This is a genomic window from Brevefilum fermentans (genome assembly GCF_900184705.1).
Lineage (GTDB): Bacteria > Chloroflexota > Anaerolineae > Anaerolineales > Anaerolineaceae > Brevifilum > Brevifilum fermentans.
Map to the genome: position 1 here is coordinate 461,371 of NZ_LT859958.1, position 57,671 is coordinate 519,041.

Below are 57,671 nucleotides of genomic sequence, written 5' to 3' on the forward strand. Positions count from 1 at the left end.
AGAATCGGAAGGAAGACCATCACCGCCATAGCCAGGAAAAAGCTGACGCTGCTGGTCAGGTGGTTGAGTTGACCGCTGGCGGAAAAGAAGTTCATGCCGAAAAAACCGGTCAGAAATGACAGCGGCATAAACAGGGTGGTGATGATGGTCAGCGTTTTCATGATGTTGCTGAGCTGGTTATTGACCACGGATAAATAGGTATCCAGCGCGCCGCTGACCATGTCGCGCAGGCTTTCGATGATCTCGTGCACTCGCACAAGATGGTCATAAAGGTCTCTGAAATACATGCGTTCCTTCTGGCTGACGATTTCAAAATCGCCGCGTGAGAGCTTATTCAGCACCTCTCGCTGCGGTGATACAATCCGCCGCAGGTTGAGCAAAGAACGCTTGATGGAGAAGATATCCTCCAGCATTTTTTTATCCGGTTTAATAATCACCGTGTCTTCAATCTCATCGACTTGCGCATCCAAGTAGTCGATCATTTGCATGTATTCATCCACCAGCGCATCGATGAGCTGGTAAAGGATGAATTTGCTGCCGCGTTGCAGCTGGGCTTCGTTGTGCAGGAGGTTGTTCCACACCAGATCGATTGCCGCTACCGGCTCCTGGTGGCAGGTGACGATGTAATTCGCGCCGACAAACACGTCCAGTTCGATTGATTTATCAATATCATCCAGCGGGCGGTCGGGGCGGATTGCGACCAGGGTGGTATACAGGTACGAGCCCCAGTCGTCGATTTTGGGCACGTGGATTTCTACCAGAGCATCATCGACGGACAGGGGGTGAAAGTCGAAGACCTGCGTCAAGACCTGGCGACTTTCGTCGGGGGCAGCGCCGTCCAGGTCAACCCAGAGAAGGGTTTCCTGGTCCTTGAGCGCAGCGCGCACGTCATCCAGGTCTGCCGATTCAACCATTGTCTTGCCGTCTTTTTCTATCAGGATGCGCATCGTTTTTCCTTTTTGCTAAAAAACAGGGTCGTTATGGTTTAATTTTATCATTTTTATGTGATGCGTTCATCGCCAGGGATGATTAGGGATGCTAAAAGTGCGGGATTTACACTGATTTTGAGAATAAAGGAGGATTTTTTCAACGCGACTTTTTCTTTGCAATGAACTGGACCCCATCGATCGCTTTAAAGTGTTCATCCTGGGTCCATAAAATCGCATTGTGAGCGCGGGCAGTGGCAAGGATGATGCTGTCTGCCATGGCGAGTTTCAATTCCCGTGAGATTAAGGCTGCCTCGATTGCGATGGTGCGATTCACCTCCGCCTCTCGCCCATAGGACATCAACCCTACCGAGAGCAAAGCGGCATCTTCATCCCGTTCAGCCAGCAATCTTTTAAAAACTTCGTAAATGCAAATCGTTGGAACCAATAAGTTCTCTACATCTTGAATGGGTTCGGCGAAAAAATCGGCATTAGCGCCTGCAGTGAAATATTCAATCCAACCTGAGGAATCGACGAGATTCATTAGCGTTCCTCATCGATTTCTTCACGAAAATCCTCGGTGTTGATGCCCTTGAAAATTCCGCGTGCATCTTGAATTGGCGGGACAATGACCAAACGAATGGTGTTTTTGTAGGGGATGAACATCACCTTTTGCCCGGGCTGTAAGTTGAATTGTTCGCGCATCTGGCGCGGGATCATGATCTGATATTTGCTGGAAATAGTGGTTAAAGCATTCATTTTTACAAACCCTTATCGATCGATATATGTAAAGATATTATACCTTCCTTTTCAAATAAGTTAAAAAGGAAACTTTTGTTTCAGATTTTCAAACACCATTGCAATGTGTTCATCGGCAAGGAAAACTGAATACTGCGAAGAATAAGGTGTTTAAGCGGCTTTCAAGGGTGATGACAGGGCGAAAAGTTCTCAACGGGATGGTTTGCCACGGTTAACGTTGGGTCAGCTCGTCGGCAATCAGCTCGGCTTGTTTTAAGACGGTATCGGTGGCAAGTTTTTCCATATCCGGTGGATACCCGTATTGACGCAGGGTGCGTTTAACGATCACCCGTAATTTTGCCCTGACGCTTTCTTTGATGGTCCAATCGATTGAAGCATTCGCTCGTACCCGTTCAGTTAATACCACCGCCAGTTCCCTCAATTTATCTACCTGCATCAATTCTCTGGCGCTTTTGTTATTGGCAACGGCGGTGTAAAAGGCGTATTCAAAATCTGAGAGCCCCATTTCCTGGGGTTCCTTGTCCATGCTTTTTATTTGCTTGCTCAGGGCAATTAATTCATCGATCACTTCAGCGGCGGTAATAATTTTGTTGTGGTAACGCTTGATTGAGCTTTCCAATAATTCCATCAATTTTTTGCTTTGAACCAGGTTTTTCTTTGCACGTGCTTTAATTTCATCATTCAATAATTTCTTTAGCGTTTCCAGGGCGAGGTTCTTATGTTCCATGCCCTGAATTTCCAGCAGAAATTCCTCAGAAAGGATGGAAATATCGGGCTTTTTAATCCCCGCGGCATCAAACACATCAATGACCTGCTCAGAAACAAGGGCTTGATCGATCACCTGGCGAATGGCGGTTTCGATCTCTTCATCGGTTTTGCCGGCGCCGGTAAGGTTAAACTTGACCAACCGGGCTTTAACCGCCTGGAAAAATGCCACCACATCTTTGACTGCCATCGCTTCTGCTTGCGGGACAGCCAGCGCAAAGGCTTTTGACAGGGCGGTCACCTCGTCGAGAAAGCGTTTCTTTCCGTTTTCGATGCCCAGGATGAAGTTTTCTGCTGCCAGGATGATCGACAGTTTTTTAGAGGTATCCGCTGTGAAATACTCCTGGTAATGGAACCCGTTCAAGATCTGCATTACCACTTCGAGCTTTTCCTGCATCAGCAAGAGGGCCTGTTCCTGCAGCAAAAGCGGATCGCCCTTGCCGCCGCCATCGGAATAAAAGGCAAGCGCCTGTTTTAAATCGGCGGCAATGCCTAAATAATCCACAATTAATCCGCCGGGCTTATCCTTATACACCCGGTTGACCCGGGCAATCGCTTGCATCAGCGTGTGACCCTTCATGGGCTTATCCAGGTACATGGTATGCAGTGAAGGCACGTCGAAGCCGGTCAGCCACATGTCGCACACGATGACCAGTTTAAGTTCATCATCCGCCGCCCGCATGCGTTCAGCCAGGACGCGACGCTGGCTTTTGTTGGTGTGATGCCGCGCCATCTGCGGCCCATCGGAGGATGCGGCTGTCATAACCACTTTCATGGTGCCCTTGTTAATCTCGGGATGGTGCCAGTCGGGCCGGATGCGCTCTATGGCGGCATACAGATCCGCCGCAATTCGGCGCGACATGGTCACCACCATGGCTTTGCCCTCAAAGGCTTCCTGTCGTTGTTCAAAATGGGTGACGATGTCTTCAGCCACCTTTTTGATACGGTTTTTGCTGCCCACCAGCGCTTCGAGCTGCGTCCATTTGACCTTGGCTTGCTGGGTCTCAGAAAGATCTTCCCGCTCTAATTCTTCATCCAGGTCTTTAATTAACCGTTTGCCTTCCTCGCTCAACCCAATTTTTGTCAGCCGGCTTTCGTAATAGATTTTTACCGTGGCGCCATCTTCAACGGCTTTGGCAATATCGTAAATATCGATATAGTTGCCAAACACGGCCGGGGTGTTTCTGTCGGTGCGCTCGATGGGCGTGCCGGTAAAGCCAATAAAGGTGGCATTGGGCAGGGCATCGCGGATGTATTTGGCGAATCCGTACACGGTGCGCTTGCCAATCAGATTGCCCTGTGCATCAAGATCGTCAATGGTTTTGGCATGAAAGCCATACTGCGTGCGGTGCGCTTCATCGGCGATCACGATAATGTTCTTGCGGTCGGAGAGTTCTTCGTAATCATTGCCATTATCCGGGTAGAACTTTTGAATGGTGGTGAAGACCACCCCGCCCGAAGCAACCCTGAGCAATGTTTTCAGGTGTGCCCGATCCCTTGCCTGGACCGGATCCTGCCGCAGCAACTGGGTCGAGGCGGCAAAGGTATCAAAGAGCTGGTCGTCCAGGTCGTTGCGGTCGGTGATCACCAGCACGGTGGGGTTGTCGAGGGCTAACACAATTTTGCCGGTAAAAAACACCATGGAAAGCGACTTGCCGCTGCCCTGGGTATGCCACATGACCCCGCCCTTTTGATCGCCCTCGGGCTGATCATCCACCGTGGGCAGGCCGTATTTCGCCGGCGATTCCCTCACCAGCCCGGATTTCGAGCGGTGGCCTGACGCCCGGATGACGGATTCAACCGCCTTATTGACGGCATAATACTGGTGATAGCCGGCGATCTTTTTCACCGTTTCAACCGTGGTGATATTCGTTGCCAGGTCAACCCGGCTGGTTTTTTCAAAGACGGTGAAATGCCGCACCAGGTCCAGCAGGGTGTGCTTGTTCAGCAGCCCCCGGATCAGAATTTCTAACTGGCTCACCAGGGGTGAGGCTTCATCGATGCCGTCGGCGGTTTTCCATGCCATAAAGCGCCCGAACTCCGCCGAAAGGGAACCCATTTTCGACTCCAGCCCGTCGGAGATGACGATGAGCGCGTTATAGTGAAACAACGATGGGATGGCTGCCTTATAGGTTTGAATCTGCTGGAAAGCCGATTTGACGGTGGCGCCTTCCAGCGCCGGGTTTTTCAGCTCGATCACCACCAGGGGCAGCCCGTTGACAAACAGGACGATATCAGGGCGTTTGTTGACGCCGTTTTCCACGACCGTGAACTGGTTAACGGCGCAAAACTCGTTGTTTTCGGGGCGGGCAAAATCAACCAGCCGGGCATAATCGCCGCGCGGGTAGCCGGCCTGCTGGTAGGTGATGTTGACCCCTTCGGTGAGCAGGCGGTGAAAGGTCTCGTTGTTGGTGATCAGCGCCGGTGCGTGCAGCCGTTGAACCTGCCGCAGCGCCTCGGCGCGCGCCTCAGGGGGAATGTGCGGGTTGAGCCGGTCAACTGCCGCTTTGACCTGATCTAAAAGCAGCACGTCCTCATAGCTGGTGCGCAGCGGGGTTTTGCCATCGGGGGCAACCTCAGGCCCGGAAAGGTAAGTATAACCCAGCTCGCCCAGGCGCTGGATGGCGAGGTCTTCAATGGCAGATTCGGAGATTTTGCTCATAATCGCACCCGCACTTCTCCACTCATTAATTTTGGCAAAAGTGTATCTCTCAGTTCTTTAAGAGTTTCAATTTGTGTTTGGTTATGTTTAATCTTTGCAAAGAAGCAGCCAACTGATTCTTGAAAATCTAACATGACTTTATTGGGTGGAACTAATATATTCATATCCCTAATAATTTTTGAATTTATCGATGTTACAATCGAAGACGTACTGCCTAATAATTCATATCGAAAATCCTTAAGAAAAAAATATAAGTATTCTTTGCAAATCGGTGTGTTTTCTTCAAATGTGAAATGGGCAATTGCTTCATTGGATACCATTTCTTCCGTTGTTATGCCAACTCTTCCAACAGTCATTTTAAAGCTTAAAATCACCGTATTCTTGGGAATAATTGGGATATTAAAATTTAAAATAGCTTCCCTTTTAAGATATTCATTTGTGTTAAAGATGAAAACCCCCGAATCTCCCATGTCTTTAATTGAAATCCATTTCACATCGTTTCGGTCAGTAGAAAACCAATGTTTTTCTTTTCGAGGCGGTGTTCTACCAATTGATACTTTTACAATATCGCCAAGTGCTACCTCCTTCCAATCATCCTCGGCTTCTTCGATGAACCACTGACGGAAGAGGGTTTGTGCCAGGGCTTCCAGGGTCTCGTTCTGGCGGTGCAGCAGGTCAATTTTGTCATCGAGGGCGGAGAGAATCCCGGCGATGGCGCGCTGTTCGATATTAGAGCTTGGAAGCCTAATTAATATTGAAAGGAGATTTTTTTTATTCAGCTTAGGCTGAACAGCACCGGTAATATATGGGTTTATATCTACATTGCAAAGCAAATAATAAAGTAGTCTAGTTTGCCATTTCGATGCACATTGCAACACATGGGCATGATTACTTACCCAAAACTTCCCATCAACCAACTGGAGCATTGGTGCTATGCCATTTGAAGTAACAGTGCCATCTTCTGCAACAAGTAAATGAAATCCTTCAAATTTGTAATCATTAATTTCATCAATTGCATTTGCAGCACCATAATAAGGATATAGAGGACCTTCTTTCATTTGTGATCTCTGCATTTTCGATAATGGCTCTCTTAAGTTGTTTTTCAGTACACAAAAGCCAGAATCCACTAAATGTCCTAAAGTTACCGTCTCCGATTCAGTCATCCGATATTATCCTTGACAAATTTTCTACAATCAGCGCGTTCAATCGGCTTTCCTCTTCAAGCTGCGCTTCCCACTCGGCTTTGAGAGCGGTAAATCGTTCTTCAAAATCAAAATCATCCTCTTCCTCGGGCAGCCCCACATAGCGCCCGGGGGTGAGCACATAGCCTTTTTCCTGTACCTCTGCCAGGGTTGCTGATTTGCAAAAGCCGGGCACGTCTGCATAGGCGCCGTCCATATTGCGCCAGTTGTGGTAGGTGCTGGCGATCTTTTGAATGTCATCTTCTGAAAAGCTGCGCGTGCGCCGGTTGAGCATATAGCCCAGCTCGCGGGCATCGATGAACAGGATTTCATCCCGCCGGTTGCGATACCGGCCGTTGGCTTTGTCGCGGCTTAAAAACCACAGCGAGGCCGGGATCTGGGTGTTCAGGAACAGCTTTGCCGGCAGGTTGACGATGCAATCTACCAGGCGGGCTTCAATCAGCGCCCGGCGGATCTCGCCCTCGCCCGAGGTTTGCGAGGTGAGCGCGCCCTTTGCCAGCACAAAGCCAGCCTGCCCGCGCGGGCTGAGGTGGTACACAAAGTGCTGAATCCAGGCAAAGTTGGCGTTGCCCTCGGGCGGTGTGCCGTATTGCCAGCGGCCGTCTTTTCGCAGCAGGTCACCACTCCAGTCGCTGTCGTTGAAGGGCGGGTTTGCCATCACATAATCGGCTTTCAGGTCTTTGTGGGCGTCATTGAGGAACGAGCCCTCGTTATTCCACAAAATCTGCGAAGAATCAATGCCGCGGATGGCGAGGTTCATTTTCGCCAGGCGCCAGGTGGTCAGGTTGCTCTCCTGTCCGTAGATTGAAATCTGGTTCAGTCTGCCCTGGTGGCTAAGGACGAAGGCTTCCGATTGCACAAACATCCCGCCTGACCCGCAGCACGGGTCAAAAACACGGCCTTCAAAGGGTTCCAGCATCTCCACCAGCAGCCGCACCACGGGTCGGGGGGTGTAGAACTGCCCGCCCTTTTTCCCCTCCTGCAGGGCAAATTCGCCCAGGAAGTATTCAAACACATGCCCCAGCAGGTCTGCGCTGCGCTGCTGGGCTTCACCCAGGGCGATATTGCTCATCAGGTCAATCAGGCTGCCCAGGTTGGTGGGGTCCAGGTTGCCCTGGGCGTACACCTTGGGCAAAACGCCTTTCAGCGAGGAGTTCTCTGCTTCGATGGCGTCCATGGCATCGTCGATATCTTTTCCAATTTCGGACTGCCTGGCGCGGGCTTGCAAATAGGACCAGCGGGCGGTGGGGGGCACAAAGAACACGTTTTCCGCGCGGTATTCGTCCCGGTCTTCGGGGTCGGCGCCTTCGTATTCGCCGCTGCCGGTTTTCAACCGGGCGTATAAAGACTCGAAAGCCTCTGAAATGTAGCGCAAGAAAATCAAGCCCAAAACCACATGTTTGTATTCAGCCGCGTCGATGTTTTTCCGCAGTTTATCGGCAGCCTTCCAGAGTTGTTTTTCGATCGGCTCGACAGCGTTGTTGGTGTGATTTGTCATAAAATAATCCCTCTAAAACCTTTTATGAGTAATACAAAAAAATCTCTGTAAAGAGATTATAACGGATAAAGCCCACAAATATAAATTAATTACAAAATCATATTGAAATCAGCATGGGCCCGGTAGGATTCGAACCTACGACCAAGCGGTTATGAGCCGCCTGCTCTGCCGCTGAGCTACGGGCCCGGCGTGAGTGAACATTATACCATATTGGCGATGGATTAATCGCTATTTTTGCATCTTCGCCCAGGTATCCACCAGCGAGATGGTGCGGTTGAAGACCGGCGCGTCGGCGCGTGTATCCACCGAGTCCAGGCAGAAGTAACCCTGGCGCATGAACTGGTAGGACTCACCCACCACCGCAGATGCCAGCCCGGGCTCCAGTTTGGCGTCCCTGACCACCTGCAGCGAATCCGGGTTGATATTGTCCTTAAAATCGCCGCCATCGGGCACGTCATAGGGGTTGGGCAGGGTAAACAGCACGTCATACAGGCGCAGTTCGGCGTCAAGCGCGTGCCGGGCGGAGACCCAGTGCAGCGTGCCGCGCACCTTGCGTCCATCGGGCGACATGCCGCCGCGCGATTCGGGGTCGTAGGTGCAGTGCAATTCGATAACCTCACCGTTCTTATCCTTAACCACGCCGGTGCAGGTGATGTAGTAAGCGTTCATCAGGCGCACTTCGCGTCCCGGCGCCAGGCGATAGAACTTGCCGGGCGGGTCTTCCATGAAATCCGAGCGCTCGATATACAGCTCCCTGCTGAAAGGAACCGCCCGTGAGGGGCTGTTTTCCGGGTCGGCAGGGAAGTAGGGGATCTCAAAATGCTCTTCCTGATCTTCAGGGTAGTTCTCGATGATCACCTTCAGCGGTTCCACCACCGCCATCACCCGTGGCGAGCGGGCGTTCAGGTCATCACGCAGGACGTGCTCCAGCAGTTCCATGTCAATGACACTGTGAGCCTTGGCGACGCCGACGGTCTCCGCAAAGGTGCGGATCGCCTCAGGGGTGTAGCCGCGCCGCCGCATGCCGGAAAGCGTGGGCATGCGCGGGTCATCCCAGCCGCTGACGTAGCCTTCCCGCACCAGTTGCAGCAGCCTGCGCTTGCTCATCACGGTGTAGGTCAGGTTCAGGCGGGCAAACTCAATTTGCTGGCTGTGAAAGATGCCCAGCTCGTCCAGGCACCAGTCATACAGCGGGCGGTGATCTTCAAATTCCAGCGTGCAGATCGAATGGGTGATGCCCTCAATCGAATCCGAGAGGGCGTGGGCGTAATCGTACATCGGGTAGATACACCACTCGTCGCCGGTGCGGTGATGGTGGGCGTGCAGGATGCGGTACAGCACGGGGTCGCGCAGGTTCAGGTTGGGCGAGCGCATGTCGATTTTAGCGCGCAGGGTGCGCGAGCCGTCGGGGAATTCGCCGGCTTTCATGCGCTGGAACAGGTCCAGGTTTTCTTCGATCGAACGCTCGCGGTAGGGGCTGTTCCTGCCGGGTTCGGTGAGGGTGCCGCGGTATTCGCGCAATTCCTCGGCGGTCAGGTCGCACACGTAAGCGCTGCCCTGGCGGATAAGCTGCAGGGCGTATTCATACAGCTGTCCAAAGTAATCTGAGGCAAAGTACAGGCGGTCATCCCAGTCGAAGCCCAGCCAGCGGATATCAGCCTGGATCGATTCCACATATTCCACTTCTTCGGTAATCGGGTTGGTATCGTCAAAGCGCAGGTTGGTCAGACCGCCATAATCCTGGGCGATGCCAAAATTAAGGCAAATCGATTTGGCGTGCCCGATGTGCAGGTAGCCGTTGGGCTCCGGCGGGAAGCGGGTGTGGACGCGGTCAAAGCGGCCGTTTTCCAGGTGTTCGTCGATAATGTCGGTGATAAAGTTTGAACGTTTGGGCGTGTGCTCTGCAGTCATGTTGAACTCCGTGGGATGATTTCTATGATCAACGATCATTTGGTGGCACAGCATGCCGTGCCACCAAACCAAATATTATTAATGGAAGATATTAAGCGGTCGATTTGACAGCCCGCGCCAGTTGTGAGCCAATTTCCCGTGCCCGAACCAGGTCTTCCTGTGTGGGTCCGCCCAGGAAATCCATGCTGTTGAGGACCTGCCAACCCAGTTTTTCAGCGATGCGGGCAAAATCAGCCTGTGCGCCGCCGCTCCAGGCTTTGCTGCCCAGGTAGGCTGGCGTTTTGTTCGCTATGTGCTTGCGATCAGCCATCATCAGCACGTCCATGGCGGTTGGGAACAGCTTGCCCTCGTAGGTTGGGGCAGCCACCAGCACGCCGCGTTGAGTCCACAGGTCGGGGAGGATATAGCTGACGTGGGTTTTGCGCACATCGTGCACGCTGACCGGCACGCCCTGCGCGGCGATCCCCTGGAGGGCAGCGTTGAGGGCGTGTTCGGTGTTGCGGTACATGGTGCCGAACAATATCGTGATACCCACCTCAGCCGGATTAAGATGGTATTCCGACCAGGTGCGGTACAGATCGATGATGCGCGCGGGATCAGCCCGCCAGATCAGCCCGTGGGAGGGGGCAATCATGCGGATTGGCATGTCGACGAATTTTTTCAACGCGCTCAGCACCGATTTGCTGAAGGCAGCCACAATATTGGAAAAATACCGCAGCGCCTCGGTTTCAAAGAAAGCCAGGTCGGCGTAATCATCGTCAAACACGCCCCCGTCCAGCGCGCCATATCCGCCAAAACCATCGCAGGAAAACAGGATGCCTTCTTCCACCAGGTAGGTCATCATGGTTTCCGGCCAGTGCACTAAGGGCGTATAGACAAAGCGCAGGGTGTACTTTCCGAGGGAAAGTTCCTGGTTATTGGAGAGCCGGGTGGTATTTTCTTCCAGCCCATAGAAATCTTTCAGCATGTCAATCGCCTTCGGCATCCCCAAAATTTGTGCGTTTGGGGCAAACTCCAGCATCCGCTTTAATGCGCCGCTGTGATCGGGCTCCATATGGTTGATGACCACATAGTCAACCGAAGCCAGGTCAACGACGGCAGACAGTTGACTCAGGTAATCATCGCTGAGCATTTCTTTAGAAAGGTCGATCAGGGCGGTCTTTTCGTCTTTGACCAGGTAGGCGTTGTAGGAAACTCCAACCTGGCTGATTGGCCATAACCCCTCAAATAAATCGGTGACGCGATCATTCACACCAACCCAGTAGATGCCCGGGCGTATTTCAATGGGTTTCATCGCCGCTCTTTTCAGCCAAGCAGGGCGCGCACAGCAGGGAGCTGGCCTGCGCTGCCCAGGTATGCGTTCTTTTCGGCGATGTATTTCGCATATTCTTCTATGAAGATTTTGCCAGGGTTGCGCAGGTCAAACACTTCGGGGTGATCGCGGAAGACTTCGCGGTGTACGCGCGTCCACACCAGGCGACCGTCGGTGTCGATATTGATCTTGGTCACGCCCAGTTTTGCGGCTTGTTTGAACTGGCTGGCATCGACGCCTTTTGCGCCTTCCAGCTTGCCGCCAGCCGCGTTGATACGGGCGACCTCATCCTGGGGCACAGAACTGGTTCCGTGCAAGACCAGCGGAAAGCCGGGCAGCTCTTTCTGGATATCCGCCAGCACGTCAAAATGCAGCGATTGCGTACCGGAGAACTTGAACGCGCCGTGGCTGGTGCCAATCGCCACAGCCAGGGAATCACAGCCGGTGCGTTCCACGAACTCGCGAGCCTGTTTGGGATCGGTGAGTTTGGCATCTGCCTCTGCCACCTGGACATGCTCTTCCACGCCGCCTAACTGACCCAGTTCAGCTTCAACCACGATGCCCCGGGCATGGGCAGCGTCGACCACGCGCCGGGTGATGGCGATATTGGTCTCAAAATCCTCGTGGCTGGCATCGATCATCACCGAGCTGTAAAAGCCTGACTCGATGCAGTCCATGGCTGTCTCTTCATCGCCATGGTCAAGATGCACAGCAAAGATGGCTTCCGGGAAGACCTCGTCTGCGCTGCGGATCAAACCTTCCAGAAATACTTTGTCGGAGTACGCACGAGCACCCTTGCTGATCTGGATGATAAAGGGCGCCTGCGAGCGCAGGTTGCCGCGGAACAAGCCTATGGTTTGCTCCAGGTTGTTGATATTATAGGCGCCAATGGCATACTTGCCATAAGCAGCTTCAAATAGTTTCTTGGTTGTAACGATCATGTTTTCTCCTTAATCTATGATGTGGTAGCTGCAGACTAAAAATGAACCGCAGACCCGATTGGACAATCACTAAAATTAGATTATACCCAGAAAAACCCATCCCTGCATTTTTGTCGCCTGATCTGCTGAAAAAAATAAGAGGGCCTTAAAAAACCCAATTTGCTACCAATGCGTTACCCAAAATGATAGCAAATTGATTAATGAAAGAAGTTGGAAACGGCTTTAAAAAATTACCGTCACAGGCAAAACCCCCTGCAGCAGCCTTTCAGACGCCAAAGCCTCTTTCATCAAAGGTAAAACCCATCAGCGAACTTCGACCAACGGCGATGACCCTATTTGGCTCCCTCGTCAAACGCGCTTGCATCGCCATACGGTATGCCTGCAGCCAATAAGGCGGCGTAGAGCCGGTCAAGTTGGTCCAGGTCCTGGTCAGGCTCGGGCATAACCGCCAGGATATCATCATAGGTCAGGTATCCCTGTTGCCTGGCGATGTGGAACAAGCGTGCCAGGGGTGAGGCTAATTCGTGGGGTGCAGATGGTTGTTCACTCATATTTCTGATCGGTAAGAGCTAAACTTGATGGAAGCATTATACTTCCTCTTCAAGCAAATGTATGTCGCCAATTTTTTTATGTGGAACAGCAAGGGTCAACTGATTTAAACAACAGGCTACATAAAGCCAGGGATCAGGTTAAGCATTGTAAAAAACTTATAACCTGATCCCTTTAATTTTTCCCTGAAGGTTTTAATCACGGGGATAGTTTTTCGGTGCGGGGGCTTTGATCACCAGCAATTCCAGCAAATCTTCGTGGGTATTCCTGACGTTCATTTTTGTTTGGTAGGGGATTTTTAACAGCGTGCCTGCCGGGTAAAAGTGATCGTCCTGGTCGTTTAAACCGATGGTGAGGGTGCCCTGCAAAACTGTCATATACACATTGGAGTTTGAGTAATGCGGCGGTAGGCCTTCGTCTTTGTTGAACAGCATGTGGATATAATCCACGTTGTCATCCTGGACCACCTTCTCCACGGTTCGTTCTGGTCCCCGCGCTAGAGTAAAAATTTCTTCAATCATTTGAAAAATTAACTTTCCTAAATTTTCCATTCGCAGAGTGCGCAGATTCTCTGCCCGGTATGCACCCTGCGAATGGCTTAAAAATTGATGATTAATTCCCGGCCATCATCGCCGCTACGTCTTCTTCAACAGTGCCGATCGTCATCAGGTTGAAGTTCTTCACCAGCACATCGATCACGTTTGGCGACAGGAACGCAGGCAGTGTGGGACCCAGGCGGATCTTGCGGATGCCCAGGTAGAGCAGCGCCAGCAGCACGATGACCGCTTTCTGCTCATACCAGGCAATGTCGTACGAGATTGGCAGGTCGTTGACATCGTCAACTTCGAAGGCTTCAGCCAGCGCCTGCGCCGTGCGGATCAACGAATAGGAGTCGTTGCACTGCCCGGCATCCAAGATGCGCGGGATGCCGTTGATCTCGCCCAGGTCGAGCTTATTGTAGCGATACTTGGCACACCCGGCGGTCAGGATCACGGTGTTATCTGGCAAGGTTTCAGCAACATCGGTGTAATATTGCCGGGTTTTATGTCGTCCGTCACAGCCCCCCATGACTACAAAACGCTGAATGTCGCCGGCTTTAACCGCGTCGACGATCGCGCCGGCATGAGCCAGGACGGTGTTGCGGGCATAGCCGGTGGTGATGGTGATATCTTCCAGCGGTTGCGGATCCGCACAGGTTTTCGCCAGCTCGATCAGCGCTGAGAAATCTTTTTGTTCGCCAGCCTTGCGGTCCGGGATATGGGTGGCGCCGGGATATCCAGCCTGGCCGGTGGTAAAGAGTCGACCGAGATAGCTGTCTTTGGCTGTGACAATGCAGTTGGTGGTCATCAGGATCGGGCCGTTAAAGGTGTCGAATTCTTCGCGTTGATGAAACCATGAACTGCCATAATTGCCAGCAAAGTGGGGGTACTTCTTAAACGCCGGGTAAGCCTGGGCGGGCAGCATCTCGCCATGGGTGTAGACATTCACACCGCTGCCTTCGGTCTGCTGGAGTAATTCGTCCAGGTCACGCAAATCATGGCCGCTGACCAGGATGCCCGGTCCTGGACGCACACCCAAATAGACCTGTGTGGGTTCGGGGTGACCATAGGTGTTGGTGTTGGCTTGATCCAGCAAGGCCATGGCGCGCAGACCCATTTCCCCGGTTTTGAGAACCAGGTCGGTCAGTTCCTCGACGGTCAGCTTGTCGTTGGTGGTGGCTTCCAGCATCTCTTGAATGAAGTGCAGCAGGTCTGAATCGGTTTCATCAAGCACGTAGGCGTGGTCAATATAGGCTGACATGCCTTTTAACCCGTAGGTGATCAGTTCGCGCAGCGAGCGGATGTCTTCATTCAAAGTCTCATCTGCCATCACGCCAACCTGGGTGGCTTTTTCCAGTAAAACTTCGATCTCGTAGGACTCCGGCTGCCAGCCAGCCCAATCGGGACCGTTGCCCGTGCAGGGATTGCCGTGCAGTTCCTCACAACGCGCCTGAGCTTCTGCACGCAGTGCCTCACGACGCTGAATGGCTTCACGGATGTAGTCAACAAACCGGTCGGGGTCGAAATTGGCATTGGTGATGGTGGCAAACAGAGCCTGGGCAACGAAGAGATTGGTGTCTTCGTGGATTACGCCCATGCCCCGGGCGCGGGTGCCCCAAAAGGCGATGCCTTTAAGCAAATAGATCAATAGATCCTGCAGGTTGGCTACATCGGCGGGCTTTCCGCACACGCCCCGCGAAGTACAGCCTGTATTGCGCATCGTTTCCTGGCACTGGAAACAGAACATTGCATCTTTCATAGTTGGTCGTCTCCTTGTATCAAATGTGTTTACGGCTTAATTCTAACATGGAGGACACAATTGAAAATATGACTTAAATCACATTAGGTGGATGGTGAATGGTGAATGGTGAATAGGAATTTGGAATTCAGGAATCAGGTAATTAGGAATCAGGTAGCAGGGATTAGGAAATAGGGGTCTTTGGTGCGGTTAGACCCCCGGGATTTGAATGCCATGCAGGTGAAGGTTTAATGTAAACCCCGGGGATATTGGTTGTGGTGAGACCCTCGGGATTTGAAAGCCAGGTAGGTAAAGAATAAACAAAAACCCCGGGGGTCTAGTTTGTGGTCAGACCCCTGGGGTTTGAATGCCAGGTAGGTGACGATTCAACATAAAACCCCGGGGGTCTTTGGTTGCGGTGAGATCCCCGTGGTTTGAATGCCAGGCAGGTGAAGATGCAACGCATACCTCCGGAGGTCTTGTTTGTGGTTAGACCCCCAGGGTTTGAATGCCAGGTAGGTGAAGATTCAACGTAAACCCCGGGGGTCTTTAGTTCAGTTAGACCCCCGGGGTTTGAATGCCAGATAGGCGAAGATCCAACGCAAACCCTTGGGGTCTTTGGTTGCGGTGAGACCCCCGGGGGATTAGATAACCAGCCGTTAAAAAACAGGCTTGCAAATTTCCATTGCAAGCCAGATCCTTCAGCGGGGAGGGGGGGATTCGAACCCCCGGTTGAGCTACAAACCCAACAACCACTTAGCAGGCGGCCCCAATCAACCACTCTGGCACCTCCCCAAGCTTCAATTGTTTATTTTACCCTCAAACTTCCAGGCGGAGGGAGAGGGATTCGAACCCACGGTGGGCGTAAACCCACACCTGTTTTCAAGACAGGCGCCTTAAACCACTCGGCCATCCCTCCAGGTTACAAATTCTAACACTAATAGCCGATTTCTACCAGCCGAAACTTAATCATACCTTTCACGACTGAAGATGCAATCACTTACCGGACTGTGTTGCAGTTAAAATCTCATCGGCTCTCACAACATTCTCACAAGCTGCATCAACAGAAACGTATTCAAAGGCAGGCGCAGGTTACTCGCTTTGTAGAGTATGAGTCGGCCAGGGCGTCAGGGTCGGACCTTGCTCTCGCACTGGCGAAGGGCTGGCTTCAATCACAGCCGGTGCCGTTTCAGCAGCAGGAGGCGTCCCTGGCTCCTGGGTGAAAAGTACACGGGTTACAACCGACGTTGGCGACGCCTGCAAATCAAAACGCGCGGTTTGCCAGCGCAGACCAAAATAAACCGCCAGGGCCAGCAAACTTATCAGAACCAGCCCGACCACACAGCCTCGCAGGATTAGACCCTTGCGAGCGCGATTCACCGGTTGATCCCGCTCTCCAGGAACCCTGAGCAGGACAACAGTCGTGTTATCATGCCCGCCGCGCGCATTTGCCAGGTCAATCAGCGCAGCAGGTGTGCGTTCCAACGGAGTCGACTTGACCAGGCGCTGAATCTCATGATCAGAGACGAGATCCGTCAGACCGTCACTGCATAACAGCAGAGTATCTCCCGCTTCGAGCGGCAAGCCCTGGTTCTCGATCGCCTGCGCGTCGCTTTCACCGTCAAAAAACCACAAGCGGAAATCAGGCTGCGGGTCCCTGGCGGAGCCCAAATAACGGCGGATGACATGCGCGTTTGGGTGCTCCTCGCCGTGTGCATCGCTGATGATCCCAGCATCATAGGCTTCTTGCAACCAGGTGTGATCCGTCGTAAGCTGCAAGATGTGCTCCCCGCGCAGCAGGTAAATTCGTGAATCGCCCAGGTTCGAGGTATATAGTCTGTCGGCGATCACCCAGGCACAGACACAGGTCGTGCCCATGCCCCTATGCCCCTGCACTGAAAGAGAAGCCTCAAAGATGGCATGATTGGCGCGTTGGATGGCATTTTCCAGGGTTTCTAGCGGCTGAAGCCCATCACTGGCTGTGATGACCTCGGTAACGGTTGTCACACCCAGTTGTGCGGCGATCTCACCGGCGCGATGTCCACCGATCCCATCGCACAGAACGGCTAACAATGCCGGGACCTTTCCCCCGGCGCCGGTCATAAATGCTGATACGCCGTAACGGTCTTCATTATTTTTGCCAACCAGGCCAGGGTGACTGGCAGCAGCAATATCCAGGTGGGCTTGATTAAGATTGGTCATCATTCCAGTTTGTATTTTTCAATCGTGGCACCGGGTGGTGATTCCATATCCATGATTGTAAACCGAAATCCCGCCGAGCCAATGTGAATCAGGTCGCCAGGATGCAATTCGACCGGCTGATTGCCAATCGGGTTGTAGTTTATCCAGGTTCCGCACCTGGATCCGCAATCCATCAGCCAGAAGGTGCCCTGTTCAACCTGCAAGCGTGCGTGCAATCCATCAATAGTATCCCCGCTAAGGAGCAGGCTGGCGCGCTCCGGGTCGCTGCCGATGACCGTGCGCGCCTGCATAATCTGAATGGCAGCCTGTTTCCAGCCTGAAATTCCGCTCTCCAGGGGCAGCAAGGTGGCGAAGGGACCGCCCTGATCTCCTGTCTCAGGTGATTTCTCAGCAGTAGATATCGACCTGGATGAAAACAGCTTATTAAATAAGCGCTGCACAAACGCCGAGCGGAAAAAATTGAGCACTCCCCAAACAACTAAAATCAAGGCTGCCCCAGCCAATACCACCCAAACAAGGATCAGACCAATGCGTTGAACCGGCTGCGGGGGTTCAGTTTCGGGCAAGCTCAGCTCAACCCGGATCGGGGTCAGGATTGTCTCACCAGAAAGTCCAAGGGTATCTTCCACCCCCACCTGGATGACGTATTCGCCAGTTTTCTCCACAGCGGATAGATCCCAGGTCAGAAGCTCAAACGGCGCTTCAGTGCGCTCATCCACCATCTGCCCATCCACGAACAAACGGCTGAAACTCAAATCACGCGGATAACCATCAGGGAACTCCAGCATGAATTCAATCGCCACACTCCTGGGAAGGAGAGATTCAAGATTCTCATCCCAATTTTGGGGTGCCGAGCGGGTGATCGTCGCCGGCGGGCTGATTAAAATCGGCTTGGGCGCGTGGACATTGAGATAAAATTCGCTGCTCTCGCCGTGTAGAGCGCCGTCCGCGGTTTCAACACGGATGGCATAAGTGCCCTCCTGGCGAATGCCGGACACAAAGGACAGGTCATAATAAACGCCAATATCCTCAAAATAACGTTCCGGGTCGGGAGGGGCGCCGACGCCGGTGAAATGAAAAAACTCACCGCCGGTGGCGTTTGCCAGGTTAATCAACGCCCTGCCCTGGTCATTGTTGAGAAAGAATTCTTCGCCCAGCATCCACACATACACCTGGATTTCAGCCGTGCGGGCTGTTTCAGCCAGGGTCAATAAGGGAGTGATTTCCTCGGGTGTCGGCGGGGGCGTGATATACAGCAGGGCTTTATCCACCCCAAAGGGCACAACCCGTTCTTCAGACAGCCGCAATGCCAATTCAAGGCTGACCAGGTCGGGCGTCATACTACGGAAATTGGGTTGATAATTCTGCAGCGTTTCTACCCATGCCTGGCGGTCATGGCTGTTGCTAATCAGCGGACCTTCCTGCACCACCAGTGAAAGGGTGTCTTCTGAGCTTAAGCGACGCCCCAGGGCCCAGTCAGAAAACGCCAACTGAATGCGGTGATAGGGTGATTCGCCGTTGACATCACGTACATCCAGGCGCCGATCGCCGTTGATCGCCAGGGTGAAGTGCACACCGCCGCGTCGCTTTTCCAAGCTGATGACTTCAACACGCCTTCCATCTTCCAGTACGGTCAGGGCTTCCCTTTGCAACGGCGTCACCGCCGCTCGGGGGAAGAATTTGGGTTTAATTTGTGTAGAAAGAAGGGGAAAGTCGGAGGTATCTGGCGGAAGGACGATCAATGTATCCCCTACCTGTGCTTGCACACGCATCGGTAAAGAAAAACCAACCCGGAACATCAGGTTGGTTACTAAGAATAAAATACAGATTAGAAAGGGTGATCTGTCAGTGAAACGTGAGTTTTTCCGATCAGGGCGTCCTTTAGGGTCACTTCCAACCTGAAAAGGCTGATGTGTTGAGAATGGTGCAAGATCCTGAAACATTTTCGTCTTCATCACTAAATGAAATGGAAGCGGTCGCGCCTGAGTTTAAACTGAAGTTTGCCCATCCAATGGTTGCATGACCGTCAGGTCCTCCGGAAAATTCACCGGTTGAAACTCGCTCTCCCAAATTATCGACACTGCAATCATCCCATAGAAAATTCACATATGACCAGGTATAACTTGCCCCTGAATATTCAGCCCCGCCCAAAGCCCCAACGTTCCAAAATTCAAGGGAGAATGGAATCGTAAATGAGCATACGCGAGTTGATCCATCGTCATAGACATTTGTAAATGTGATTACATAATCACCGGTGCAGGTGACCTTCTGGGGTTCAACACCATGGATCAAATTTTCATCTTCGATCAATCCCATATCGATGAGCGCCTGGTGATAGGCTTTTTCAGCCTGTTCGGGGCTTATTTCCCTGTTAATATACCATGTCCGCGCCAATTGTGCGATTTGTTGACCATAAATCTGGGTGCCCGGTCGATCAATGTCCTCATCAAAGGAGTGGAAGATAATCTCTGTTCTGCCCGTATCCCGCATAATTTTCTCAGTCATCAGAAACAAACGATTCATCAGCGTTTCAAGGTCCTCTTGCCCGGCATACATCGGATTCACGCTATCCCGAATCAGGAGCTGTTGATTTGCAAACAACTCGATCAGCTTTTCCTGTTTATCCTTAATTTCATCAATCTTTTCCTGGTTCGAAAGGCGTTCATCAAATTGTGCTTTTAATGCTTCCATACCATTACGTGCAATCGCATTTCTTTCGTCTTCGCTCAATTGGTCAGGGTCGATCCCACGACGGTTACAGTAGGAGGACACATAATCCGATTGCACTTTCGCAAAAACACCGCGCATTTGCGGAGACAATTGGTCCCAATCCTGTGCATCTACTGAATAGCCAAACCATTCACCTTCTGCACCATTCTTATAGACCTGGAAGGCTTTTTCAAGCTCAGGATTGAACCAGACGTTAGTGATGACTTCATTGGACAATTCAACAACCCGGTTTGCAAATTTTTTTAAATCGGAGATCAGTATTGCATTGTTGGTCAGGTCATTTGCAAAGCTTTTTACTTGGTCGCTGGTGATTTCTTTTAGCAGGTTATCGTCCGATGCGACATATTTTCCAAGAACTTTCAAAGTTTCTTCCAGTGTGGATTGCGTTAATTCTTCAGAATCATGATCATATATGGCAACAGCGATACTGCCAAAGGGCATTTGTTCCACAACGCCCTTTGTGATGATCTCCAGCACCCGGTTATCTTTTATTCCCGCACCTTGCTCCAGGATTGTTTTTACCATTGCTTCCACCTCTTCCTGTGATTTTCCCAGTGTAGTCTCTTTCACAAAGGTTTCGGTGGCTTTTTGCTCCAGGTATTTTTCTATCCGCTTGGCTTCTTCTGCTGAAAATGGGGCATGCTGGCTGAAATGGAAGGTGGTGAAGGTCAAGACACCCTGATCCAGGTCGACCGAATCCGGTTTAAAAAAGTACCAGCCATGCTGTTCATTGTAATAGCCAACAAAAACTTCGCCGGGTTCCTTGATCCCGGCAGCATCAAATTTCATCCTCACCTGCATGGGTTGGTCAGAACGGGTTTGCGCGCTTTCAAGCTCCACATTCAGGGTTGCTCCAAGCCCTACCCAGCCTTCTTCCGGTAAAGCCGGTAGCGTGTCCGAATAGCTTATAGACGCTGAAGCATCTGTCATAAAGGCGCCTGCTGGAATTTGAACCCGGGCAGGCTCACCTTCCAGCCCACCCAGAGTCGTGTCCTGTTCAACAGCAATTGGAATGGGGGCCTTCGAGGGGACATCCGGGGTCGTTCCTTGTGAATCACCATCGATTAATTTTTTAACGCGCTTATAGGGAGCCTGCAGGAAAGCGTGAGGATAGACGCGACAAGGAAACACAATAAAAGGTTTTGCCGATTTCTTTTCATTTTTCACTCTCTTTGGGTGTGTGTTATTGTTTCTATTTCGATTATAAAGACTCCTTATCTAAATGTCAAATTAATTCTTGATAAAGCTGACATCAGTTCCTTTTGTTCAATAATGCTATGATATGGAAAAAACCAACATGCAATACAAGGTTGGTTTCTAAGGATAAAACACGCATTAGAGAAAGCAATCTGCCAGAGAAATCCTTGCTTCTCTGGCAGGAGAGCCTTTTAAGATTTTTGGTAACGATAACTATTCGGGTTTTGTGTTCGGCAAGGAATGCCTGGCGCTAATCCTCAACCGGTGTTTCATTTAGCAATGTTGGCTTGAGGTCCTCATTCACAGGCAAGCGGCGATATGCCAGCGTCCAGGCGGACAGAAGATAAGCGCGTAATACACCACCCAGGAAAATTAAAATCGGCAAAATGCCCAGCGCTAACAAGACGCTGAGGACCAATCCCGTGATCAGAGTTCCTGAACCGGCGGAGGCAACAATTGCCAGGTTGATCGCAAAAGGCAATGGAACAATCAGAAGTGGCAGGGTGATCAACACCCCGACAATCGCACCGCCAATACCGAGAATCAGGAAGATGATCAGCACACGCAGAAGGTTGCCGGTGATCATCCGCCATGCTCGGGTAATAGCCGGGAAGATTCCTGAGCCCTCTTCAACAATGGCAATGATGGTCAAGAACAGCATTGTTTGAATAAACCAGCCAACCGGGATTAGCAAAAATAAACCCACACAGCAGGTGCAAAACATCAATATCAGGATGGGAGCCATCAGGAAGAGTGTGACGATCAAAGAGGCGAGTGTATAGCCTAATTTCAACAAAACCACTTTCCAGTAGTGCGGTTTTAATGCTGAAAAAATCTTGCGCAATGAAAGCGGCGGTGCGTCCTCGTCAGCCTGATCCGCCATGCTGGCGCCGGCAATCACGCCGGTTTCACCAAGGGTGCCCAACAGGAAAAGGACCACCGACAGAATCAACACCACCACAAACAACCCGATGGCAAGTAATATCCACACCCAAACATCAATGCCAGCGATAAATTGGGCGAAATCGGTTAATGCTTTTTGGGTTGAAGAACACAGAAAATTTAGCGAGTCGGGTTTGATGGTGGTGTTGGTTCCACTACTGCCTGCGCTGCTCCATCCTCCGCTGCTGCCGCCCACGCCAGACGCACTGCAACCCGCCAGAATGCCAAACAACCATAAGATCTTATTTTTCCAGATGATTTTCCAGGCTTTTGAGAGTATTTCTCCATAATTCATGATTGCGCTCCTTGTTTGATGAGGATCGGTCGTAAAAGCAATGTATCCTCACCCCTGATTATAAATGAAAAATGGGAATAATCGGCTGAATATCAATTCAACAACAAATTCTACTCAGAAGTCCGCGCGGCGAATCGGGTTGTTCTAATTAATCAAGACGATGATTTTTACCATTCGAGCTGGCAATGTTATTGTTTTATATCTTTTTATTTTTAAGTTTTAAGATCAGATGACGAAAACCGGTGATAAAAAACGTTATCAATCCGCCAAATATAAAAAGGAAGCCCATCGGCAGCAAGAAAAAATTCTCATGCAGGATTCCGGCTTCATCAATATATTCTACCGAAGCGCCCTTTATCAGGATCAGGATAAAGCCAAACAATAGCAACGCTGCCCCAACGGCGATGCTGATCAAATTCAACCTGGCGCGCCGTGTCTCACTTCCATCTCTGATGAGTTTTTCTTTGATATTGCTCATATTTTCACCTCCAAGAATAAGTTGATCAAGTGAGAGATGAAAAACGTTAGAAATGGTGATCAACATTTCAATATCTGGAAGATTGCGATTGCCCTCCCAGTTAGAAACAGCCTGCCGGGTCACATTGAGCTTGCTGGCCATTTGTTCCTGGGTTAAATTGTTTTCAAGCCGAATAGACATGATTTGCTCTCCAAAATCCATTGTGTTCATCTCCTTTGACCAGCTTTATCTTACATAGGAAAGTGATTAATACAAGAAAGCATCGCTTGCGCAATCGATTTTAATGACAGCGCTTGTTTCTCATTAATTCCAAGTCATTTTACCTGACGAATTAAAGTAAGAAATTAATTATTTGAATCAATCCTCAGAAAAAAGTCTGTGAACGATAGCTTTTTCTTTAAATCCTCCAATTTATGAGAGGTGAAGCCGATTATTCAGTAATGCAAACCCTTAACGTTACGGAAAGAGGTAGCAGCTAATATCCGGGCAATATTCAATGTGCCAGATAAAATGACTGCAGAGCAGTATCTCAAGGTGATCATTGAAAAGTATGCTCGTTCTGCAACACGACTGTCTGCCTGGATGGAGGAAAACCTGGCTGAAGGTTTTACCGTCTTTGATTTTCCACTTGAACATCGAAGATCGATCAGAATCACGAACAACCTGGAAAGGATAAATAGAGAAAATCATAGAAGAACCAGAGTCGTAGGTGTATTTCCAAACGAAGCTTCTTGTTTGAGACTAATCTCAGCTCGATTGATGGAGATTAGCGAGGATTGGCAAATCGGCAAACGTTATTGCGCTGCCAGGTCATTCGATTATTAAAGTGCAATGGATATTTCTGGCTCGAATTTACAGAAAAAAGGTTGCATAATCGAGCTTTCTCGTCCTTGCAACAATAAAGCAAAAATTGTTGCAAAATATTATTAATATCCTAATCAATTTTTGTGTAGCTTATGATTTGAATGGACAGACAGGGTATAAGATATCGCCTGTTGCCGATCAGCTGTTCTATGTTCAAATCGTTGGAAAAATTATTGTCCTTTATGAAGTAGAAGATCTTCTTCCTTAAGATTGGCAGCATGCTCACGTGTTTATTATAAATACCGAACGGTATTTCTAGCTCGAATTTATAGTAAGGAAGTTGAAAAATCTAATTATATTCTAATTAATTCCTTCAATCCAAATACAATCCATATAATGTCTGTGAAGAATCAAATTATGATTAAGTGCTTTCTAAATAAAAGTATTAAATTCCTAAATATGCTTTTCGTATGCTTTCATTTATTAACAAATCTTTCGACAAGCCGGTCATTACAATTTTACCATGCTCGATTACGTAAGCACGATCAGAAATTTCTAAACCGATTTGCACATCCTGTTCAACCAAAACTATTGATATACCACGTCTTCGTAGCACAGCAACAATTTCTATTAATTCATCAACTATTTTAGGGGCCAAACCTAAAGAAAGCTCATCTATAAGCAAAATTTTCGGGGATGACATTATTCCTCTACCAATTGCGCACATTTGTTGTTCGCCGCCACTTAATTTTCCTGCCAATTGATTACGTCTTTCTTTTAATCGTGGAAATATTTCAAAAACATATTCTAAATCTTTTTTTATATCTTCTTTATTTTTTCGCAAATAAGCACCCATCAATAAATTATCCATAACAGTCATGCCTGGAAACAATCGACGACCCTCAGGAACATGTGCTATACCCAACCCGACGATTTTATCGGCAGGAGCATAAATTATTGACTTACCATCGAGAACAATATCGCCACTCCGATTTAATATTAATCCAGATATTGTTTTCAATAAAGTAGACTTTCCAGCCCCATTTGCCCCCACTAATGAAAGAATTTCGTTTTGAAAAAGATCTAGTGATATTTCAAACAAGGCTTGAGCAGAACCATAATAAGAGTTCAAATTACGCACACTGAGAATGTTCATAATTATTACTGCTCCTTATTGTTCTTTGCAAATCGAGAGCCAAGGTATGCAGAAATAACTTTAGGATCATGAGATACGTCTTCTGGAGCACCGCATGCAATCATACGACCATAATCCATAACGATTATCCGTTTAGATATCCCCATAATTACTTTCATAATGTGTTCGATCATAATTATTGTGACGCCTTCATTACAAATTTTTTTCACTAGATCCATCATACCAATTACTTCCTGATGATTTAATCCTGCCATCACTTCATCAAGAAGAAGAAGCTGTGGATTCATAGCTAACGCTCGACCGATTTCAAGCCTTTTTTGTCCAGAAAGGGTCAAGTCTTTGGCAAGCTGATTATTACTTTTTGTTAATCCAACAATCTGAAGTATATTTTCCGTATGCTCGTATGCCTTCCTTGCCTGTCGAGTCGACATGCATGAAAATATATCATTTCCAATACTTTTTATTGATTTCCCAAACAAAGCAGCTGTCATGATATTATCTTCAACGGTTAAATTTCGTAAAGGTTTGACAATTTGAAAAGTTCGAGCAATTCCTTTTCTTGCTCTTTGAAATGTGGGGTGATTATTTATTTTTTTTCCTTGATAAATTATTTCACCAGAGGTTATAGGAATAGTACCACTAATTAGGTTAATTAATGTTGTTTTTCCGGATCCATTAGGCCCAATTATCCCCAACAATTCACCTTTCTTTACAGAGAAACTTACATCGTTAACAGCAGTAAGTCCACCAAAATTCTTGGTTAAATTAATTACTTGTAATACCATGATATTTATCCATCGTTAAATTCGATATTTTTTTAAATTCTCTTGAATAGTCTTGCCAAAATTTTTAAATGACAATTTTTCTTTTCGATGTAAAAAAAGATCCATTACTCCCTGAGGAAGAAAAATTACAGTTAAGATTAATACCATGCCAAGGAAACCCGTATGGTACTCAATAAAATTACTCCATAATAATTCTGAAACCAAAGAGATCGCAACTCCACCGATAATTGGACCAAGTACAGTACCTGCTCCACCGACCATGGCCATTATAATAACTAAAACTGACATTTTGCTATCAAATGCGGAAATTGGATCAATATAAGTTAACCAATAAGCGTACATACCTCCAATTACAGAGGAAAGAAAACTACTTATAGTAAATCCAATTGATTTATAAGCTGTTGTATTAATTCCCAGAGCTTTTGCTGCATCTTCATCTTCTTTAATTGCATGAAGGCCATAACCCAAGCTTGATTTTGACATTCTTATACAAATTAATGTAACAATAATTGTAAGAACCAGCATATTATAATAAAAATATCTATTCATTGTAAGAATTGACATACCAGAGATCGGTAAAGCTAAACCAGTTCCCCCGCCTGTGATATCATTCAAATTATTGGAAATTTCTCTAAAAACGAAAGCCAAAGCATAAGTCGCAATTGAATAGTAACCGGATTTTAATCGTAAAATTGGGGGCCCTAAGAATAAAGATACTATTGTTGAGATTGTACCAGCAATTAAAATTGACAAATAAATACTAAACCCTAAATTCATAAAAACGCCAGTTGCATAAGCACCAATTCCAATAAATCCAACCAAACCTAAGTTTATATATCCCGCAAAGCCTCCAAGAATATTCCATATTTGACTTAATGCAACATACATAATAATTGAAGTTGCCAATCTAACAAGATAACCTTTAAAAATGAAAGGATAAACAACTAAAAATAGAATACTTACAAAAGAAAATGTTAATGTTATTATGCGGCGCTTATCTTTTAATAATATTAAATTCAATTTTATCATCCTTTCAAATTAATAATATTCTTTCCCAAATAACCCTCGTGGGCGGATTATTAAAAATATGATCAATAAGGCGAAAGGTATTGCATCTTTTAAGCCAGCACCTAAATAAATGGACCCAATTGTTTCAAGGAGGCCCATAATAAGGCCACCAACCAGTGGTCCGACCATGCTTCCTGTCCCGCCTAAAATACAAATTGCGAATGCTTTACCTGCATATAGAACACCTAAGTTAGGTGAAATTGGTCCAAGCATTGATAACAAAGAACCGGCTGCTCCTGCTAGTGCTGCCCCAATTCCAAAAGTAAAAGCATATGTGTTTGGTATATTAACTCCCACTAATCTCGCAGCATCAAGGTCCATTCTGGCTGCCGTTATTGCTTTACCAAATTTTGTTTTCTCCATTACTAAATATAAAAACCCTGTGACGATGAAAGAAATAAAAAAGGCAATCAGTCTCGTTACTGGAACTGCAGTTCTAAAAAAAGAAATACTTGCACCTGCATTTGAAACAAGTACTGTACGAATTTTTCCAGTCCAAATAAGTAACGCGATATTTACTATGACCATATCAAGCCCAAATGTAAAAATTAATGTCATGTACGTTGGAGCTCTGACAATAAGATTTAACAAGTACTTTTGAATTACATACCCAATCACAAATAGTAATAACATTGAAATTGGGATCGTTAACAGAGGATCTATTCTATAGTTTGCTGTAATCCAATAAGTTAAATATGCTCCTAGCATTATTAGTGCGCCATGGCTAAAATTAATAATTTTCATTACACCATTTACAAGTGAAAAACCAGAAGCAACTAAAGCATATATTCCACCTAAAAGTAGACCGCTTATTATAGCCTGTAATGACATGATTGCCTTTTCTTTTACTCGAAACGCTAAACAAATTATTAATTTAGATTCTTAGCGTTCATCCCAAGGGGGTATTGGATAAACAAACTCGGACTGCTTTATATCCTCTGGAAGGAGAACTAAATGTTTGCCATCCAAGATCTGCATAACTGGGGGAATATAACTATCAACTATTCCAATTTCTGAAAACTTAATAGGTGCAAAGAAAGTTTCAAAAGTCTCAGTAGCCAAAGCTTCACGGACTTTAATTGGATCCAGTGAATTAGCTTTCTCGATAGCTTGGGCAAGAACCACAGCTGATACTGCAGCACCCGCATGGGGGTAATCAGGTTTAAACCCATATTTTTTCTCAAAAAGATCAACAAAGTTCTTTGATGTTTTAAATACATCAGTACCTTCGTAAGTGACGACTTCATGCCACCAACAAGCAGTTGTAACATACTCACTTGATTCCCCCAAACCTTCTACAAACTCTCGAAATGCAGCTCCTGCAACCATAGATTGCATTTTCGTGGAAATTCCGAGTTCTTTAACCTGTCTAAAAAACTGTAACCCATCTTCTGCATACCCTGTCATAAATAGCCAATCAGGGCTTGTTTTTGCAACATCTATTAACATTGCAGAAAAATCAGTTGTCCCGATTGCATATTGATCAAAATAGTTAACTTCGATTCCCCGTTTCTCACAAGATGTGATTAGTTCATTTGCAATTGAAAGAGGAAATAAGTCGTTACGGCTAACAATCGCTATGCTCTTGACGCCTTTTGAAAGAGCAAGGTCTGTTAATGGTTCCGCCAATGTTGCGTTTTCTGTAAATATTCCAAAAATGAACTTATATCCATCAGTAAACACTTCAATTGAACTGGCAGAAGGCGCGACCATTGGTATTTGATATTTTTCTGTTACTGCGCTTACCGCTTTTGCGGCTCCAGAGCCCATCGGCCCAAGGAGAAAATCAACCTTATCTTCAGTAATCAATTTTTCAGCAAGTTTAACGGCTGTAGCAGTATCAGATTGGTAATCATAATATACAATTTCAACCAGATACTTTTCACCGTTTACCGTAATTCCGCCAGCTTTGTTTGTTTCCTCCGCCCATAAATCGTAACCTTTTTGGTGTTTATCCCCTTCCATAGCAAGATTGCCTGTAAAGGGTTGTGCGGCCCCGAATCTGATAACTTTTGGTTTTTCTTCAGCCTTTTGACAACCCCCAAAAGACACACTAAGAAGAATTATCAGCAAAAAGTATAAAATTGTTTTCTTGATTCTCATTTCTAACTCCTATTTTCTGATATTGTATTTTACAAATAAACATTAAAAATTATATGAACCCTTTATATTTCATTGACCTCCTTTCGTTTTTGTAGATTAATACAAGCTATCCCTTCAATCTCTACAACATAATCATAAGCCAAGCCTGCGACTTCAAACGCTGATCGGGCAGGGAAATCCTTTTTAAAATATTCTTGATAAATTCTATTAAAAAATTCAAAATATCGAATATTTGTTAAATAGCAAGTAGTTTTTACAAAATCATCTGGACTTGCACCTACTTTTTCACCAATAGCAAGCAGGTTCTCCATCATTTGTCGGGTTTGACCTTCAAATGTTTTTGGCACATTACCTGTTTTAGGATCATATCCAACTTGACCAGAAATAAATACCATTTCTTCAGCTCTAACACCTTGACAAAAGGGCATATCAAATAAGGGTGCCTTCTCGGTTCTGATTCTTTCTACATCATCCCCAACATATGCAATACCTTCAATTTCTATATCATACGGGCCTGCAAGTCCAGTGACCCCGAAGCAAGATCGGGCAGGTGGGTTGTTATCTTTTTGAAAATATTCACTATACACTTCATTAAATAAATCAAAACGAGACATGTCCTTCAAAAAAACCGCGCATTTTATGATATTTTCTTTGGTACCTCCACCAGCTTCAACAACTGCAATTAAATTTTCAATTGCTTGTCTAATTTGATCACGAAAATCTTCAACCGGCCAACTATCTGAGGGCTTCGCTGGAACTTGCCCAGAGGGATAAATGAAATTGCCGACTTTTATACCTTGAACCAAAGGAACAGAAAAACGCGGTGCATCTTCTGTAAAAATTATTTCTTTTTTTTGTGTATTCCAAGAATCCGATGTGAACCCGAACGCTTCAACTTCCAATTCATATGGGCCAGCAAGAGAAGGAATCTCAAATGCAGATCGACTTGGAAAATTTTTATTAAAGTATTCAGCATAAATACGATTAAAAATACTGAAGTAGTTTAAATCTTTCAAAAAAACAGTGCATTTGATAAAGTCTTGAGGACTCATACCTCCTTCATCTGAAACATATAGCAAATTTTCCATCACTTTGCGGGTTTGTTCCTCAAAGCCACCAACAACTTCAAGCGTATCAGGGCTAGCTCCAACCATACCTGAAGGAAAAACGCGGTTTCCAAATTTTGTCCCTTGTGAAAGCGGAACCTTGAATATTGGGGCTTTACTTGTCCTTAATATTTCTTTCATTTTCGAATTTCTCCTATTCTTTAAAATTTGTTAACTAAATTATCTGGTAAACATTCCCTTAAAAATTATTCCAAAAACAAAATCGGTTCACTTTTTCAGAATAAGGGTCGAGGAAATTATTCATGTTCATAAACTAAAATAAAAGAATGGATAAACTGAGCTCTCTCATGTACAAAATGTGATTTAAATATTGTTATATGTCTCATAAATTAACAGGATATGTCCAAACATGCTAGCATTCGGCAAAAGCTAATGAACGAAAATTAAACGCAATCGTCTTTACAAACATTTTTCAGGCATTCTAAAAATGAAGAGAAGGTTCGACACGGATAACATTGAAAAACATTTTTTTTCAAAAAAAATTAATGTTGCAATTTTTTTTTATTTCATGTATAATAACATTAAGTCAACAGTTTGTCAAATGCAAATTTACATTTTTATGACAGTTTTAGAAAAGAAAATTTAGAATAGGTATGATTACGCAAGAGTTTGAAAATCGAATAAAGAGTAAACGACTAACTCAGGTAGAACAGGTTGTTGCCGAGTATATCCTTCACAATTTTCATACAGTAGGTTTTATGACGACCACGGATATCGCAAATGAATTGAATATTAGTGATGCTTCCGTTTTTAGAACGGCACGTTCGCTCGGCTACAACGGGTTTGAAGAGTTAAAGACGGAAATAAAAAATTTGGTTTCAAAACAACTTCAGGCCGCAAATAGCCTTCGTGAATACAGTCAACTTGCGCCGATTGAGCGTTTCCAATCAAACTGGGATTCTTTATTTGAGAATGACGCAATAGAAAAATTAACAAACAACGCTATTGCATCCATCTACGATGTGATTGATCGAAATAGCAAGAATAACATAAATTCTTGCTTAGACATTTTATTAAATAGTAGAAATAAATACGTCTGTGGGTTCAGATCGACAGCTTTTGTAGCAAACTTTCTTGCATTTGAGCTTCTGTTTTTATTAAATAATGTTATTTTAAATACACATGCTGATGGAAAAGCAATTGAGCGTTTGGCAGATATCACATCAGAAGATTGTGTAATATTATTGGTTTACCCCAGATACAGCAATATTAATTATATCGTAAAGCAAATCGCCCTTGATGTTGGAGCAAAAATAATCTTAGTGATTGACAAAATATCCCATGAATTAGTAAAAGATGTGGATTTTGTTTTTGCTTGCAACCCAAGAAGCATCAGTTATTACAATACTATTATCCCAATGGTTTTTATATGTGAAATAATAATTAGCGAACTTTCTAAAGTTATACCTGATGCTTTTCGGAAGCGCTCAGAATTTATCTGTAAATACATGGATGCTGTCGGATTATATTAAAGAATATCAGAAATATGGTGGTTTGTTGTATCACATTAATTAAAAGAAAAGGCTGTTTTGATCACCAAAATAAATAAAGAAAATAATTCGTTTGTTCTTGCAATAACCCTAATTGGAGCCATGTTTGGTTTTTCCGCTTTCCACCTTTCAAGTTCTTATGCGTTGAAAAAGGTATCCATAATTGAGTTGTTATTCTTCCGACAATTAATAGCTTTTTTTACTTTATTTATTTATTTAAAGATAACAAAAAATAATATGGTTGAGATGGAAAATATTGGAAAGAAAGACAAAATTAAAATCATGATAATTGGTTTTGTAGGGTATTTTCTTACATCATTGTTTTTATTGATTGGGAACAGTTTAACCCAGTCGCTTTATTCGGCATTTGTAAATTCTTTATTCCCAATTTTTATTGCTATTGCTTCTTCTATATATTTAAAGGAATTACTGAGTTTTTCACAAATGTTGGCAATTTCCCTTGGCTTTTTAGGTACATACATCATTGCAGGGACATCTTTTTCAAAAGATCATCTGCTTGGAATTATTTTTGCATTGGTCGGAGGTATTTCTTGGGGAATAGGTTCTGTTATTAGCAAAAAAATTATGGGAAAAATCACCCCAATTGTAATAACGACTTACGGCTTACTAACATCAAGTATAATATCGTTTCCGTTTCTTGTAATCTATTGGTTAACCACAAAAAATATTTCAGCCCTAACTTTTGATGGATTTTTTCTGACGTTATTGGTGGGAACAGTGGGAACTGCTTTCCCTTATTTTCTGTGGAGTAAAGCTTTATCAATGGCAGACCCAGGAACATGTTCGCTTGCTTATCCAATTATGCCAATTATCACTACATTGTTTTTTGTTTTTGTTGAAAAACAGAAAACAAGTCTTTCATTTTTTCTTGGTGGTTTAATAATTATTTCCGGAATAATTATTCACGGAATTGTAACGCGTAATATCCACAAAAAAAAAGAAAAATAAGTAGGTGCTTATGTGAAAATATATCTGATTTGCTCTCTTTTTACTAATAATATTGTAGTTTAGCGTTGTTTCAATAATTTGTCAATTAAAATCAAACAATTAAATTACGAGAAAGGATTTAAAAAATGAAGTTTTCTGAAATGCTTTCAATACCTGATTACGAATTAAAAGAACCCTTTTATATAGAGGATATAAAGTGGACATCGAAACATAATTGGGATCTCGAAGATAAGTCAAAACGTCGCGATTACATTGAAATCCATGATGTAACTTTGCGGGATGGAGATCAGACCCCTGGTTCAGTCTTTCTTGAAGATGAACGTGTTCGTATTGCGGATGCTCTCGCTGAATTAAAGATCCCGAGGATCGAAGCTGGAATGCCCGTGGTTAGTAAAGTTGTAGAAAATGCTATGCGAAGGATGGTCGCAAAGAAGTATCACCACACAAAAATTTTTGGATTCGCAAGAGCTCTGGAAAAAGACGTAGAATTGTGCCAAGATATTGGTTGTGATGGGGTTATTGTTGAATACTGTGTAAATCCGTTCACAAATAAGTACGCATATCAAAATACACCAAAAAGCATTATGGATAAGCTCGTTTCTGCAATTAGCAAGGCGCACGAATATGGAATGTACACTGTATTTATGGGTTGGGATTGGTTCAGAACACCAATTGAGTTTACCAAACCGTTAATGGAAGAACTTGTTCAAAATGTATCTTTGGATGGACTTGCAATGGTTGACACTTTTGGAAGCGCAACTCCTGACGCAGTAGAAGAGATGTTCCGTTTATTTAAAGAAGGGTTCCCAGAATTGAGGCTTGAATTTCACGGCCATAATGACATTAGTTGTGGCGTTGCCAACTGCCTAGCAGCAGTTTGGGGAGGCGCAGAAGTCGTTCATACAGCAATGAATGGTTTGGGTGATCGGTGTGGAAATGTACCTACTGAGGAATTAGCTGTTCTCCTTGAAATGCACAAAGGAATTAACACTGGCCTTGACCTTAAACAAATTGCCCCTACTTGTGAACTTGTTTCTCAGATTTCAAATGTCCCGTTTCACGACAATAAACCTGTAATGGGAGATCGCCCATACAAAGTTGAGGCTGGCATACTCATGGATATTGCGTGGAAATTAAATCAAAACGAGGATAAAAAGGTTACAAATTTTATGATATCTGTTGACCCCAAAGTTGTTGGGCGTGAAGATGAAGTTAATTATGTTCTAGGTAAAAATAGTGGGAAAAAATCAGTCCAACTATTTCTTGAAAAATACAATTTAGAGGCAACAGATGAGCAAATTGATAAAATTTTGCAGCTAATTATTGAGGAAGCTATGGTCAGAAAAGGTCTTGTCTCTGAAAGTGTTTTCTTAAAATTAGTCGACAAAGTAATTAACGTTTAACTAAATTGATATTAAGTGAACTTTGCTTTTTTTCAACAATAGTAGTGGTTTGACACCTAGAATAAATAGAAGACAGCCCTTTTTTTGTATAGCAAATTATATGAAGGGCTGTCCAAATTAATATTATTTATATACGCAAGTAATTTGTTAAATAACATGTTTTTGTTAAGTTGAAAATTTGAGAAATATCCTCATAAAGTCAAGTTCTAATAATTTTTCAAGTGCTTTGCAACATACGTTAATTTAATGGAGGTTATCTTATGAATTTACATGAATTTGGTTTAATTGGACCACAATCTTTTATATCACAATCACCAACCGACGCGATTAGAATTGCCCAGAAATTGGGTTACCCAGTAGCACTAAAAATAAAATCACTCGATATTTTACACAAAACCGATATTGGAGGGGTCAGGCTTGGGTTAATGACTTCCAAAGAGGTTGAATCGGCGTATTTAGAGATTATTGAAAATGTTAAGACTCATTTTCCTAATGCAAGTATTGAAGGCATTGAAGTTCAGGAAATGATCAAAGATGGTATTGAAGTGATTATTGGTCTCTTCAATGATCCAAATTTTGGGATGACAATCATGTTTGGCTTGGGAGGAGTGTTCACAGAATTATTAAAAGATGTGAGTTTTCGTGTGCTACCAATAAATAGCCGGGATGCAAAAACGATGTTAACAGAAATTAAAGGCAATAGAATACTTAATGGTTATCGGAATATGCGTCCCGTGTCAGAGGAAATGCTAATTGATTTATTGCTGACAATAAGCGATAAAGGATATTTCTATAAGGATGAACTCGAAGCTGTTGACCTTAATCCCATTATGGTTTGGGAAAATCAATACAGGGTAATTGATGCAAAATTTATACCGAAAACAAATAAGGTTAACGAATTGTTTTCTCAACCCCCCAACACATTACACTTGGAAAAGTTTTTTAATCCCAGGTCTATTGCTGTTATTGGAGCATCAAATACGATTGGAAAAGTTGGTAATGGTGTGTTTGACAGTCTTGTCAATGGCGAATATAAGGGAAAAGTCTTTCCCGTAAATCCAAACAATGATTTTGTAATGGGTAAAAAATCTTACCCATCGCTTACTTCTGTTCCAGAACCAATCGATTTAGCAGTAATGTCTACTGATATTTCCTACGTTCCATCCATATTAAATGAATGTAAAACAAAAAATATCAATAACATGATTATTATATCAGGTGGTGGGAAAGAGTTGGGCGGCAATAAAATTAAGTTGGAAAGTGATATTAAAAATCAAGCAAAAGAAAATAATGTCCGGATTATCGGCCCTAATTGCACAGGTGTTTTTGATGGAAGATCAAGAATTGACACTTTCTTTCAATCAAAAGAACGAATGCTAAGACCAAAAGATGGTTTAGTAGGATTTATGACACAATCTGGAGCTGTTGGCGCAGCTTTTTTAGAAGACGCCCATGCCTTTGGGGTCAGACATTATGTAAGCTATGGAAATCGTGTGGATGTTGATGAAGCAGACTTACTCGCTTTATGGGGAAATGACCCTGAGATTAAAGTAATTGGTTTATATGTTGAAGGCTTTGAGGATGGAAGAAAATTTGTTAACACTGCAAATGAAATTTCTCAAAAAAAGCCAATTGTAATTTACAAATCCGCTCGGACGACACAAGGTGCTAATGCCTCGGCTTCTCATACAGGAAGCTTAGGAAATAGCTATAAAGTTGTTGAAGGAGCTCTTCGTCAAGCAGGTGTTTTAAACGTGAATTCGTATGATGAATTGGTTGCTGCGATAAAAGCTCTAGCAATGCAACCGGAATCAAACGGCGACAAAATTGGTATGATAAGCAATGGAGCTGGCTCTATGATCCAAGCAATAGATTATCTAACTGAATTAAAAATGGAGCTTCCGTTATTCTCAGGTCCTACAATTAAAACGCTTCAAAATCACTATCCTGATTATTATATTTATAAAAATCCGATTGATGTCACAGGGTCTGGTACAAGTGAAGATTATGAATTCGGTATCAAAGCGATGCTTGAAGATCCAAATATCGACATTGTTATGCCTTGGTTTGTATTCGTCAATAGCCCTTTGGAAGAAAATATTATTGACAAATTAGGAGAGTTAAATAGCAATTATTCGAAACCAATTCTAATTGGTGCGTTTGGTGGTAAATATTCAAAATCCATTATGAAACAAATAGAGAATCAAGGAATCCCGACTTTTGATTCCGTAAACAAATGGGTGAGTGCTGCTAATGCTATTTCATGGAGGTTTCAAATCAATAAATAATCGAGCTCATTCATGATTAATAAATCCTCATTGCATTAAATACAAAATGAGTGTAAATCATTTCATAATGATCGTATTTGTGAATTTTTACATTAAGTTTTCATACTTATAAACCAGAATAATAATGAACGAAAGAATTAATTTAGGGAGATCGTTAGTGTAATATGATTTCTGTATAATCTTGGAACTTAACAAAAGTAGTGAGTCAGATATGCTCTATTGAGATCGTCTTAGAAAAAAGGAAAACTAAATAACTCACCAAGGTAATTATAACCTTTTACCGAATGCAATAGAAGAGAAGACTAGAAATAATTTTAAAGCGCTACCTGATCCGATCAGGGTGATTCTCAACAGTGTCATGCAGGAAAAAGCATATGCGCGAACTGAAGAGCGGCAAGGCCATGCTAATGGCTACAAACCCAAAACGGTCAGGACCAGGCTTGGCGACAGCACCTTTGCCATATCACAAGTACGTGAAGGTGGTTTCTATCCTTCAACGCTTGAAAAAGGTAGGCGAAGTGAACGAGCCCTGCTGATTGCCTTAGCCGAAATGGTCGTACAAGGGGTTTCGATCCGAAGGGTCAAAACCATCACGGAAGAGCTGTGCGGGATTGAGATTTCAGCCATGTAAGTCAGTCGAGCCACCCAACAGCTGGACGAAGTCTTGCAAGAATGGCGGGAACGACCGCTTGGAGAAATCCAATACCTGTATGTAGATGCCCACTACGAGAAGGTCAGAGATGCCAGACAAGTGCGTGATGCAGCTGTTTTAGTAGCCACAGGGATCTCTCCTGAGGGAGAAAGACAGGTCTTAGGGGTCTCAGTAACTCTAAGTAAACATAAAACCCATTGGAAGGCCTTTTTAAAAGGTCTACGAGATTGAGGCATGAATAGCGTGAAATTGGTGATCAGTAACGATCATGTGGGCTTAGGTGCACCTCGAAGGGCAGTCCTGGGCAGTGTGTCGTGTCAGCGATGGCAATACCGCCTTCAACAAAATGCGCAAAGCCTTGTGCCACGACAATCGTTACGGAAAGAGGTGGCGGCTGATATCCGAGCCATGTTCAATGCGCCAGATAAAACGACTGCAGAGCAGTATCTCAAGGTGATCATTGAAAAGTATGCTCGCTCTGCACCACGACTGTCTGCCTGGATGAAAGAAAACCTGGCTGAAGGTTTTACTGTTTTCGATTTCCCACTTGAACATCGAAGATCGATCAGAACCACGAACAGCCTGGAAAGGATAAATAGAGAAATTCGAAGAAGAACCAGATCCGTAGGCGTATTTCCAAACGAAGCTTCTTGTTTGAGACTAATCTCAGCTCGATTGATGGAGATTAGCAAGGATTGGCAAATCGGCAAACGTTAATGCGCTGGCAGGTCATTGAACAATGATTATTTCTAGCTCGAATTTACAGAAAAAAGGTTGCATAGTCTATACCAAGGTTTCTACCTGGGAATTTCTTGTGTTTTTAATAATTATTTGGCTAAGCTATCAAACGCCCATTATTTATTCAAAAGAAGGCTGGTAATATATAAAATCCAAATATGAAGTGGATAAATAATGTAAAAGAACCACTTAGCAAATTTGGTATTTTTTCCACGGCTTCCATCATATAAGAAAATGGGTATGATCACCAGAAAATTAGCCCAATCATTATATAATGCCATGTTTCTGAAGAAATCTGTACCCGTTACACCACTCCGATAATTAAAAAATGCGATTACAAAATTTATAATTGCAACCAAGGAAATTCCAAGCGATATTTTCTTTTTATTGCCATAGAAGAAGTACATGATTAATAGGATTGGGTATAAGACAGACCCACCTTCTGTAAATAATATTGAGAATAAGGACAGGATGGAAAATAAGAAGATTGATAAGACCATCTTTTCTTTCTTTTTAATCTTCTCAATCAGCATCATCAGCAAGATAAACACAGCAAAAGTCATAAAGATATTTAGACCTTGAACAATTGAATAAAAGTTCATTGTGTTAGTCACTGGGTCTGTAACTTTAAAGATCAAATTAATTAAAACATTTCCCGCCAGCATGATTATCGAAAATAAAAATGTGCGTAAAAAATATTTTTTCCTTGAACTTGTTTTATAAAATCCTTCAACGATGAAAAACGTAAATAAAGGCGCTACAAATCTTGTGAAGAGACCAATCCAGTAGGGTCCTATATTTAAAAAGGTATGGATATGTTCGATGATCATAAAAATCATCGCAAATATTTTCAATTGATAGGCGTTGCATTTCTTTTCCATGGACAAATCCTCTTTCAATGTTGAAATTATTGATAATTCACACCGGTTTTTCTTTCCCAGTTGTGAACTTGTTTGATTTTAATATCATTATTTATCTAATTAATTTAATGTCTTCACTCGATCAGCAATTGATCTCGTAAGCGATTCAGTCAAAGTTCGATTGAATCGGTTAATGCCAAGTCGATTGATTCTTTTTTAAAAATGATCAAGAATAAAGAGATTTTTCCTATTCCACGCCTGTAAGCTACAGAGTTTCAACCACTATTCCAAATCACAAATTACACTGGCATTCGAAGCAATTTGTTTGAGTGATTTTACTTCTTTATATTCATTTTGGTGCCAATGATCCACCTTTTACGGGGTTAATCGGTATTCCGTTATCAAAGAGTGACCCATTCCCATAATTTTTACTATATCTTTTCTATATCCCCCAATGCCTTGTGAATGTCTTTAAAGATGAGTGCTTGCATATTTTCCTGGTACCTTGATAGGTTCGCGTCCCGCAGCGCATTTTCAACATCTTTTTTTAAATCCGGTTTGTATTTTACGATAGTCGGCAAAGCCTTGATGCATTGCCTTGCGGTGATTGGTTTTTCATCGGTAACACATTCTAGGAACTTATCAATGATTTTGTCGATTTTGTTATCGATATCCCATCTGGCATTGGCTGCAATCAGGCGGAGTCCCCTCGTTCTGATATAAGAATGATCACTTTCAAGCATTTCCACAAACGCATCAAAGAAGCGATAAACCTTAGAGGATTGATTGCTAATTTCTTCTAATTTCTTTAAACATTCATAGGCTTTTTTGTCGTCTTGATCCATCAAGCCATTAATGAGATCTTCCATATGTGATATTCTCCCACCTCCTTAAAATTCGTATAAAAATTGATTATCGGGTCCATGCCAGTGAGTTACAGGGGTTTAACTTCTATTCCCACTCGATCGTTCCCGGCGGTTTGCCGGTGATATCATACACCACCCGATTCACGCCCGCAACCTCGCTGGTGATGCGCTTTGATACCCGTGTTAGCAAGTCTCCTGGAAAATGCGCCCAATCGGCTGTCATGAAATCCGTCGTGGTGACGGCGCGCAGAGCGATCAGCTCATCATAAGTGCGTTGACCATCCTTAACACCCACGGTCTTTAACGGCAGCAAAACGGAAAATGCCTGGGAAATGCCTCCCTCTTGGTGAGACAGTAAGCCCGCCTGTGAAAGCTCTTCGGTGAAGATGGCATCCGCCTGGCGCAGCTTTTCCACCCGCCCAGGGGTGACCTCGCCCAGGCAGCGCACTGCCAGCCCGGGCCCGGGAAAGGGCTGACGCCAGACCAATTCCGAGGGCAATCCCAGTGCCTCACCCACCAGGCGCACTTCATCTTTGAATAAATTTTGCAAGGGCTCGACCAGTTCAAAATCCATGGCTTCGGGCAAGCCGCCGACATTGTGGTGGGTTTTAATCGGGCGGGCATCTCCCTGCTGCAAATTGCGAGATTCGATCACATCCGGATAGATTGTCCCCTGCACCAGGAAGCGAAGATCGCCTAAATTGTGCGTGGTTGCCTCAAAAACACGGATAAAGGTCTCGCCAATCACGCGGCGTTTGGCTTCAGGATCGGTGATCCCCTGCAGGTTGGAAAAAAAGGTTTCTGCAGCGTCTACACAGTGCAGATTGGCGCCCAGCCTGTCCTGGAAAGCCTTCCTGACCCATTGAGTTTCATCTTTGCGCATCAAGCCCGTATCCACATAGACCGCACTGAGCTGATCGCCTACGGCTCTGCCCACCAGGGCTGTGGCGACGCTCGAATCCACCCCGCCGCTGACCGTCGATAGCACCCGGGCATCTCCCACCTGCGAACGAACCTGACGGATGGCATGATCAATAATCGCCTGTACGGTCCAATCTCCTGAGCACTGGCACACGTCGCGCACAAAGCGGGCGATGATCTGCCCTCCAGCGGGCGTAAACTCAAGCTCCGGGTGAAATTGCAGCCCGTAATAAGCCCGCTCGCCATCGCCCAGCGCGGCAATCGGGCAGTCTGCAGCGCTGGCAAGGATTTGCCACCCCTCGGGTACGGCGTCAACCCGATCAGCGCAGGACATCCACACCTGAGGGTCATCGCCAGTTTGCAATATCCGGCTTGAGCGTAGGATACTCAATTGGTGAAGGTCGTATTTCGGTGTAGCCGTGAAGGTCACCTTTCCGCCAAGGGCAAGCACCAGCGCTGACATGCCAGATCCAATACCCAGGATCGGGCGCCTGGACTGGATGGCATAGCCCGGCAAGGCTGGTGCGCCGGGTTCGAGCGCTGATCGCAGGTTGCCCGATAAGATAAAACCCTTGGGATTGAGCGCCATCACCGCCTTCTCAGGGGTATCCCAGGAGAGCAACTCGGCATACACCTGCGATTCTCGCACACGGCGGGCGATTAGCGGGCTGTAGGGTGAACCAAAATCAAGAATGACGATCGTCTCAACCATAAGAGCCTCCGGGGTCTGCACTGTCCTGGGAAAATGCTTTACTGACCAGGTGCCAGTGCCAGATGGGAATGGATTGATAGGGACCGCCGTTGGTGATCAGGCGGTAGCCCCGTTGCGCGAGGTTAAAATCTTGAATCAGATGGTTGACCAGTTGAAACAAAGCGGTGTACACTGCGGGGTCACTGCCCAGCAGCAACGCCAGCAGTTTATTCTTTAGCAAAGATGATCTGTCCATCATCCAAAGAGGCAATCGGAACCAGGGCTTTGATGGGAATATTTAACGGTGTAAGTAATTCACGCCCGCCTTCAAAAGTTTTTTCAATTAACGTGCCAATACCCACCAGTTTGGCGCCAGCAATTTCTGCTAAACGCGCTAACCCCGCGATTGTTGCTCCCGAAGCCAGGAAGTCATCGATAATCAGTATCCGCTCGTTGTTCCGCAGGTATTCTGGCGAGACGATCAGTTCTACCATCCTCCCCTTGGTATGCGAGGGAGCTAATGTTAAATAAATTGCGTCGGGCATGGTGATCGGCTTGCGCTTGCGAGCATAGACCACCGGCAGGTTGAGGAATTTGCCGGTCATCAAAGCCGGCGCAATACCAGAAATTTCTGCCGTCAGCACCTTGGTTGGTTTGGTGTCAGCAAACAGTCGGGCAAACTCTTTCCCGCAGGCTTCCATCAGGACAGGGTCCACCTGGTGATTGATAAAACTATCTACTTTTAAAATTCCTCCACCCAGGCTCTCACCATGCTCAGCAATCCGCGCTTTTAAGGGTTCAAACAATTTTTACCTCCATCAAATGATCCACTGTACGGAGTGGAAATAACGCAAGTCTTTAATATGGGTTTTTGCACCCGTGGGAAGGTTTTACCGGTCAGCACGCTTACGGCGGGTCCTGTGCGTCAGGTTCCGGTTCGCTGTCATGCTTGCGGATTCTAAACAGGATCTCTTCGAGGATCTTCCGATTGAAACTGACCAGGTCTGCGATCAAACCGATCAGGAAGGTCATAAAGCCCACGATCAGGAATACCGCCGCCAGAATCAGGGATTGAACCATCCCGGCGCCTTTGTTCTGGAAGAAAGCCACCAGGAAGCGCACGCCAAGTGCTGTGCCAACCAGCAGCATCAGGACGCTGATGGTGGTGAAGATGCGCAGCGCCCGGTACATTGTAAATGAGCGCATGATCGTCACACTGGAGTTGAGCAGGTAATTCCGAATGCTGCTGAACAACCGTGATGGACGTTCAGGCGGATTGGTTTCAATAGGGACAAAAGCCACCCGCACCTTGCGGGCGCCGGCTTGAATCAGGGTTTCCAGGGTGTAAGAATAATTGCTCAATACGATGGTTTCCAGCGCAACGTCACGGGTGAGCGCTCTGAACCCGCTGGTGGCATCCGGGATATCAAAACCGGCAGTGGCAGAGACGACCTTGCTCCCCAGGATCTGCAGGGCACGCTTGTGGGCTGGAAAATGAGGGGTATTGCCCACGCCCCGGTCACCGATGACCATTTCAGCTTCGCCATCCAGAATTGGTCTGACCAGTTTGTGAATATCCTCTGCTCGATACTGGTTATCGGCATCGGTATTGACGATCACATCGGCGCCCAACCGCAGGCAAGCGTCCAGCCCATGGGTAAACGCTTTTGCCAGCCCCAGGTGTCGGCTGAGATGGACAATATGATCAGCACCCGCCTGCCTTGCCACAGCAGGGGTATCATCTGTACTGCCATCATCCACCACCAGGATTTCAACCTGGTCAAAGCCTTCAATGGCTTCAGGAAGCTGTGCCAGGGTTTTCGGTAAGATTAAGGCTTCGTTATAACACGGGATTTGGATAATCAGTTTCATAGGCTGCTCTGCTCTGGTTGGATCTGAGATTAGTATATCATAGCGCAAGGGCTTTGACTCCCTGGAATGATAAACCAATCCCTGGAGCAACGATTATCAGAAACCAGAACGGGCGGTATCCGGGTGCTGCTGAACCTGATCCCCGGGCACATCTCGATTGAGAACGAAAGGTTCACACACTCCCGGAAAGCTGAAAGTGACCCCTATACGGATTATTATGTATTGTGCGACTTACTTGTTGGTTTTCAAACCGTTTGGTGATGACCGTTGACAGTCATCATGGTGCTATTTTATAATTAAGCCGGTTCACTATTAAGGAAAGGTATCATCATGGAGCGCATCAAACGCAGTTGGGCGCTGGTCAAAGCCAGCGTCGAAGTTCTCAAGCTTGATAAAGAATTGCTCATTTTCCCGCTGATCTCATCCATCATGATGATCTTCATCACGCTGACCTTCCTGATCCCCACCCTGGTTGGGAATGTCCTGGACACCATCTTCGATACGGGCATGCCGGCATTCGGCTATATGGTACTGTTTCTGTTTTACCTGGTGCAATACACGGTCGTCTTTTACAATAACACAGCCCTTGTCGGCGCAGCTATGATCCGCTTGCGGGGAGGAGACCCAACAGTCAGAGACGGTTATAAAATTGCCAGTCAGCGCATCCTGCCCATCCTGGGTTGGTCGCTGATTTCAGCCACTGTAGGGCTGATCCTCAACATGCTTTCCGGTAATTCTGATCATAAGCGCAGGGGTCTGCGCGGCTTGATCGCTTCCATTCTGGGCGCTGCCTGGAATGTGCTCACCTTTCTGGTCGTCCCGGTTTTGGCAGTGGAGGGATTGGGTCCGATTAAAGCGATACAACGCAGTTGGGAACTGCTTAAACGCAGTTGGGGTGAGCAAATCTCGGGCACCCTGTCCATCGGGTTGATCTTCGCGCTGATCGGCATTGCTGGCGGGATGTTGATGATTGATATTGGCGTCGCTCTCTCCCTTTGGTTAAAGAGCAGCATCCCGATCATCATATTCGGCGTATTGCTCCTGCTCTTTATCATGATCATCTCATTGCTCAGCAGCACCCTCAGCGGGATCTTTTCAGCCGCGGTGTACGCTTATGCTGCCGATGGACAGGTCAGCCTGTTTGATGAGAGCCTGATTCGCGACGCGATCAATCCCTGACGCCTTTTTTACAAATCCCACGGGTCTTTGGTTGAGTTTCGGTTGGGTCTGGCTCGTGGAAATCAATGGGTTTGCAACCTCTCCAATCATTATTCGCACTTCACGGCATTTATCGATTCAACCTGGAAGCGTTGTTGAACACCACCGCGGATGGGCTGCGTGGGGGAAGGAAACCTGGATAAGGCAAGTGATCACGATGACCTCAATTGTTAATAGGGGAAAGAACGCGATTTACCCCGGCATCGAACGATTTTCAACAGGAGAATCCAGTTCACCCTGAGATTCAGACGGTCGGAGATCCTTGACATTCAATTGCAAATTAACGCGACCCTGATAGGTGTTTTCCTCAAAGCGGTAAACGATATCAATCCTCTCGGGCAGTTCATCAGCCCAGTGCCCTTGTCCGAAGGCAATGGCATCGTAGATATATTGCCCGGCTTGCAAGGTCAGCTTCAGGTGCCTATTGTCCCGTCCAACGGTTCTCGCCTGGCGCACAACCAGATCCTGAGACATAAAAACCGGGTCGGGGTTGCCATGCCCTGTGGGCTCTAACTGGTGCAGGTCGTTAAAAATCCCGCCGATATAATAGGGAGATAAATTTTCTAAAATGATCTCACGGTCGATATCAATCACGGGTAAAAGAGTTACATCAGCTAATTCCCGTTGCGCAATGGCGTACAGTTGTTCGATTAATAGCGGCAGGTTCTCGTTACTGACGGTAAAGCCCGCAGCCGCGGCGTGACCACCATGCCGCACCAGCAGATCGGCGCACTCGTCTAGAGCCCGGGTAATGTGAAATTCTGGGATCGAACGGCAAGAAGCGACGGTAAATTCTTCGCCCTGGTGAGCAATAATCGCCGGTCGATAATAGGCTTCTGTCAGGCGCGAGGCTGCCAGCCCCACCACGCCCTCACTAAATTCAGGGTCGGCTGCAAAAAACAGCAGTGCATCCGGATCCTGGGATAAAACCTGCGCTGCAGCCTGTTCGCGGATCCAGTTTGTTTCCGCCTGGCGTTCTTTATTCTGGGAATCCAGGATTTGAGCCAGTTCGCCAGCTTTTTGTTGATCCTGTGTTACCAGCAGTTCATACGCCAGCATGGCCGATTCCATCCGTCCGGCGGCGTTCAACCGGGGTGCCAGCTTGAAACCAATCATTGACGTGTCGCACTGCGTTAAATCAACCTCTGCTGTACCAGCCAGGGCTCTCAATCCCGGGCGTCTTTGCTGCCGGATGCGCGCCAGTCCTTTTTTAACCAACGCCCGGTTTTCGCCTTTCAACGGTACCAGGTCTGCCACGGTGCCGATGGCTACCAGGTCCAACCATGCTTCAGGGTCTACATCCGGCTGGGGGTGAACCTCCAGGTAAGCCTGGGTCAATTTGTACGCTAAACCCACGCCCGATAAATCTTTTTCAGGGTAGTGGTCTTCAGGTTGCTTGGGATTGATCACAGCCAGAGCAGGGGGGAGTTCTGTTCCGGGCTGGTGGTGGTCGGTGATGATGACGTCCATGCCCAGGTTGTGAGCCTGTGCCACCTCACGATTGGAGCGGATACCGCAATCCACTGTGACCACCAGGTTGATGCCCATGTCTGCCAGGGATTGAATGGCATCCATGTTTAAACCATAGCCTTCATCGTAACGATTGGGAATGTAAATCTCCGGTTTTACGTCCAGAATCACCAGGAAATCATGGATCAGGGCGCAGGCGGTGACCCCATCGGCGTCATAATCGCCGTAGATGGCGATTTTTTCACCAGAAGTAACCGCGCGGTGCAATCGATCCACTGCAGCTCGCATGTCTTTGATCTGGAGCGGGTCACTTGAAAAAGGCGCTTCACCTTTAACAAAACTGGACGCAGATTCGGCGTTAAAATAGCCGCGATTGTAAAGCAACTGTCGCAAGAGTGGGGGGAAGTCGCGCAATGCCAGGTCAATATCGTGGGGGATTTTTGGCTGGACACGCCAGCGCTGGTTGAGAATCGGTTGTGCGTTGTTTTCAGTCATGAGCTCATTTCCTGCGAGTCAATGTGCATTGGTCATGAAGATTATAACCTTAATCTCGCAGGGGTCTTAAGAGATCCAATCGATTGCCGTTTTTCTGTCAATCTCAATTAATACATTACAGGATCCGCGCGGGTTGAGCTGCGACTTTATCGGATCCGCAGGAAAGCCTTGATCACTTTCGTAACATCCCTGCCCAAAGGGTTGAAATACCGTTACAATTAAGCCGTTATGACGAATTACAATCCAGCACTTCCCCTGAACCAGGTTCTGGTCGGAGACTGCCGCGTCATCCTGCCCACGCTTCCCGAGAATTCGGTCGACCTGATCTTTGCCGATCCACCTTACAACCTGCAACTTGAGGGCGAACTCTGGCGACCCGACCATAGCCGGGTCGACCCGGTGGATGATGACTGGGACCAATTCGAGAGTTTTGCGCAGTACGATAATTTCACCCACGAGTGGCTGTCCGCCTGTCGCCGTGTGCTCAAACCCACCGGCACATTGTGGGTGATTGGCTCTTATCACAATATCTACCGGGTGGGAGCTATCCTCCAAAACCTGGACTTCTGGATTCTCAACGATGTGGTATGGGTCAAGACCAACCCGATGCCCAACTTCCAGGGAATGCGCTTTACCAATGCCCACGAAACCCTGTTGTGGTCTCAGAAGGATAAGCGTCAAAAATATACCTTCAATTACCGCGCTATGAAGGCGCTGAACGATGACCTGCAAATGCGCAGCGATTGGGAGATTCCGATCTGCACCGGACCGGAGCGTCAAAAAGGACCCGATGGGGAAAAAGCCCACTCCACCCAGAAGCCGGAAGCCCTGCTCTACCGGGTGATCTCAGCCAGCTCCAACCCCGGCGATGTGGTGCTGGATCCCTTTTTTGGTACGGGCACCACCGGCGCTGTTGCCCGCCAGTTGCACCGTCACTACATTGGCATCGAAATAGACCCTTATTACGCCCAATTGGCTACACAGCGGATCGCTGCCATTGAGCAGCAGCCCTTTGAATCATCGTTGTATGAAACGCCCAATCCCCGCCGGGAAAGGCGCATCCCCTTTGGCAGCCTGGTCGAACACGGCCTGCTGGAACCCGGGCAGATCCTGTATTTCGAGGGGCAGGACAAATTAACGGCCAGGGTACTGGCGGATGGACACCTGAAATATGCCGGGCAGCGCGGTTCCATTCATCAGACTGCCAGGTGGATCCGCAATGGCCCCGCCAATGGTTGGCAGCTCTGGTACTATCTGAACAGGGAAACCGGACAATTAGAACCGATCGACACCTTGCGCAACCGTCTGCGCAAGGAAGGATAAATGTTTTTCATCTGGTGATCCTGCTTTGCACCGATCACTGGAAATCAATAAAAAGGAAATGATCAATGACCCAAAAAGACACCTACACACAATCCCCCTGGAGCCTGGAAGACCTGTTTTTGGACTTTGACGACCCGGCTTACGAAGCAGCATTTGAGGAAGTTCGTAAAGGCGCACAAAGATTTCAAACCTTTCGAGATCAACTGGTTCCACAAATCAGCGAAGAGCTGTTCCTCAGCATCATCACAGAATACGAACATTACACCCGTATTCTAAGTCGCTTGTTTGGTTTCAGTCAGCTGGCGTTTGCCGCTGACACTCAGGATCAGGCGGCTCAGGCGCAGGTGGCGCGTGTCACGCAGTTTTACGCTGAAATCGACAACCAGACGATGTTTTTTAGCCTGTGGTGGAAAGCACTCGATAATGAGAACGCTGAGCGTTTATTGAAGGCATCAGGCGACTTTCATTACTGGCTGGTTGCTATGCGTAACTTCAAAGCGTTCACCCTTAGCGAAGCAGAAGAAAAAATTATCAACATCAAGGATGTCACAGGCGTAAACGCCCTTAACATGCTTTACGAATCGATCACCAACCGTTATCTTTTCAAAGTTGAAATCGACGGCGAACTCAAAGAATTGACGCGCGGTGAGGTGACTGCCCTGGTCAGAGAACCGGATCCCGACCTGCGAGAACGCGCTTACCAGGCGCTGTTCAGGGTTTACGAAGATGATGCCCCTATTCTGGGTCAGATTTACCAGGCAATTGTGCGCGATTGGCGCAACGAGAATCTCGACTTGCGCAAATTTAAGCACCCGGTGTCAGTACGCAACCTGGTCAATGACATTCCCGATCCCGTTGTTGAAACCCTTTTAGACGTCACCCGGCAAAACGCAAAACACTTCCAGCGTTTCTTCAGATTGAAGGCTAAACGGCTTGGAGTGGAAAAACTGCGTCGATATGATATTTACGCCCCAGTAGAAAAATCGGATAAGAAATATGCGTTTGACCAGGCAGCAAAGATGGTGCTGGAATCCTTCCATGAGTTTGACCCGAAATTTGCCGACCTGGCAAAAGAGATCTTTGATGCCCGCCATGTCGATAGCGAAATTCGCAAGGGCAAGATGAGTGGTGCTTTTTGCGCGACCATCACCCCCGACCTGGCACCCTGGGTGTTGCTCAACTATCAGGGCAAAGCCGAAGATGTCGCGACCATGGCACATGAGTTAGGGCATGGCATCCATGCATTGATGGCTCGGGAGCACACCGCTTTCACGCAACATGCCTGTTTGCCCCTGGCAGAAACGGCCTCAACCTTTGGCGAGATGATGCTGATCGATAAGCTTTTAGTCCAGGAAAGCGATCAAGCCGTTCGGCGCGACCTGCTTTTCAGGCAAATGGATGATGCTTTCGCTACCATTTTACGTCAGAACTATTTCTCCATCTTTGAGCATACGGCTCACGAACTGGTTGCTCAGGGCGCCCAGGTGGACGATCTGGCAAAGGCTTACCTGGAAAATTTACAGGATGAATTTGGCGATTCAGTAGAGATCGCTGATGAGTTTCGATGGGAGTGGGTCATGATCCCACATATTTACAATGTGCCGTTCTATGTGTACGCCTACGCCTTCGGTCAACTGCTGGTGCTATCCCTGTACAAACAATACCAGGCTGAAGGAAACGCCTTCAAACCACGGTATATGGATATCCTGGCTGCAGGCGGTTCGATTGCTCCGATTGAATTGCTCGCCCGTGCAGGCATTGATGTCACCCGGGCTGAATTCTGGCAAGGCGGATTTGATATCATCGATGAGATGGTAACGACGCTGGAGAATTTAACCTGATGCTTACCGGTTGATCCAGCAAATCAGTTTGGGCGGTCGTTATGATATCCTGATTGAATCAGGGTAAAGGCAACCAGGGTGCGTTCATTGTTAGTTGAACGCACCCTGGTTATTTTTTATTGTGTGTTGATTAAGAGCGCTCTCGGTGAATATGGGGCATCAGCGAGATTACCAGTAAAGCCGAGATGACCCCAACAAAAATGACGCTGTAAAATAAAACCTGGTGAGAAAAAAGGTCAACCAGTAAACCACCAATCAAAGGCGCCATGGTCATTACAGGCCCAACAAGCGTGTTGTTGATGCCAATATAACGCCCGGTTTCAGATGTGGGGGCGATTTCAAAAATCATATTAGGATCGCAAATACGGATTGAGGCATACACGCCGCCGATAAAAAATGCAATCGAGTAAAACATCCAGGGTGCTTTTGCCCATACCCCAAAAACACCTTGCAATACTACAAACAGAGAAACAATCACATAAACAACCTTATAACCAAACCGATCGCCAATCCATCCCCACAAGAATCCAAGCACACTCTGAGTGATGAGGATAATCATGTTAAAAATAGCCAGGCTGGCATCCGGCAGTGAAAGGGTATGCCGGTTGTAGAGGGCGAAATATGCATTTCCCAGAACGCCCAGACCCAACACAGCCCGCGAGATCATAAATCGACTGAAATCGGGGTTATGTTTGATGTGTTTGGGAATACTCCGGATAAAGGTTCCCAGCGGTTCGGGTTTGACCTGTTCAGGATAGGGCTCTTCTTTAAAGTTTGCGATGATTATTGGTGAAATGACCGAAGTTGCTAAAGCCGTCCAAAATAGAATTCTCAAATTGAAGGGAAAAGCATAATTATCCAGCAAATAATGGCTGAAAAGCGATGAGCCAAAGCCAATGATCCCACCAAGCCCATTGGTAAAACCGTAGAAAAACCCTCGATTTTTTACAATGCTTTTGCTAATAAAATCTGAATAGCCGGGGCTAATCATCCCATTGGTCACTGAGAAAATCATATAAGCCACAAGCAACAAGATCAGGATCATTGTATTGCTGAACAAGCCAAAAAGTTGAGCGACAATCGCAACCAGCATGACCCCAAACCGCTCGGTGATGGCAACTTTTAACACAAATTTCTTTTTTGTGCGCCTTCCATTGACCAGGTAGGCACCGATTAACTGCGGCAAAAAGAATCCGAAATAGTAAATTGCCGGCACCAAGCCGATAATCCAGCTTTTATCCGTGAGCTTCTCAACAAAGTAAGGGATAATCGTGTCCTGGGATAGGGCTGCGACCGCAAAGGCGTAAATCGATGAATCAAAAGCCAGTGCGATGAAGTTCCACCGGTAATAACTCTCCATCCGTGCCACAAATTCAGGATGTTTACTCTGTAATTGTCTGATGTCGCGACCAATCATAATATTGGGTATCTTCGTTTTTACTGCAATGATTTTGATCGCAACTAATCGTCTGCCTGTGACTGTCGATCTTTTTCAATTAATATTTTAATGGCTTCAATCGCTACCCGGATCGGTCGGTCAACATCAAGAAGCGCATCTTTTTCCTCAGGCGTCAAATCGCTTTCTTCATACAAGCTGGCCATAAGCATGACCCCACCCGCCCGTTTACGATAAATCGAGGAGAGAATAAAGAGTGCAGCTGCTTCCATCTCTGAACAGACGGCTCCGCCTGCAATCCAGGCTTTCCAGCGCCTGTTCAGCCGGGCATCAACCGGCATGCGATCAGGCTCCATTTCACCGAAGAAAGAATCCTTGGATTGAGTTGGGCCCACGTGGTAGGGCATGCCGATCTTTTGTGCGGCTTCGCGCAAGGAAAGAACCACGTCAATGTCAGCAATGGCAGGAAATTCGATAGGCATGTAATGACGGGTGGTGCCTTCATCGCGAATTGCCGCATTGACAATGGCAACATCACCGGTTCTGATATTGGGCTGCATACCGCCGCTTGTACCGACGCGAATAAATGTATCCGCACCGATGGCAATCAACTCCTCAACGGCGATTGCTGTCGAAGGACAACCGATTCCAGTGGAAGTGACTGAAACCCTTTCGCCCAGTAACGTGCCGGTGTATGTTTTATATTCACGGTTGTAAGCAACGAGTTGCGGGTTGTCAAAATAGCTGGCAATTTTATCGCAACGACCGGGGTCGCCAGGTAGCAACACATATCGCCCAACATCACCGGGCTTCATTTGTATGTGATATTGCAGTTTTTCAGCATGCGTCATGGTTGAGCGTGCTCCTTTATTTGGTCTTCTTTAATGATGGTTTTCATCGCCTCTATGGCGGTTAAAATCACCGGCTCAACATCGGTCACCGCCTGGAGATGGGGGTACTCGTGATTCATTGCCAGCAAAACAATGGAAGCCGTCCGCAAGCGATAAATCGCTCCTAAGGTAAATAGCGTGGCTGATTCCATTTCAGCACACAGGACGCCACCGCGTACCCAGGCATTCCAGCGCTGGAGCAACTCGCTCGCCACCGGCATTTCTTCCGGTTTCATTTGACCGTAAAAAGAATCCTTGCAGTGTGAAATGCCAACATGCGATCTGAAACCTAAATTTTTTGCTGCATTTAATAAAGCCAGTACCATGTCCAGGTTGGCAATTGCAGGAAATTCTATCGGCATATGGTGTTTTGTGGTGCCTTCATCTCGAACGCTGGCTTTGATAATTCCCAGATCTCCCGGCATGCATTCCGGCTGCATTGCACCTGAAGTCCCGGTGCGGATAAAGGTATCGCAACCCAGCATATGCAGCTCTTCCACGGCAATTGCTGCTGAAGGGTTGCCAATACCCGTGGAAACCACAGAGACTTTTTCACCCAATAAGGTGCCGGTAATCGTTTTGTATTCGCGGTTGAAGGCCATTAATTTGGGCGCTTCAAAGTGCTGGGCGATTTTGTCACAGCGTGCCGGGTCACCTGGCAAAAAGACATACCGCCCAACATCATCAGCGGTGATGTGAAGATGCTTTACTTTATCCATGCTTCAACCAATTCATGCGCTGGCGCGATCTTTTTCGATCAGGATCTTCACACTCTCAACAGCCGTCCTGATCAATGGATCCAGATCAGAAACGTGCTCTTCGGGGTTCTCTCCTTCCTGATTCCAGCCGATCAGCATAATACCACCGGCACGTTTACGATAAATGCTGCATAAAACGTAAATGGCTGCGGCTTCCATTTCGGAGCAAATCGTCCCACCCTGAACCCAGGCTTTCCACCGTTCAAGCAGATACGTATCTACAGGCATGCGTTCAGGTGAATGCTGCCCAAAAAAGGAATCCTTAGATTGAGAAACTCCCAGATGTGCCCGGATATTCAATTTTTGTGCTGCTTCGCGCAATGCCAAAATCACATCAAGGTCAGCAACCGCAGGAAACTCGATCGGCATGTAATGGCGTGTCGTGCCCTCATCGCGGATTGCACCGGTGACGATGCCAAGATCCCCGGCTCGCAGATACGGCTGCATTCCACCAGATGTGCCCACACGAATAAAGGTGTCGGCACCGATCATAATTAATTCTTCAACCGCAATAGCTGCTGATGGGCAACCAATCCCAGTGGAAGTGACTGAAACCCTTTCACCCAGTAACGTGCCGGTGTATGTTTTATATTCACGGTTATAAGCAACGAGTTGCGGGTTGTCGAAATAGCTGGCGATCATTTCGCAGCGACCGGGGTCGCCAGGTAGAAGGACATACCGTCCAACATCGCCTTTTTTCATTTGAATGTGATACATCAAATCATTGTCAGCCATAATAATCTCCTAAGAATGTGTTTCGTTCTGATTACGATTTTGCAACCAGGTAAATCGCTAAACCCATGTAGGTCAAAAAGCCAGTCACAGATATGCCAATCAGGATGGCTGAAAAAACCGGGTTGAACACCAACGTACGGCTCCAGTCCAGGCTTTTATCAACAATCACCCAATAGGTTGCTAATCCACTGACAACCACCGCCAGCAGCAGATTAAGAATGTCCCAAACTGTAATTCGAACCCGTCGATAACTGGTTTTGTGACCTGAAGAACCAAAGGCACGCGATTCCAGTGAAATGGAAAGTTGCTGAATTCGCTCAATTGCACCAACGAACACCGGCACCATACTGGGCAATAGCGCGCCAAATCCTGTGCCCTTCATTGCCCGCGACTTCTGTGCATTAAGGACAACAACGAACTCATTTTGTAAAATCGGGATCAGCTGCAATGTCATAATCAGGATAAAGTTTAAGGTATAGGGCATGCCCACCCGCTTGAGCGATGTAAAGATATCTGAAGGATGTGAGGTCATAATAAAGACCATCGCCCAGGTCGTTAAAGAAAAGATGCGCAATGCCATCGATATCCCGCTGTAAATCCCTTCCTGATACACGGTGAATGGACCCCAGCCAATAATCGGCGTCCAGGGACGGGGGAAAGCCGGCGCAATACTCTGCAAGGTGATCAACGCCAGGCTGACTGGCAAAAGCACCATCACCACCTTAAGGTAGGCCGAACCAACCTGGGCAATTAGCACCAGCAATAACCCCAGGACGAAAACAGCACCCAGTACAGCTGGATTGCGGGTTGAAAACGAAACTGCCAGTACGCCAACGGTCCACATCAGCTTTGGCAGTGGATTCATTCGATGGATAATCGAATTTCCAGGAATCATCGAAATAGGAATAACAACGCCTTGCATATTAATAAACCTCCGATCCAGCTACTTATTCGATAAATTTTTTACTTTATCAACCATCTCATCAATGGTTAATACAGTTTGGTCTAACTTTTGATATTTCTCTTTGAGTTTGAGCGACAATGTGGTGATTTGGGGTGGAGTCAGATGTGTGCTGGACATAATCTCATAATCTGAAAACACCTCACGTGGTGTGGCGTCCATAATCAGCTCAGAGTTACGCATCACCAGCATGCGATCCACGGTTTCTGCCAGCAAAATCATGTCGTGCGCCACACAAAGGACGGTTGCACCTTCATCACGCAGTTTGCGAATTAAGTGATAAACCGTCTGGGTGGTGATATTATCCTGTCCAGTTGTCGGTTCATCTAAAATAAAGACATCGGGTCGCATGGTGTAAACAGAAGCCATTCCGACCAGTTTGCGCAACGGAAAACTAATCCGGTAGGGATGAACATCCAAAATGTTTTTGAGATCAAAAAATTCAATTGCCTGAGCAACGCGCTCTTCAACTTCCTCTTCTGTTAAACCAATATTTTTCGGTCCAAAACGCAATTCGTCTCGAACCGTCCGTGCAAAAAGTTGATGGTTAGGGTTTTGATAAACATAACCAACTTTTACAGCCATCTGCTGAATAAGGTGCTTGGACGTGTCCAACCCACTGACAAAAACCTTGCCCTTTGTCGGTTTAAGCAATCCAATGAAATGCTTAACCAGGGTGGTTTTGCCCGATCCATTTTGACCGATTACGCCGAGGATTTCACCTTTATTAATTTCCAAAGATACATCTCTAACCGCTGTGACGTTTCCGGTTGGGTAAATATGCCACAAATTTTCTACTTTTACGATTGGTTCCATTGTTGTGCTCAACTTTCTACTCGAACAGACGTCCATAGGTCTCAATCGCCTGATCGAGTTTTACAGGGTACTTCCCACCTAAGTTCATTAAGTTCTGCTTTTCAAGCGAATGTCCTAAAGCAGCCACCTGAGGCATTCGTAAGCCCAAACTCTCCAATAACTCCACGTTACTAAAGACTTCTTCCGGGGTACCCTGCAAGACAATTTCTCCATCGTGCATAATAACCACCAGGTTGGCATACTGAGCCATAACTTCAACCTCGTGTTCTGCCATGATGACTGTCATATTTCGCTTCCGATTAAGATCGTAGGCAACCTGAAAGATTTCTTCTTTACCAATTGGGTCGACGTTAGACGTGGGTTCGTCCATAACAAGGATTTTCGGGTGCATTGCCAGGGCAGAAGCAATTGATAACCGCTGCTGCTGACCGCCTGAAAGGCCCCAGGGTGAGCGTTCTTCCAATCCGCTCAATCCAACAATGCCCAGCACTTCTGTGATGGTGTTGACCATTTCCTCATAGCTGTAACCCAGGTTTTCTAATCCCAGAGCGATTTCTTCACCAACCGACATCTGACTTAATTGAAACTCGGGGTTATCAAACACCATTCCAACGATTTTTGCCAGTTCACGCACGGGTGTTTCAAAGGTGTCATGACCATCTACGATCACCTCGCCACTAAAATCCCCCAGGATACTGTTTGGGATAACGCCATTTAAGCATAATTGCAAGGTGGTTTTTCCAGCACCATTTAAACCTAAAAGCGCGACATAGTCACCCTCGTAAATTTTCAAATTAATGTTTTTTAATGCGTATCGATTGTCTGCGCTTTTATACGAAAAAGAAAGGTCTTTAAATTCAATAATTGGTTTCGCTTCTTCCATGAGTTCTCCAATTTGATTATTTATACTAAGGATGGTATTGACTTTTAACAGCCAATACCATCCATGTATGTTAAACCAGGAATATCGTGGTTTTTATAATAATTTGATTATTCTTCGTCTCGACCATTAAACTTTGCCAAAAGCACTGCCAATCCAGCGAGTACAACAAAAAGCGCTAAGACATAAGTTGATCCAAGCAAAATGGGGAAAGGTTCGCTCTCAATGAAGGGCAGATCAGCGATATTTTGTGCAGCACCCGGCAAAAACGCCATTAACACACCCAAACAAATGATGCCGATGCCCAAACCTTCCTTGGGTCCAACAGTTTTCTTATCGTTCATGAGAAAATCTCCTTTTTTTGAATGAATTTTGTTTATTTTCCAATTGCAAGGAACAACAAAACGACTAACACACCGATGAGAACACCAGCAAGTGGAATGATAATTCGTTTCAAACCGGTTGCCTTGGGCAGTTGGGCTCGTTCGGTCAGGTTGGCAGGCAGGGCTTCAATGATTGCCAAGCCAACATAGCCAGAGATGATTTTGTCAGCAAGGTTCACAAGGACATTTGAGGAAAAGACCGAGACAATAAGGTGCTGACCCATGCCGAGGAAAGCTGCTGTCATAACATCGGAGAAGTGTCCGGTGGCGCCACCAAACAGGAAGACGTAAATCGGGACAGCAAACAGGGTAACCATCAAACCTGCCAGCATATTGACCAGGAAGAAGCTCCACTGTTTCTTCATCCAACCCCATTGGTTAGCGTAACCCCAGACCAATGCGCCAATCACATTACAGACAGCAAAGGGCAAGCCAATCGGACCGGTTAAGAAAGATGAGACCACGTTGGTAATCACACCGACCACAGCACCCCACCAGGGGCCGAGCAGGATTGCTGACACCATTGTGCCGATCATGTCGAGGAAAGTGGGCAGACGCAGTGCAGTGTTGATATAACCACCAACAATATTAAGTGCAGCAGCTACAGGAACAACTGCAACTACATAAGTAATGGGCAGCTGCGCTGAGCGGCGTTTTGTACGTACTTGTGTTTCAGACATAGGGTTTACCTCCAAAAGTAATAAAAATAATAAGATACGACAACGAAAGAAAACGGTTTTTATTCACCTTGATTCAATAATCACCTCCTGTATTCTGGTCAGGTTTTTCATCGCCCAGGTTAAGCAAAGCAACAATATCAGCGGGTTTGGTATTGTCAAAAAGGGGGAAGATACAACGGCGATTTTTCATAAGCGTATATTATATAACATAACAGACTTAATGGGTTTTCATTTCGAATAGAAAGATCAGAGATTGCCAATGTAAATCAAGCGTGGTTTCCCCATTGTAATTATCGAGATGGCTAAGTTTCATTTTTTGTGCCGTGGATACAATGCCAGCAACATAAACCCAAGGCCGATGGCACCCAGGATGATGTTAAACCCCCAAACCGTGCGGATCCCAAACCATTCTAAAATCGCGCCAGCCAGGTAAGCGCCCAATGCAGCCCCGATGCCGTTTAAGCTTGCTGAATATAATCCCTGACCGGTTGCACGCCAGCGAGGGTTGACCAATTGATCAACGAACCCAATTCCGACCACATAAAAACTAATCACGGCAAAACCGTGGATGACCTGGGAAGGAACAACCCATCCTGGCGTTTTTACAAGAAAGTAAATAAGCCAGCGCAGTGGCAATAACACCGTGCCCATTAAAATAACCCAACGTGGCGACCGATGTTTTAACGCCAGCGGAACCAGCAACATTAAGGGGATTTCCACAACTGCCTGCAAAGAAATCGTCAGTCCTATCAGCCAGTCCTGAGCTTTTAATGATTGGAGAAACAGGGTGATGTTATTGTTATACACAACCAGTGATGCACCAACAAAAATGCTGCCGATCAGAAAAAACACCAGTCGCGGATTGCCGGATAGGATCTCACTAACCTTGGTCTCGGAGTGATGAACCTGACTTCGAGTTTCAGGCAATGTCAGGGTTACCAAACCCAGTAGAATGTAAATTCCTCCTGTCAACCACACCAGGTAATCTGTGTTCTCTCCCAGAAACAGGCTGCCCGCTACCATGCTGATGATGGCAAAGCCCACTGATCCCCACACGCGAAACAGACTGTATTTATCCAGTTCGTCGCTTGCCTCTAAATATTCCAGCAATATTGCAGTGCCGATCGGAATGATAGGCGCACTGAATGCAGCGAATAAAACAATCCAGACAAATGCAGCGACAAAGGATTTCGACAATCCCAATCCAAACATCGCCAACCCCATACCCAAGCAACTGATCAATAATAAGGCTTTACGGGTGTTCAGTCGGTCGCTTAAATAGCTCCAAGCCGGCTGCAAGCCCAAGACCACAATGGGCATTGTGCCCAGAAGCAGCCCAACCTGGAAACCAGAGAAATTCCTGTTGTAAAAAAACAGAGGCAGATA

General features: G+C 46.3%; 48 protein-coding genes, 3 tRNA genes and 2 pseudogenes (2 of these 53 only partly in view). 10 read left to right on the top strand and 43 right to left on the bottom strand.

Annotated elements, in window-relative coordinates:
* The 20 genes from corA to CFX1CAM_RS02105 form a co-directional block, all read right to left on the bottom strand.
* Window positions 1-947, bottom strand: the 5' portion of a protein-coding gene (gene corA, locus CFX1CAM_RS02010; RefSeq protein WP_087861406.1) for a magnesium/cobalt transporter CorA. 37 nt of this gene lie to the left of the window's left edge; only the first 947 of its 984 coding nucleotides appear in the window; the start codon lies at window positions 945-947; the stop codon falls past the left edge of the window.
* A gap of 139 nt (window positions 948-1,086) precedes the next feature.
* Window positions 1,087-1,470, bottom strand: a complete 384-nt coding sequence (locus CFX1CAM_RS02015) for a type II toxin-antitoxin system VapC family toxin (protein ID WP_087861407.1) — start codon at window positions 1,468-1,470, stop codon at window positions 1,087-1,089.
* Window positions 1,470-1,685 carry an AbrB/MazE/SpoVT family DNA-binding domain-containing protein gene (locus CFX1CAM_RS02020; RefSeq protein WP_087861408.1) on the bottom strand — a complete coding sequence of 72 codons (216 nt, stop codon included), beginning with the start codon at window positions 1,683-1,685 and terminating at the stop codon, window positions 1,470-1,472. Before CFX1CAM_RS02020 ends, CFX1CAM_RS02015 begins: the two co-directional genes overlap by 1 nt.
* 211 nt (window positions 1,686-1,896) lie before the next feature.
* The gene (locus CFX1CAM_RS02025; protein WP_087861409.1) at window positions 1,897-5,112 is read right to left on the bottom strand and encodes a type I restriction endonuclease subunit R; all 3,216 of its coding nucleotides are present in this window, start codon (window positions 5,110-5,112) and stop codon (window positions 1,897-1,899) included.
* Window positions 5,109-6,275 carry a restriction endonuclease subunit S gene (locus tag CFX1CAM_RS02030; protein ID WP_087861410.1) on the bottom strand — a complete coding sequence of 389 codons (1,167 nt, stop codon included), beginning with the start codon at window positions 6,273-6,275 and terminating at the stop codon, window positions 5,109-5,111. The genes CFX1CAM_RS02025 and CFX1CAM_RS02030 overlap by 4 nt, the downstream gene beginning before the upstream one ends.
* Entirely contained in the window at window positions 6,268-7,812 is a 1,545-nt protein-coding gene (locus CFX1CAM_RS02035; RefSeq protein WP_087861411.1) for a class I SAM-dependent DNA methyltransferase, read from the bottom strand. Before CFX1CAM_RS02035 ends, CFX1CAM_RS02030 begins: the two co-directional genes overlap by 8 nt.
* A 114-nt stretch (window positions 7,813-7,926) precedes the next feature.
* Window positions 7,927-7,998: transfer RNA gene (locus CFX1CAM_RS02040), tRNA-Ile, on the bottom strand.
* Window positions 7,999-8,040: 42 nt separating this feature from the next.
* Window positions 8,041-9,723, bottom strand: a complete 1,683-nt coding sequence (locus tag CFX1CAM_RS02045; RefSeq protein WP_087861412.1) for a glutamine--tRNA ligase/YqeY domain fusion protein — start codon at window positions 9,721-9,723, stop codon at window positions 8,041-8,043.
* Window positions 9,724-9,814: 91 nt separating this feature from the next.
* Window positions 9,815-11,017, bottom strand: a complete 1,203-nt coding sequence (locus CFX1CAM_RS02050; RefSeq protein ID WP_087861413.1) for an FprA family A-type flavoprotein — start codon at window positions 11,015-11,017, stop codon at window positions 9,815-9,817.
* Window positions 11,018-11,028: 11 nt separating this feature from the next.
* Window positions 11,029-11,976, bottom strand: a complete 948-nt coding sequence (locus tag CFX1CAM_RS02055) for a class II fructose-bisphosphate aldolase (RefSeq protein ID WP_087861414.1) — start codon at window positions 11,974-11,976, stop codon at window positions 11,029-11,031.
* Window positions 11,977-12,308: 332 nt separating this feature from the next.
* Window positions 12,309-12,527 (bottom strand): RNA polymerase sigma factor region1.1 domain-containing protein, encoded by a 219-nt coding sequence (locus tag CFX1CAM_RS02060; protein ID WP_087861415.1) that lies wholly within the window; start codon window positions 12,525-12,527, stop codon window positions 12,309-12,311.
* Between the two features lie 192 nt (window positions 12,528-12,719).
* Entirely contained in the window at window positions 12,720-13,046 is a 327-nt protein-coding gene (locus tag CFX1CAM_RS02065; RefSeq protein ID WP_087863210.1) for a cupin domain-containing protein, read from the bottom strand.
* A 91-nt stretch (window positions 13,047-13,137) separates the two neighbouring features.
* Window positions 13,138-14,823 carry a hydroxylamine reductase gene (gene hcp, locus CFX1CAM_RS02070; protein ID WP_197687148.1) on the bottom strand — a complete coding sequence of 562 codons (1,686 nt, stop codon included), beginning with the start codon at window positions 14,821-14,823 and terminating at the stop codon, window positions 13,138-13,140.
* A 684-nt stretch (window positions 14,824-15,507) separates the two neighbouring features.
* Window positions 15,508-15,597, bottom strand: a tRNA-Ser gene (locus CFX1CAM_RS02075).
* A gap of 37 nt (window positions 15,598-15,634) precedes the next feature.
* A tRNA-Ser gene (locus CFX1CAM_RS02080) sits at window positions 15,635-15,721 on the bottom strand.
* Between the two features lie 173 nt (window positions 15,722-15,894).
* Window positions 15,895-17,004: a PP2C family protein-serine/threonine phosphatase gene (locus CFX1CAM_RS02085; protein ID WP_157891645.1), complete on the bottom strand. Its 1,110-nt coding sequence runs from the start codon at window positions 17,002-17,004 to the stop codon at window positions 15,895-15,897.
* Entirely contained in the window at window positions 17,004-18,776 is a 1,773-nt protein-coding gene (locus CFX1CAM_RS02090) for an FHA domain-containing protein (RefSeq protein ID WP_157891646.1), read from the bottom strand. Before CFX1CAM_RS02090 ends, CFX1CAM_RS02085 begins: the two co-directional genes overlap by 1 nt.
* 115 nt (window positions 18,777-18,891) lie before the next feature.
* On the bottom strand, window positions 18,892-20,901 hold the full coding sequence (locus CFX1CAM_RS02095; RefSeq protein ID WP_087861418.1) for a hypothetical protein: 2,010 nt from the start codon (window positions 20,899-20,901) through the stop codon (window positions 18,892-18,894).
* Window positions 20,902-21,181: 280 nt separating this feature from the next.
* Window positions 21,182-22,168: a hypothetical protein gene (locus CFX1CAM_RS02100; protein WP_087861419.1), complete on the bottom strand. Its 987-nt coding sequence runs from the start codon at window positions 22,166-22,168 to the stop codon at window positions 21,182-21,184.
* Window positions 22,169-22,364: 196 nt separating this feature from the next.
* On the bottom strand, window positions 22,365-22,847 hold the full coding sequence (locus tag CFX1CAM_RS02105) for a DUF3955 domain-containing protein (RefSeq protein WP_087861420.1): 483 nt from the start codon (window positions 22,845-22,847) through the stop codon (window positions 22,365-22,367).
* A 252-nt stretch (window positions 22,848-23,099) separates the two neighbouring features.
* On the opposite strand from CFX1CAM_RS02105, the pseudogene CFX1CAM_RS02110 reads away from it, so the two are divergent.
* Window positions 23,100-23,471, top strand: a pseudogene (locus CFX1CAM_RS02110) (transposase); the annotation flags it as partial.
* Between the two features lie 424 nt (window positions 23,472-23,895).
* Here the strand turns inward: CFX1CAM_RS02110 and CFX1CAM_RS02115 are convergent.
* From CFX1CAM_RS02115 to CFX1CAM_RS02140, 6 genes are all read right to left on the bottom strand, one after another.
* A complete protein-coding gene (locus CFX1CAM_RS02115) occupies window positions 23,896-24,600 on the bottom strand; it encodes an ABC transporter ATP-binding protein (RefSeq protein WP_173745464.1) in 705 nt (234 codons plus the stop codon).
* Window positions 24,601-24,611: 11 nt separating this feature from the next.
* Window positions 24,612-25,391 (bottom strand): ABC transporter ATP-binding protein, encoded by a 780-nt coding sequence (locus CFX1CAM_RS02120; protein WP_087861423.1) that lies wholly within the window; start codon window positions 25,389-25,391, stop codon window positions 24,612-24,614.
* A 15-nt stretch (window positions 25,392-25,406) separates the two neighbouring features.
* Window positions 25,407-26,411, bottom strand: a complete 1,005-nt coding sequence (locus CFX1CAM_RS02125) for a branched-chain amino acid ABC transporter permease (RefSeq protein WP_157891648.1) — start codon at window positions 26,409-26,411, stop codon at window positions 25,407-25,409.
* An 18-nt stretch (window positions 26,412-26,429) separates the two neighbouring features.
* On the bottom strand, window positions 26,430-27,290 hold the full coding sequence (locus CFX1CAM_RS02130) for a branched-chain amino acid ABC transporter permease (protein WP_087861425.1): 861 nt from the start codon (window positions 27,288-27,290) through the stop codon (window positions 26,430-26,432).
* Between the two features lie 51 nt (window positions 27,291-27,341).
* Window positions 27,342-28,562: an amino acid ABC transporter substrate-binding protein gene (locus CFX1CAM_RS02135; protein ID WP_087861426.1), complete on the bottom strand. Its 1,221-nt coding sequence runs from the start codon at window positions 28,560-28,562 to the stop codon at window positions 27,342-27,344.
* 62 nt (window positions 28,563-28,624) lie between these two features.
* Complete coding sequence (locus CFX1CAM_RS02140; RefSeq protein WP_087861427.1) at window positions 28,625-29,809, bottom strand: RidA family protein; 1,185 nt, start codon at window positions 29,807-29,809, stop codon at window positions 28,625-28,627.
* 473 nt (window positions 29,810-30,282) lie between these two features.
* On the opposite strand from CFX1CAM_RS02140, the gene CFX1CAM_RS02145 reads away from it, so the two are divergent.
* The 5 genes and pseudogenes from CFX1CAM_RS02145 (at window position 30,283) to CFX1CAM_RS11605 (ending at window position 37,208) form a co-directional block, all read left to right on the top strand.
* Window positions 30,283-31,161, top strand: a complete 879-nt coding sequence (locus CFX1CAM_RS02145; protein WP_087861428.1) for a MurR/RpiR family transcriptional regulator — start codon at window positions 30,283-30,285, stop codon at window positions 31,159-31,161.
* Between the two features lie 57 nt (window positions 31,162-31,218).
* Window positions 31,219-32,148 carry a DMT family transporter gene (locus tag CFX1CAM_RS02150; RefSeq protein WP_157891649.1) on the top strand — a complete coding sequence of 310 codons (930 nt, stop codon included), beginning with the start codon at window positions 31,219-31,221 and terminating at the stop codon, window positions 32,146-32,148.
* 125 nt (window positions 32,149-32,273) lie between these two features.
* Entirely contained in the window at window positions 32,274-33,551 is a 1,278-nt protein-coding gene (locus CFX1CAM_RS02155) for a LeuA family protein (protein WP_087861430.1), read from the top strand.
* Window positions 33,552-33,811: 260 nt separating this feature from the next.
* The gene (locus CFX1CAM_RS02160) at window positions 33,812-35,839 is read left to right on the top strand and encodes an acetate--CoA ligase family protein (protein WP_087861431.1); all 2,028 of its coding nucleotides are present in this window, start codon (window positions 33,812-33,814) and stop codon (window positions 35,837-35,839) included.
* A 250-nt stretch (window positions 35,840-36,089) separates the two neighbouring features.
* A pseudogene (locus CFX1CAM_RS11605) lies at window positions 36,090-37,208 on the top strand (IS256 family transposase).
* A 137-nt stretch (window positions 37,209-37,345) separates the two neighbouring features.
* Here the strand turns inward: CFX1CAM_RS11605 and CFX1CAM_RS02180 are convergent.
* From CFX1CAM_RS02180 to CFX1CAM_RS02205, 6 genes are all read right to left on the bottom strand, one after another.
* Window positions 37,346-38,110 (bottom strand): TraX family protein, encoded by a 765-nt coding sequence (locus CFX1CAM_RS02180; protein WP_087861435.1) that lies wholly within the window; start codon window positions 38,108-38,110, stop codon window positions 37,346-37,348.
* 410 nt (window positions 38,111-38,520) lie between these two features.
* Window positions 38,521-38,958: a SufBD protein gene (locus CFX1CAM_RS02185; protein WP_173745451.1), complete on the bottom strand. Its 438-nt coding sequence runs from the start codon at window positions 38,956-38,958 to the stop codon at window positions 38,521-38,523.
* 82 nt (window positions 38,959-39,040) lie between these two features.
* A complete protein-coding gene (gene guaA / locus CFX1CAM_RS02190) occupies window positions 39,041-40,588 on the bottom strand; it encodes a glutamine-hydrolyzing GMP synthase (RefSeq protein WP_087861437.1) in 1,548 nt (515 codons plus the stop codon).
* Window positions 40,581-40,808, bottom strand: a complete 228-nt coding sequence (locus CFX1CAM_RS02195; protein WP_087861438.1) for a hypothetical protein — start codon at window positions 40,806-40,808, stop codon at window positions 40,581-40,583. The genes guaA and CFX1CAM_RS02195 overlap by 8 nt, the downstream gene beginning before the upstream one ends.
* Window positions 40,795-41,373: a xanthine phosphoribosyltransferase gene (gene xpt, locus CFX1CAM_RS02200; protein WP_087861439.1), complete on the bottom strand. Its 579-nt coding sequence runs from the start codon at window positions 41,371-41,373 to the stop codon at window positions 40,795-40,797. The genes CFX1CAM_RS02195 and xpt overlap by 14 nt, the downstream gene beginning before the upstream one ends.
* Window positions 41,374-41,473: 100 nt before the next feature.
* Window positions 41,474-42,439, bottom strand: coding sequence for a glycosyltransferase family 2 protein (locus CFX1CAM_RS02205; RefSeq protein WP_087861440.1), 966 nt, complete (start codon window positions 42,437-42,439; stop codon window positions 41,474-41,476).
* A gap of 66 nt (window positions 42,440-42,505) precedes the next feature.
* Between CFX1CAM_RS02205 and CFX1CAM_RS02210 the strand changes: the two genes are divergently transcribed.
* Window positions 42,506-42,700 (top strand): alpha-amylase family glycosyl hydrolase, encoded by a 195-nt coding sequence (locus tag CFX1CAM_RS02210; protein WP_087861441.1) that lies wholly within the window; start codon window positions 42,506-42,508, stop codon window positions 42,698-42,700.
* Window positions 42,701-42,769: 69 nt separating this feature from the next.
* On the top strand, window positions 42,770-43,618 hold the full coding sequence (locus tag CFX1CAM_RS02215) for a DUF6159 family protein (protein ID WP_087861442.1): 849 nt from the start codon (window positions 42,770-42,772) through the stop codon (window positions 43,616-43,618).
* Window positions 43,619-43,849: 231 nt separating this feature from the next.
* Here the strand turns inward: CFX1CAM_RS02215 and recJ are convergent, their stop codons facing one another.
* Window positions 43,850-45,622 carry a single-stranded-DNA-specific exonuclease RecJ gene (gene recJ / locus CFX1CAM_RS02220; RefSeq protein WP_087861443.1) on the bottom strand — a complete coding sequence of 591 codons (1,773 nt, stop codon included), beginning with the start codon at window positions 45,620-45,622 and terminating at the stop codon, window positions 43,850-43,852.
* Window positions 45,623-45,850: 228 nt separating this feature from the next.
* On the opposite strand from recJ, the gene CFX1CAM_RS02225 reads away from it, so the two are divergent.
* Window positions 45,851-46,945, top strand: a complete 1,095-nt coding sequence (locus CFX1CAM_RS02225) for a site-specific DNA-methyltransferase (RefSeq protein ID WP_087861444.1) — start codon at window positions 45,851-45,853, stop codon at window positions 46,943-46,945.
* Window positions 46,946-47,010: 65 nt separating this feature from the next.
* A complete protein-coding gene (locus CFX1CAM_RS02230; RefSeq protein WP_087861445.1) occupies window positions 47,011-48,786 on the top strand; it encodes a M3 family oligoendopeptidase in 1,776 nt (591 codons plus the stop codon).
* Window positions 48,787-48,916: 130 nt separating this feature from the next.
* On the opposite strand, the gene CFX1CAM_RS02235 is transcribed toward CFX1CAM_RS02230, so the two are convergent.
* From CFX1CAM_RS02235 to CFX1CAM_RS02280, 10 genes are all read right to left on the bottom strand, one after another.
* The gene (locus tag CFX1CAM_RS02235) at window positions 48,917-50,203 is read right to left on the bottom strand and encodes an MFS transporter (protein WP_087861446.1); all 1,287 of its coding nucleotides are present in this window, start codon (window positions 50,201-50,203) and stop codon (window positions 48,917-48,919) included.
* Between the two features lie 44 nt (window positions 50,204-50,247).
* Window positions 50,248-51,033, bottom strand: a complete 786-nt coding sequence (udp, locus tag CFX1CAM_RS02240; RefSeq protein WP_087861447.1) for a uridine phosphorylase — start codon at window positions 51,031-51,033, stop codon at window positions 50,248-50,250.
* Window positions 51,030-51,791, bottom strand: a complete 762-nt coding sequence (locus CFX1CAM_RS02245; RefSeq protein ID WP_087861448.1) for a nucleoside phosphorylase — start codon at window positions 51,789-51,791, stop codon at window positions 51,030-51,032. Before CFX1CAM_RS02245 ends, udp (CFX1CAM_RS02240) begins: the two co-directional genes overlap by 4 nt.
* A gap of 12 nt (window positions 51,792-51,803) precedes the next feature.
* Window positions 51,804-52,565: a uridine phosphorylase gene (udp, locus tag CFX1CAM_RS02250; protein WP_087861449.1), complete on the bottom strand. Its 762-nt coding sequence runs from the start codon at window positions 52,563-52,565 to the stop codon at window positions 51,804-51,806.
* A gap of 31 nt (window positions 52,566-52,596) precedes the next feature.
* Window positions 52,597-53,487, bottom strand: a complete 891-nt coding sequence (locus CFX1CAM_RS02255) for an energy-coupling factor transporter transmembrane component T family protein (RefSeq protein WP_087861450.1) — start codon at window positions 53,485-53,487, stop codon at window positions 52,597-52,599.
* A gap of 21 nt (window positions 53,488-53,508) precedes the next feature.
* On the bottom strand, window positions 53,509-54,342 hold the full coding sequence (locus tag CFX1CAM_RS02260; protein WP_157891652.1) for an energy-coupling factor ABC transporter ATP-binding protein: 834 nt from the start codon (window positions 54,340-54,342) through the stop codon (window positions 53,509-53,511).
* Window positions 54,343-54,358: 16 nt separating this feature from the next.
* Window positions 54,359-55,225 carry an energy-coupling factor ABC transporter ATP-binding protein gene (locus CFX1CAM_RS02265; protein ID WP_087861452.1) on the bottom strand — a complete coding sequence of 289 codons (867 nt, stop codon included), beginning with the start codon at window positions 55,223-55,225 and terminating at the stop codon, window positions 54,359-54,361.
* A 107-nt stretch (window positions 55,226-55,332) separates the two neighbouring features.
* A complete protein-coding gene (locus CFX1CAM_RS02270) occupies window positions 55,333-55,566 on the bottom strand; it encodes a hypothetical protein (protein WP_087861453.1) in 234 nt (77 codons plus the stop codon).
* A 32-nt stretch (window positions 55,567-55,598) separates the two neighbouring features.
* On the bottom strand, window positions 55,599-56,285 hold the full coding sequence (locus CFX1CAM_RS02275; protein ID WP_087861454.1) for an ECF transporter S component: 687 nt from the start codon (window positions 56,283-56,285) through the stop codon (window positions 55,599-55,601).
* 309 nt (window positions 56,286-56,594) lie between these two features.
* On the bottom strand, window positions 56,595-57,671 hold the 3' portion of the coding sequence (locus CFX1CAM_RS02280; protein WP_087861455.1) for an MFS transporter. Its footprint extends 72 nt past the window's final position; only the last 1,077 of its 1,149 coding nucleotides appear in the window; its start codon lies off the right edge, out of view — the gene reads right to left on this strand; it ends in the stop codon at window positions 56,595-56,597.

Excerpts from the sequence above, each read along its gene's own strand:
- CFX1CAM_RS02085 (WP_157891645.1), bottom strand. The coding sequence starts at position 17,004 with ATGACCAATCTTAATCAAGCCCACCTGGATATTGCTGCTGCCAGTCAC.
- CFX1CAM_RS02185 (WP_173745451.1), bottom strand. The coding sequence starts at position 38,958 with ATGGAAGATCTCATTAATGGCTTGATGGATCAAGACGACAAAAAAGCC.
- CFX1CAM_RS02265 (WP_087861452.1), bottom strand. The coding sequence starts at position 55,225 with ATGGAAGAAGCGAAACCAATTATTGAATTTAAAGACCTTTCTTTTTCG.
- CFX1CAM_RS02205 (WP_087861440.1), bottom strand. The coding sequence starts at position 42,439 with ATGAAACTGATTATCCAAATCCCGTGTTATAACGAAGCCTTAATCTTA.
- CFX1CAM_RS02140 (WP_087861427.1), bottom strand. The coding sequence starts at position 29,809 with ATGAAAGAAATATTAAGGACAAGTAAAGCCCCAATATTCAAGGTTCCG.
- CFX1CAM_RS02245 (WP_087861448.1), bottom strand. The coding sequence starts at position 51,791 with ATGGATAAAGTAAAGCATCTTCACATCACCGCTGATGATGTTGGGCGG.
- CFX1CAM_RS02215 (WP_087861442.1), top strand. The coding sequence starts at position 42,770 with ATGGAGCGCATCAAACGCAGTTGGGCGCTGGTCAAAGCCAGCGTCGAA.
- CFX1CAM_RS02050 (WP_087861413.1), bottom strand. The coding sequence starts at position 11,017 with ATGAAACCCATTGAAATACGCCCGGGCATCTACTGGGTTGGTGTGAAT.
- hcp (WP_197687148.1), bottom strand. The coding sequence starts at position 14,823 with ATGAAAGATGCAATGTTCTGTTTCCAGTGCCAGGAAACGATGCGCAAT.
- CFX1CAM_RS02135 (WP_087861426.1), bottom strand. The coding sequence starts at position 28,562 with ATGAGAATCAAGAAAACAATTTTATACTTTTTGCTGATAATTCTTCTT.
- CFX1CAM_RS02100 (WP_087861419.1), bottom strand. The coding sequence starts at position 22,168 with ATGAATTATGGAGAAATACTCTCAAAAGCCTGGAAAATCATCTGGAAA.
- recJ (WP_087861443.1), bottom strand. The coding sequence starts at position 45,622 with ATGACTGAAAACAACGCACAACCGATTCTCAACCAGCGCTGGCGTGTC.
- CFX1CAM_RS02030 (WP_087861410.1), bottom strand. The coding sequence starts at position 6,275 with ATGACTGAATCGGAGACGGTAACTTTAGGACATTTAGTGGATTCTGGC.
- guaA (WP_087861437.1), bottom strand. The coding sequence starts at position 40,588 with ATGGTTGAGACGATCGTCATTCTTGATTTTGGTTCACCCTACAGCCCG.
- CFX1CAM_RS02055 (WP_087861414.1), bottom strand. The coding sequence starts at position 11,976 with ATGATCGTTACAACCAAGAAACTATTTGAAGCTGCTTATGGCAAGTAT.
- CFX1CAM_RS02225 (WP_087861444.1), top strand. The coding sequence starts at position 45,851 with ATGACGAATTACAATCCAGCACTTCCCCTGAACCAGGTTCTGGTCGGA.
- CFX1CAM_RS02020 (WP_087861408.1), bottom strand. The coding sequence starts at position 1,685 with ATGAATGCTTTAACCACTATTTCCAGCAAATATCAGATCATGATCCCG.
- CFX1CAM_RS02255 (WP_087861450.1), bottom strand. The coding sequence starts at position 53,487 with ATGCAAGGCGTTGTTATTCCTATTTCGATGATTCCTGGAAATTCGATT.
- CFX1CAM_RS02180 (WP_087861435.1), bottom strand. The coding sequence starts at position 38,110 with ATGGAAAAGAAATGCAACGCCTATCAATTGAAAATATTTGCGATGATT.
- CFX1CAM_RS02130 (WP_087861425.1), bottom strand. The coding sequence starts at position 27,290 with ATGTCATTACAGGCTATAATAAGCGGTCTACTTTTAGGTGGAATATAT.
- CFX1CAM_RS02160 (WP_087861431.1), top strand. The coding sequence starts at position 33,812 with ATGAATTTACATGAATTTGGTTTAATTGGACCACAATCTTTTATATCA.
- CFX1CAM_RS02260 (WP_157891652.1), bottom strand. The coding sequence starts at position 54,342 with ATGGAACCAATCGTAAAAGTAGAAAATTTGTGGCATATTTACCCAACC.
- CFX1CAM_RS02235 (WP_087861446.1), bottom strand. The coding sequence starts at position 50,203 with ATGATTGGTCGCGACATCAGACAATTACAGAGTAAACATCCTGAATTT.
- CFX1CAM_RS02025 (WP_087861409.1), bottom strand. The coding sequence starts at position 5,112 with ATGAGCAAAATCTCCGAATCTGCCATTGAAGACCTCGCCATCCAGCGC.
- udp (WP_087861449.1), bottom strand. The coding sequence starts at position 52,565 with ATGGCTGACAATGATTTGATGTATCACATTCAAATGAAAAAAGGCGAT.
- CFX1CAM_RS02275 (WP_087861454.1), bottom strand. The coding sequence starts at position 56,285 with ATGTCTGAAACACAAGTACGTACAAAACGCCGCTCAGCGCAGCTGCCC.
- CFX1CAM_RS02270 (WP_087861453.1), bottom strand. The coding sequence starts at position 55,566 with ATGAACGATAAGAAAACTGTTGGACCCAAGGAAGGTTTGGGCATCGGC.
- CFX1CAM_RS02015 (WP_087861407.1), bottom strand. The coding sequence starts at position 1,470 with ATGAATCTCGTCGATTCCTCAGGTTGGATTGAATATTTCACTGCAGGC.
- CFX1CAM_RS02145 (WP_087861428.1), top strand. The coding sequence starts at position 30,283 with ATGATTACGCAAGAGTTTGAAAATCGAATAAAGAGTAAACGACTAACT.
- CFX1CAM_RS02065 (WP_087863210.1), bottom strand. The coding sequence starts at position 13,046 with ATGATTGAAGAAATTTTTACTCTAGCGCGGGGACCAGAACGAACCGTG.
- CFX1CAM_RS02035 (WP_087861411.1), bottom strand. The coding sequence starts at position 7,812 with ATGACAAATCACACCAACAACGCTGTCGAGCCGATCGAAAAACAACTC.
- CFX1CAM_RS02230 (WP_087861445.1), top strand. The coding sequence starts at position 47,011 with ATGACCCAAAAAGACACCTACACACAATCCCCCTGGAGCCTGGAAGAC.
- CFX1CAM_RS02105 (WP_087861420.1), bottom strand. The coding sequence starts at position 22,847 with ATGGATTTTGGAGAGCAAATCATGTCTATTCGGCTTGAAAACAATTTA.
- CFX1CAM_RS02120 (WP_087861423.1), bottom strand. The coding sequence starts at position 25,391 with ATGGTATTACAAGTAATTAATTTAACCAAGAATTTTGGTGGACTTACT.
- CFX1CAM_RS02090 (WP_157891646.1), bottom strand. The coding sequence starts at position 18,776 with ATGCGTGTGCAAGCACAGGTAGGGGATACATTGATCGTCCTTCCGCCA.
- CFX1CAM_RS02155 (WP_087861430.1), top strand. The coding sequence starts at position 32,274 with ATGAAGTTTTCTGAAATGCTTTCAATACCTGATTACGAATTAAAAGAA.
- CFX1CAM_RS02045 (WP_087861412.1), bottom strand. The coding sequence starts at position 9,723 with ATGACTGCAGAGCACACGCCCAAACGTTCAAACTTTATCACCGACATT.
- udp (WP_087861447.1), bottom strand. The coding sequence starts at position 51,033 with ATGACGCATGCTGAAAAACTGCAATATCACATACAAATGAAGCCCGGT.
- CFX1CAM_RS02210 (WP_087861441.1), top strand. The coding sequence starts at position 42,506 with ATGATAAACCAATCCCTGGAGCAACGATTATCAGAAACCAGAACGGGC.
- CFX1CAM_RS02060 (WP_087861415.1), bottom strand. The coding sequence starts at position 12,527 with ATGAGTGAACAACCATCTGCACCCCACGAATTAGCCTCACCCCTGGCA.